The sequence below is a fragment of the Vibrio cionasavignyae genome (assembly GCF_050337155.1).
Classification (GTDB): domain Bacteria; phylum Pseudomonadota; class Gammaproteobacteria; order Enterobacterales; family Vibrionaceae; genus Vibrio; species Vibrio nomapromontoriensis.
Genome location: NZ_JAKJSR010000012.1, coordinates 288,357 through 346,027, shown reverse-complemented (window position 1 = coordinate 346,027; position 57,671 = coordinate 288,357). Strand labels below are relative to the sequence as shown.

The following is a 57,671-nucleotide window of genomic DNA, read 5'->3' as shown; positions in this document are numbered from 1 at the left end:
GGCATTGCTCACTGCGTCTGAGTGCCATTTGTCACCATAAATCGTATTGCTTCTTGGATCACACACAAACTCGTAGTCCGTGTCTAAACAAGAAAAACGCAGCGCAAAAGCATGAAGGTAACCACGATCGGACTCTGAACTGACGTTATATATAGGATCCCCAACAATCGCAGACCCCACCGACTTTAGCGCAACTCGGATTTGGTGTGTCTTACCCGTTAAAGGGCGGCACAAAAACACCCGCTCGCCATTATCACCAGCTACTGAAAAGAATTGAGTCGTGGCGGGATTAGTCTTCGTCGCCATCAATTTCCACATCGAACGTCGTGAACGCTCCATATCGCCGGAAATTAGCCCCTGTTTCTTTTTCGGCTTCTTCTCACCAATCGCTAAATAGAACTTCTCTATCTGTTTATTAGCAAAAAGTTGCGACAATTCGGCAGCAATCGCAGCATTCTTGGCTAACAGCAAAATACCTGACGTCATCTTATCCAAACGATGCACAAGATACAGTTTGGCGTCACCGGTAACTTTTGCTACCTCTTCCACCAGCATGGTATCGCCATCGTCTTTATGTACACTGACGCCGGGGTGTTTATTGATGACCACAAAGTGGTCATTTTCAAATTGAATATCAAACATAGACACTACACAGGGCAAATTACTGGCGCCGATCATACACAAAACAAAGCAAATAGGCAGCGATAATAGCGCTAGTGTCATTTTCAACGCTACAAATAACAAATGCCAATCGCACAAAGTCCGATTGGCATTAATTCATCAGCGTTGAAGCGAACGCGAGACACGAAGCTCAAGTTACAAGCATAGTACTCGCGTTATTCATGTTTAAAGAAACGGATACGCAAACACCGTTAAGATAGCCACTGGGCACACAAACTTGACATACCATGGCCAGATCTTCCAAAACCACGTCGTCTCTATTTCTGGGTGACCTTGCTTAATTTCTTGAAGAAGCGCATTTCTATGCCACACCCATCCAATCACGACTGCCCATACCACACCGAGTAACGGCTGCATGTACATGGTTGAAGCGGTGGCCACCCAATCAAACAGAAGACCAAAGTTAGCGGCAATAATGGTACTGCAAAGTAGGATAATTCCACCTAGCATCATTGCTGCTTTATCGCGCTTAATGTTCATTTCTTCGTGTAAACAAGCAACTGGCACTTCTAGCATTGCTATCGACGAGGTTAATGCTGCGATAACCATTAAGGCAAAGAATGCCACACTGAGAAACTCACCAACAAACCCCATAGTGTCAAACAAACTTGGTAGTACCACAAAAACCAGGTTGCCAGAGCTAATCAGTTCGCCAACTTCATTAAAAATCTGTACGCCATTCGCTTTTGCAACGAACATAGCGGGCATAATTAGAAGCCCAGCTGAGAACGCCACACCGGTATCAATAATCGCAACTTGTCCCGCGGTTTTAGGGATATTAACGTCTTTTTTCAAGTACGACCCATAAACCATCATGGCTCCCACACCTAAGGAAAGCGAGAAGAAAGCCTGCCCCATCGCGTTGACCACCAATCCAGCATTAACATGACTCCAATCTGGAATCAGGTACATTTTCAAACCGGCCATTGCACCATCTTGAGTCAAGATATAGATAATCAATAACAAAAACAGACCAAACAGCAGCGGCATTAAGCGCGACGACCATTTTTCAATACCATCGGCGACACCGCGTCGAACAACAAATACCGTCAGAGACATAAACAACACGGTCAAAAAGACGTTTCGCCCGGTACTAAACGTTACCAACCAATCAGCAAGGCTGTGGAGTCCTATCAACTGAAGGATCGGCTCTGCACCGAAACCAATTAGCCAGCCTGCCAAAATGGCATAAAAGCTTAGAATCATTGAGGCTGTGAGCATTGCTATGCTGCCAAATGCTACCGCTAAGAACTTATTTTTTGTCCATATTTTTCGCAGTGAAGCAATAGGGTTAGATTGCCCAAAACGGCCAATCGTTAATTCTGCAACCAGCATTGGGTAAGCTAACAGCGCCATCATTAACAGGTAAATTAAAAGGAAGGCGGCGCCGCCATTACTTGCCGTTTGGGTTGGAAACCCCCAAACGTTACCTAGACCGACAGCGGAGCCGGCTGCAGCCATAATAAAGCCGAAGCGGGAAGTAAATTGTCCTCGGGTGGAACTTGTCATTATTGGTACCAATTTTCGTCATAATTTGACGAAGTAGTTGGTTACTATCCTGAAGTGAATCACAACACGATCGTCTGCTTTCACGTAAAACAGACCTTTCCTTATGTTGCGGTGGGTATCGCCAGTAAGGTGTAAACAAATCAATACATCTAGAGAAGTTATTACCTGACCAAGGCATCTAGCAATTAAAACATCTAACCAATACAATTGAAAGCCCCGCCGCTATATTCATTTGTACATTGGTCATTTTAAGTATTATTTGCTTACTTATTGGCCATCAGCCAGCATATAACTATACCTATTATGAATATAAGCAGTGCTATCATTGGCAATGTAAGCATCCGGTGTAATCGTAGTTTCGCAAACCACTACTGAAAAGTACGGTAAATAGGCTCAGCAATCTCAGTAACTATTTGACAGCGACGCGACTATTCCAAATACTTGATTACACGATTATTCTCTAATTACCGTTCTTCTATCGAGGCGACATGGACAAGGTCTATCATTTTCTCACGCTTGCTGGCATTGGCCTTTACTGGGTACTGGTTGCCGGTGTCACATTGCGAGTCGTACTCAAACGTCGTGCTGTCAGTGTCTCATTGGCATGGCTCATGGTTATCTACATCATTCCAGTTGTTGGTGTCCTTTGTTACTTTATGTTTGGAGAGCTAAACCTCGGTCGCAAAAGAGCCGAACGAGCTCGCGTCATGTTTCAACCATTCGGCGATTGGTTTCATCAATTAAATGACTGCAAAGCGCACACTCAAGACGGACTTGGCACTCACATTTCCAAGATTGACAACCTTTGTAACAATAGAATGGGCATCCCTGCTCTTTGTGGCAACACGTTGCAATTGCATACTACCCCTGAGTCTAGCTTACGTTCCGTTATCAAAGACATTGAGCAAGCAAAACACAGTATTCGTATGGTGTTTTATATTTGGCACCCCGGTGGGTTGGCCGACTCAGTTGCAGCAGCGCTTATCCAAGCGGCAAAGCGAGGAGTTGAGGTAAAAGTATTATTAGATTCCGCTGGCAGCCCCACATTTTTCCGTAGCCATTGGGCCAAAATGATGCGTGGTGCCGGTATTGAGTTAGTGGAAGGGCTCGAGGTTTCTCCATGGCGTATCTTTTTAAGACGCCTCGATTTAAGACAGCATCGAAAAATCATCGCTATTGATGATGAAGTGGCCTATACAGGCTCAATGAACATGGTTGATCCCGCCTTTTTCAAGCAAAACTCTGGCGTCGGTCAATGGATTGACATCATGGTACGAATTGAAGGCCCAACCGTGAACGTACTATCGGCAATTCACTGTTGGGACTGGGAGGTAGAAACGGGGGATCGTACCCTTCCGGTACATCCTGACTGTCAAATTGATATTCCTCAAGACTCGAAACCAATCCAAGTTGTACCTTCAGGTCCAGGTATGCCAGATCAACTGATTGGGCAGGTTCTAACATTAGCCATGCATCAAGCAGAACGCTCTGTCACCATTACTACGCCCTACTTTGTTCCTAGTGCCGACTTGCTAGAAACATTAAAAACAACTGCGCAGCGTGGCGTCACTGTTGACCTAATTATTCCTAAGCACAATGACTCACTAATGGTGCAATGGGCATCACGCGCCTTCTATTCTGAGTTACTTAATGCGGGCGTAAAGATCCATGAGTTTGATGGTGGTCTGCTCCACACTAAATCCGTCGTTATTGATGAACTATTTTGCCTTGTGGGCACGGTCAACATGGATATGCGTAGTTTATGGCTCAATTTCGAAGTAACACTGGCGGTTGAAGACCCGATTTTTACCGAACAAATGAACCAGTTACAACACAGCTATATATTGCACTCAGAAATGATCGACGCTACCCAGTGGCAGCAGAGAAGCTTATACCATCGATTTTTCGAGCGTCTATTCTACTTATTTAACCCTCTGCTATAACAGCCAATTCTCCCAGAGCACATCTGCTCTGGGGCTCTCCCTTAAAGATTCAGTAAAACACGAGGCTAAGGACTTGAAACTCTTGAGCCTTCGTGTTTTATTGCTAGTTACACTTTTCTCCGTTCACATCGCTCATTACAACGCTAGAAATCCTTGATAACAAAGGTTTCGGTGAATTTAACATTAGCATCGTGACAAACTAGCCAATCAAACAGGGATTCTTGATGTCAGAAAGTAAAATAACTAAATTTGTTACCGCCGGTCGCGATAAAAAATGGACAAACGGAGTGGTAAATCCTCCGGTACAAAGAGCGTCTACCGTTGTATTTAACACGGTTGCAGAAAAAAACCACGCCACAATCAACCGAGCTAAGCAGACTCTATTCTATGGCCGTCGTGGTACGAATACCCACTTTGCATTCCAAGACGCAATGACGGAAATTGAAGGCGGCGCCGGGTGTGCACTTTACCCCTGTGGCACCGCTGCTATTTCTAATGCCATTCTGGCGTTTGTCGAAACGGGTGATCATATTTTAATGGTTGATACTTGCTATGAACCAACACGTGATTTCTGTGACACCATCATGAAAAAAATGGGAATTGAGACCACCTATTATGACCCAACGATCGGCGCCGGCATTCGTGATCTTATTCAACCAAATACCAAAATTTTATTTTTGGAATCACCAGGGTCCGTCACCATGGAAGTTCAAGATGTGCCTACCATGGCAGCCATTGCTAAAGAGCAAGATGTCATCGTCATGCTTGATAATACCTGGGGCGCAGGGGTGAACTTTTCACCGTTTGATTTTGGTGTCGATATCTCGATTCAGGCGGCAACGAAGTACATTGTTGGTCATTCTGATGTCATGCTTGGCACTGCTGTTGCCTCAGAAAAGTACTGGGATCAATTACGTGAACAGAGCTATCTGATGGGCCAATGCGTATCGCCAGACGATGCTTATCTTGGCTTACGCGGTATTCGTACACTCGATGTACGACTACGCCAACATGCTGAAAATAGTTTAGCGGTGGCAAATTGGCTCGCGGAGCGTCCTGAAGTCGATCATGTTCGACATCCTGCGTTAGAGACTTGTCCGGGAAGTGAATTTTATCATCGCGACTTTACTGGTGGTAATGGTCTGTTTTCTTTCGTCCTAAAAACATCTTATCCACGAGCTACCACAGCTTTCTTAGACGGAATGAGTCACTTTAGCATGGGCTATTCTTGGGGTGGATTTGAAAGTTTAGTGCTCGCAAATGAGCCAAAAAGCTTTAACTCGCTACGTACCGTCGCTCATCCAAACTTTACTGGTACACTCATTCGACTTCATATCGGCTTAGAAGATGTGAATGATCTTTTGGTTGATCTTGATGCTGCCTTTGCACGCTACAATGAGGTGATTCAAGACGCACCTACAAGCTAATTAAATTTGGCCATAATCAACGATAGCGGCTTGCATCTTTAATGGTGGGAAGCCCTATTAAGTTTCAATAGCGTTACGGTTTGCTGTCACTTACCGTATCGCTTTCTATTTGACTTCATAGGAATAACATTATGAGATTAAAAGCTGATGTCGCCATTTTTGACATTATCGGTCACCTAATATTGTGGCTCATTCTTTCCATTGTGACTTTTGGCATTGCACTGTTTTTTTTCCCCTATTCGTTTTCTAAATTCATTCTCAACCGCACTTATCTTATTGATGCAAACGGCGTAGAAAGGAAGATGAAATGCGATATTGATTTATTTAGTGATCTTGGGCACGTCCTGCTATGGTTCATTATTTCTATTCTAACGCTTGGTATTGGCTACATTTTTTACTTTTATCGCGTATGGAATTACGCCCTCAATAACACTCATATCGACTAACGTTCCACTCTTTAAGTAAAGGATTACTGGCTATGACCACTGCGACGCTCTATTACGTCTACGACCCAATGTGCTCTTGGTGCTGGGGATTCAAGCCAACATGGGGCATCATCCAGAATAGCCTTAAGCAGGAAATCACGATCCAGTATGTGCTAGGCGGTCTGGCACCAGACACCGACGTAGCAATGCCGGAGGCGATGCAACGACAAATCGCGTCCTATTGGCAGCGAATCGAACAGGAGCTTGGCGCTGAATTTAACTACGAGTTTTGGTCTAAAAACACCCCTCGTAGAGCGACTTACCCAGCATGTCGCGCGATCCTTGCCGCCAGAAAACAGAATGCAGAACAAGCGATGAATCAAGCCATTCAGCAAGGTTACTACCTGCAGGCAAAGAACCCGAGCGATAACAATGTACTTATCGCACTGGCGCAAGATATCGGCTTAGATATGGTGCAATTTGAAACGGATTTTTTAAGACAATCCACGCAGCAAGCCTTACTGGAAGAAATTCAATTTGCGCGTTCAATGGGGGGTAACAGTTTCCCATCACTGTTTGTCTCACAGCAAGGCAGAGTAACGGCGTTACCTATCGATTATATAAATCCGACAACGACCATCAAGCTAGTGAGACGCCTGATAGCAGAAACCCCTTAATGTTTGTTCGGTAGCTGCGCGGATTCGCTTTCATAGTTACCATCTAATCCATGATGTTTCGCAACAAGCTTTGCTGAAGCACATCTTGATGGAGTAATGGATGCGGAGCCGCCCCAACAGATAACACTATGTCAACCGAGGGCAACGCTGGCATAGTTTGTAAAATAGTCATGCCTTCCATCACACTCAGCTTACCCATTGCGCCAACAGCAAGTCCGGCATTAACCAAGGCATTTTGCGCCGAAGCAGAATTACAACATGCCAAAAGTTGAAACTCTCGTCCTTGTTTCGTTAAACCATCAATCGCTGCGGCATGGTATTTACAATCGGCTTGAAATAATACCAAAGGAAGCGGCTGATTGTCGTTTTCAACAAAAGATGGCGAGGCAATCCATACGCCTTGATCAGAGGTCAGCCAGTACCCTTCTTCACTATCAGGAGAGCGCGTGATAATGGCCGCATCAATTTTACCCTCATCCAACCAACGTCGCAGTGTGGTGCTTGGTTCATTAAAGATCTGAATCGAACACATCGGTGCTAAGCGTTGCAGCCGCTTGACCACTTTGGGTAATACCGAATGATTATAATCTTCAGGGCAACCTAGTTTTAGAGAACGTTTATTTTGATAACCTTGTAGTTGATTCACCGCACTATCGTGCAGCGAGATTAATTGTGTCGCATGAACACTGAGCTGCAGACCCGCTTCACTTAAACTTAAGTTCCGCCCCTCTTTTACAAACAGTGGTGCCCCAAGTTCAACTTCCAACTTTTTCATCTGGGCACTGAATGCCGATTGAGTTCGATTAATTTGCCGCGCCGCTCGAGTAAAGCTCCCCGTTTCAACGTAGGCTAAAAAACTTCGTAGTGCCTCTATATCCATAACGCTTTTCTTCCTTGAACACTCATCATCAGTGTGCGAACTATCTATTAATGCCGGTTTAGGTGTTACCCATCGTTTTTATTGATGGCTGACATCAAAACTATCCGTTAGTTATACGAAAAACAATCCTTTAAGGTTAATTGCAACCGAAAACAAGGAGGTTAACTATGCAGTTATATATCGGCAACCAAAACTACTCGAGCTGGTCATTAAGAGCATGGCTTATTTTTGCTCAACATGACCTCAACCCAGATATTATCAAACTATCGCTATTTACCGATTCGTTTTACCAAACTCTACAACCAGTGAGTCCGACGGCCAAAGTTCCCTTACTTATCGATGGGGATACCACGGTTTGGGATTCACTCGCTATCTTGGAATACGTTAACGAGGCATACTTAAACCATTGCTGCTGGCCCCAAGACCGACAGCAGCGAGCAACCGCTAGAGCTATCGCCAATGAAATGCATTCAGGCTTCATGGCTATTCGCACTGAAATGCCGATGAACTGCCGCGCGTCTCGTAAAGTGTCCCTATCCAGTGACGCCCGAAAAGACATCGCTCGTATTGAACAAATTTGGGCGCAGCAGATGAGCCAATACCCTAATCAATGGCTGTTTGGCGAATGGTCAATCGCCGACGCTATGTTTGCGCCGATTGCGCTGCGATTTGCTACCTATCAAATTCCATTGTCAGAGCAAGCAACGCAATATCAACAAACCGTTCTAAACAGCCCTGCGATAAAACAATGGTTAATACAAGCGCTAGAAGAAACTGAGATCGTCGAGGAGGATGAGGCTGGAGAGCCCGTCAATATCGATTAATGACGCGGCCCTGAGCCTAGATACTCCTATTCACGATTAGTAGCTGCGATATTCTCGCAGCTACTAAATTAGACAGGCTTCTTTCTTCATCCTTTTACATGGCACCCCGTCTTTGTATCTATTGCCCTACATAAAATGAGACGCATAGCATATATTTGAAATCTATCATTCTTTGAAAGGCGGCAATTACGCGCAAATATCACCGACCTCACAACATTGCTACGCCACATCGCCTAAGATAACTTTCATATTATTATATACTTAGGTGAATAAATGCGAGTGGTCCCAGAGCTGTACTGTTTTGATATTCAGCGTAGCATCGACTTTTACGTGGATGTGCTTGGTTTTCGGGTGAAATATCAACGCCCGAGTGAAGCGTTTGTCTTCCTAACTCGCCACGGTATCGATCTCATGTTAGAAGGCTTAAACGGTGATGGGCGACGCTGGATTACCGGTGCACTTGAGTATCCGCTAGGGCGAGGCGTTAATTTGCAATGGGACACCTATCACATCGACGCCTTTTACGCCCATATCAAACAACACTCTCCAGATAGTATTTACCTTCCTATCGAAAATACCGACTATCTCTGTGGTGATGATACCGTGGTACAAAAACAATTCGTAGTACAAGACCCAAACGGCTATCTCATTCGATTTTGCGAGAGTAACACCGAGCTAGTCAAAGAAACCTAAAAGAGACACTTTGCTTGCCAAATCTAGAGCGTTTGAATTCTACTGTGTCTGGTTGTTTTACCGTAAAAAGCATATACCAAGTGACAACTCTATTTATATGCACTTAGTTACATTGCATAACACTATTATCTTCACATAAATCCTACCAAAGAAAGGTAGATAATTTCCGGTCGCTGTCCTAGCATTGAATTACACGTAGACAACTTGGTTCATAACGCGTGATATGCGTAAATTAACAATAGAAACCTACAATATTGATAATAAAATTGTTGATAGAAGTACTGTTGTCGAATCCGTCAGCTTTCCTCTTTGCATTTCTCGCTCGCTCATATCGTTGCTCCCAAATGACCTCATCATTCGCTTTAGTGAAAATAGCGAGCAGTTGGAAGCACTCCTAAGCGCTGCTTTAGACCCTGATGCACATGGCGTCATTATGGAAGTGATCGACCAAGAAGAAAGAGTCGTAATATCAGTTATTTAGTCTTAGCGGGAAAGCACACTAAAGTGTACATCGCCGTTATCATGGTTTTCCAACAACTCATCACAAAAATCTATCATTGGATACCTTTTGATTCATATCGCTCGCTTCTCGTGGCACTTTCCTCTATTGTGCCCCACTTACGACAATTAACAATAATATCATTAACATAATAAAACACTAACTAACAAGGAGATACCATGACGAACCGAGTATATGTATTGGCACAATTTAAGCCTAAATCGGGTAAGGAAGCTGAATTGTTTGAGGTACTAAAAGCCTTAGAACCTGATTCATATCGTGAAGAGGGCTGTATTCAATACATGCTAACACGTCAGATCGATCACCCGAGTGCTACGCGAAATGACTACCCAATCGTCTTTAATGAAATATGGGAAGATGCGGATTCATGGGCAGCTCACGGAAGAAGAAAACAGATTCAGCACTTCTTCAAAACTCAAGTTCAAGCCGAGACTGGACTTGTTGAAGATGCGATTGTTACCGCTTATAGCGATGAGGGCTATGACTTCGACGCGCCAATTTACGAGTAACCTTGATTAATATGACGACAATATCGAGACGAAAAGACGTCTCGTTCTAAAATCCACCCGCCCACGCATCAAAACTGTCGATATTATCAAGTTCAGTTTGGGTTCGTGGTGCAGGGTAATAAGGTAGCGCAAGTAACTTGTCTGAAGGGAGTAACTGCCATGATGCTTCCATTTTTAAGCGTTTAAGTACACCGTTAGCACGTACATACATGTAGTAACCACCTTGGTGAGTATTCGCATAACTTGCAATTGTCACTACCTCGTTACTTGGTAGTCTAACTTTACGACCTAATGGAAACAGCTGATGAAGTGAAAAGCTCACCTTTTCATCTTCAAGCGCACCTTGATGGAAGCGCTCAAGTCCAATCGCCGTTGATGTCTGCCTTTCACTCCAACCCGCGAGTAATAACCCGGACAAGCGATCAGAAAAAGGTTTACCTTTTGTGATGCCTTCATTGGAAATAAACTGCACTCGAACTCGATCACCGGTCTTTTCTATAATCTGGAGAAACTGCTCTCCTGTCTTATCGGCTAATAGCTGCATGATTCTCACATGACGAAAATTATAATCAATGAGCATTACATTAAACTAGACAGCTCTTCGCCGCAAGGCAGCTACAAAGCCGCATTCCATATACTGTAACCTTTTCCTTGCGTCCCAATACGGGGTACCAAAGGTTTAGTCATACTCTGTCACCAGCCAAAAACCCCGGCTACTCATCCAGTCCAATTTGAATTCCACTATGCAAAAGAGTCCGACTTTTACTACTCTTCCATCAATTGCTAACAAACGTAATCATGGGGTTATTACGATGCCGTCTTGTTCTCACTATGATCAATTAGAGCTACTATGCCTCTATCGCTATCCCATTCGCATTGCGTATAAAATACAGTCGCAAAGTGGTCACCATGATGAAGTTATGGAAGTAGCACAGGACATTGAAGGTATTGCGATAGATATACTGAGAAATGAACATAAAGAAGAGTGCGTAAAAATACACTGCAAAGGTGCGGACTCGCTCATCGTTCTTTCTAGAATAAGTCGAATTGATGTGCTGAACGACAACCCACACATCACATCGATCGTGATGACAGAGTTAAAGTGACAGGACATAGCTAAAGCGACATGACATAGTGGAAGCGACAGGACATTGAGGCTATGCAACTAATAAAGACCGTGCGACTATTTGAAGACAGCCTAGACTCAGCTTTAACCTCTTTTACCCCACCAGCCCCTATTTAACGAGAAGTTAAATAGGGACAAAGCACTTAAAGCCGTCCTAATTACTGAACCGTGACTCGTTGGATGATAATCACATCGTTAGGCACATCATCATGTCCTAACCTTGAAGTTGTCTTCACTTTAGCAATGGCATTCACCACTTCCATGCCGGCGGTAACTTGACCAAACACGGCATACCCCCAACCATTATTCGTCGTTGCGGTATGATCTAAAAAGTCATTGTTATCCAGGTTAATAAAGAACTGAGCCGTTGCTGAATGAGGCGCATCCGTTCTGGCCATCGCAATGGTACCGAGAGTATTTTTCAAACCACGATTCGCTTCATTGACGATAGGTGCGTGAGTCTGTTTTTCCGTCATTGTCTCATCCAACCCACCTCCTTGAATCATAAAGCCATCGATGACGCGATGAAAGATCGTGCCTTCATAAAAGCCTTCCTGACAGTATTTAACAAAGTTCTTAGCACTCACAGGAGCTTTTTCAAGATTCACTTCAATTTCAATATCGCCAAAATTGGTTGAGATAATTACCATAGTCATCACTTAAGTTATGTTTCAGTCGCTACGCGATTCTCCCACCGTTGTGAATGTGAATCGCGTCTCATTTTCGGCTCGCAGTTTGATGGGTCGCCTCTCATTCGTCAAGGCAGATTATCACGGCTAATCAATCGGCCACTGAGACAGTGAGCGCTTAAAGTCGTCGTAACCAAATTCATTAAGCTTTTGAATTCGCCCATCCACTCGCTGACAAAATATCGCCGGCATTTTTAAACCATTAAACCAGTTTAATTTCACCATGGTATAGCCCGCGCTGTCTTCAATATGCAATTGCTGACCAATCGCTAACGGATGCTCGAACTGAGTGACACAAAACTGGTCTCCAGCCAAACAAGAGCATGAGCCGATAACATATTCATGTGAGCCGTTATCGCTCGCTTCGCGAATTGAAGCCGGTTCATTGTAAATCAAGGTATCCAATCGATGTGCTTCTGTCGCAGAATTCACAATGGCCGTTTTCATACCGTTCTCAACAATATCGACCACTGTAACAACCAAATCTGTCGTCTTGGTAATGATCGCTTCGCCCGGCTCTAGGTAAAGTTGAACCCCATGCTTTTCGGCAAAATGTTTTAGCGCTTGTCCCAACTTCTCAATATCATAATCAGGCCAAGTGAAAAAGACGCCCCCGCCTAGACTCACCCAGTCTAGCTTATTTAATTGATCACCAAACTGCATTGAAATCGCATCTAACAGCGCCGTAAATGCATCCACATCTTTATTTTCACAATTCATGTGAAACATCACGCCATCAATCGAATCAAAAACGGTCGGGTCAAGATGATCCGCTTGTACGCCTAAGCGAGAGAATTCCCTTGCTGGATTCGCTAAGTCTTGTCCGGCATAGCTCACACCTGGGTTTAGTCGCAAGCCAATGGAAGCTTTTCCTTCCACTAAATGACGATGCGCTGATAACTGAGACTGTGAGTTAAAAATCAGTTTGTCGCAAAGCCCCGCCACTTCTTTCACATCATCTTCGGTGTAGCCGACGCTGTAGGCATGCGTCTCCCCACCAAATGTTTCGTGACCAAGTCTAACCTCATACGGTCCACTGCTTGTTGTGCCGTCAAGATAAGGCTTGATGACATCAAAAACACCCCAAGTAGAAAAACACTTTAGTGCCAGTACTAACTTAACGCCAGAGCACTCTTTAAGTTGCTTTGCCTTGTCTAAATTAGCGATCAATTTTTCTTCATTGATCATAAAATAAGGCGTTTTTAATTCGCTGTTTTGCATGATTTAATCACTCATAAAGATCCAACAAAGCCGATGTTCAATACATCGGCTTGGATTGATTTGCCTTGCTACTGTCTACTACTTCAAAATTTGAATATCAGGCTGACCCACTTCAAGTTCTTGAACATGCCAGTCTAAACCAATCTCTGGCATCGTCGCGAGGAATGGATCAGGGTTAAGCTGTTCCATGTTGAACACGCCGGCTTCAGCCCATTCACCTCGGAAATATTGAAGTGCAGCGGTGATAGCAGGAACGCCGGTCGTGTAAGAAATAGCTTGATGTTCTACATCTTCATACGCCACTTCATGATCGGCATTGTTATAGATAAACACGCTACGAGGCTGACGATCTTTCGTCCCCTGAACCCAAGTACCAATACAGGTTTTACCCGTATACCCCGGAGCAAGCGATGTTGGGTCTGGCAGCAGCGCTTTAAGAACGTGCAACGGATGTACTTCCGTACCATCGTGCAATGTTACTGGGTCTGGACTCAGTAAACCAATGTCACGCATGCAATTGAAATAGTTTAAGTAACTATCACCAAAGCCCATCCAAAACTCTATACGCTTAGCTGGGATAAACTCTTGCATAGAACGCACTTCATCGTGCGCCATTGAGTACACTTTATGCTTACCAACAAGCGGGAAATCAAACTCAAGCATACGAGAGTGGCAGCCCACTTGCTTCCATTCACCGTTCTCCCAATAGAAGGAGTCACCTTGAATCTCTAACATATTGGTTTCTGGATCAAAGTTAGTCGCAAATTTCTTACCGTGATCACCAGCATTCACATCCATGACATCAATCGTGTCGATTTCATCAAATAAATGTTTAACCGCGTACGCAGCAAAAACACTCACCACGCCAGGATCGAATCCAGCGCCCAAGATGCCCGTAATGCCCGCTTCCTTGAATTTGTCGCGAAAGCCCCATTGCCAATCATAAGCTTGTGGCACTTGCTGCCCTTCTGAACAAAGATCAACGGCAACTGAGGTATCAAGATAAGACACTTTAGCTTGTAGGCACGCTTCCATGATTGCAATGTTTACCCATGGAGGGCCAGCGTTGATGACAAGATCTGGTTGAACTTCTTTGATAAGCGCAACCAAAGCATCCACATCATCCGCATTGACCGAGCGAGCTTGCAACGCCTTAGTCGGATCTTGGAGGTTATTTTTACCCTTGATGGATTCGATAATTTTTTCGCATTTAGCGACGGTGCGTGATGCAATAGTAATATCGCCCAATACTTGGTTATTTTGCGCCGCTTTATGTGCGATAACCCAACCAACGCCACCTGCACCGATTTGTAAAACTGCCATTATTTGGTTTCCTTTGCTACTAGCTCTAGGGCTAATTGATGAATATTGTTCAGTAACGCTTCAAAATGCGAAAGCGTTAAACAAGGATTAAGAATTGTGAATTTTAAGGCAGAGTGCCCGTTCACGACCGTCTCGCCTAGAACCGCAACGCCTTGAGTCAGCGCTTCTAGTCTAATTTTTTGATTGAGCGAATCTAACTCTTCCGCTTGAAGATGAGTCGCTCTGAACAGCACCGTTGAAAGTGATGGGGTTGCAAGCAACTCAAAGTGGCTATGTTGGCTAACAAGCTCGGCGACATCCTGAGTTTGATCAATAAGATGATCAACCATGCTACCTAGCGCATCTGGTCCAACACTTTGCATCGTCATAAAGACCTTTAGCGCATCAAAGCGTTTAGTAGTCGCAATCGACTTATCGACTAAGTTCGGCAGTTCATCGTGCTCTCGATTAAGATAATCAGCGTGATGCAACAGATACTTGAAATTGCTTCTGTCTTTTATCAGCAGCGAGCCGCAGCTAATGGTTTGATAAAACAACTTATGAAAATCGACGCTCACAGAATCCGCTTTTTCAATGCCCTGCAATTTGGTTTTATGACGGCCAAGAATCAATGCCCCACCGTACGCACTGTCGACGTGAAACCACATATTATGAACGTTGGCGACAGCAGCTAATTCATTGAGGTCATCGATAGCGCCATGGTCTGTCGTGCCAGCGGTACCCACTAAAGCAAATGGTATTAGCCCCTGCTGTTGCAAGGACAAAATATCTGCCTGCAATGCCTCAAGCTGAATGGTGCCGTCATCATTAGTTGCAACACAATGTACAGCGCTTTCACCGAGCCCTAGCAGTGATGCAGACTTTTGCACAGTAAAATGGGATTTATCGGAGCAGACAATACGCAATTTATCGGCGTAACTTGGCATTCCATGCTTTTGAATAGAGTGCCCAGTGGTAATGTCAGCAATGCGATCTCGCGCTAACAGCAAGCCCATTAAATTACTTTGTGTACCGCCGCTTGTGAAAACACCATCCGCCAGTTCCCCTAACTCATAGCGTTCACACAGCCAATTCAGTACTTTCTGCTCAACATACGTCGCTGAAGAAGCTTGGTCCCAAGAATCCATAGATTGATTCAAGACGGCAATAATGGCTTCTGCTGCAATCGCCGGCATGAGTGGTGGAGTGTGAAGGTGAGCGATACAATGAGGGTGTTGGGTGAAAATGGCGTTTCTGGCAACGAGATCAGCCGTATTGTCCACGACGGTCTGCAAGCTGTGGTGATTCCTGTCCAAGTTCACGGCATTAATTGCTGCTTCAAGTTGCTTTGGATCAAGCGCGGAATATGGCGCTTCAGTTTGTTCAAGCACTTCTTTCATTGCTTGAGTGGTGTGATTCATGACCTGAGCAAACTCATTGCTACCGTTTGCGCCTGTATGGACAAAGTGTTTTTCCCAATCCAAGCGTTTGGCATCTTGTGGTGTTTTTTCTCCGCCACCCGCCACAATGATCGCTTCTTCAAGCACACGTAAGGCAAAGTCAATCTGTTCATAGGAAATAATCAGTGGTGGCAACAAACGAATGACTGAACCATCACGTCCGCCTTTCTCTACCATTAATCCACGTTCCAACGCCGCTCGTTGAATGGCTAGCGTCAGTTCACCATCAGCAAGAGGTTCACCAAATTTGTTTTTCTCTCCTGTCGGCTTCATCACTTCAAAACCAAGCATAAGCCCCATTCCACGCACTTGGGCAATGCAATTTACACGGCTCTGAATTCGCTCTAACCCTAAACGCAAATAGGCACCAGCCACGTTGGCATGTTCAACAAGATTGTCACGCTCTATAATTTCTAGCGCTTTAGCGCCAGAAACCATGGCTAATTGGTTACCACGAAATGTGCCGGTATGTTCTCCGGCTTGCCAAGTATCAATGGCCTTGTCAAAGACCAACAGGGACATGGGTAACCCGCCACCTATTGCCTTAGATAAACATAAAATATCTGGTGAAACCCCAGACTCTTCAAACGCAAATCGGTAGCCTGATTTACCGACACCACACTGAATTTCATCTAAAATCAACAAAATACCGTGTTCATCACAAAGGCGTCTGAGTTCTTTAAGCCAAAAAGCCGGAGCCGGAATAACCCCACCTTCACCTTGGACTGGCTCAACAATCATGGCCGCGGGTTTCATGATGCCAGCCTCGTCATCATTAAGCAGACGCTCAATATAACGAATACTCTGTTTAGCGCCCGCATCGCCACCAAGACCAAATGGACACCTTAAATCATAGGGAAATGGCATGAAATGCACGTCAGACATCAGCCCTGTACGACGAGCTTTCGTGCCCAAGTTGCCCATCATTCCCATGGTGCCATTGGTCATGCCATGATAAGCCCCTCTGAAGGCAAACATGGTATTTCGACCCGTTGTTTGTTTAGCAAGTTTGATGGCGGCTTCGACGGCGTCTGCGCCTGACGGCCCACAAAACTGAATCACGGATTTTTTGGAAAATTCACTTGGTAGGAAGGCTTTAACACGCTGAATAAACAACTCTTTCGCAGATGTTGTAATATCCAGCGTTTGATAAGGCAAACCCGAATCAAGTTGAGCCTTTAACGCTTGATTGATTTCAGGGTGGTTATACCCCATAGCCAGAGTGCCTGCCCCCGCTAAACAATCAAGAAAGACCTGCCCTCGAGTATCTTCAACCAATGCACCATAGGCGTGTTTAATCGCTATGGGAAGACGCCTTGGGTATGAGCGAACGTTAGATTCATGCTCAGCTTGGTCCAACAACAGTTGGTCAGGCGTAAGATCATAGACCCCATTAACCTGTGGAATAGTCGCCGATATTGACGCGACAAAAGGTGTAGATTCGATATCGAATGCTGTACTCATTTCTGTAACCTAGAGTTTATGCTGAGTAAGTTCCCAACAAAATAGATAGCAAAATACGCCCCATCTGAAACGACAGATGTGACAAAGCGCTAAACGGAATATTCGGTTTAGACGGGTATTAGCTAATTAGGATCAAGGCTCTGTAATGTGGCTTTTTGCGCGCACAATACAGTTAGGAAATATACAGTTAGGAAATAGGCAACGTAGAGATACGATGCTAGTAAGAACGTGTGAGTTAATAAGTTTCAATGTTGGGTTTCCCTTAAACATGCCGCTTTGCGACAACAGTATCCCGTCTACTGATTATTCGAATAATCAGTACCTACCCTACGTTACATCACTGTATAAGCGATGGTAACGCGTATCCCCCAGAATCACTCCGAGATTGCGCGGAAAAATAACATAAAACTCATTAGCATCGCAATGTTTTTTGCCACAGAAGCATTCGATATTATGGTGAAATGAAACCTGTGGAATAAGCGCCGCAACCATGGTTCACGGCGCCATTATCTAACGACAACCAATCGTTTACTTCTTGTCAGAAAGATGACGAGTCGTTTCCTGACCAATCACATCAATATTCGCCCCCTGCTGCTCCAGAAACTTTTCAAACATCGGTAACAGAGGGCCCAGTGTTTCTTTAATGGTATCTCGCACTGTATCTACAACGACTTGCGTGCCTCGCTCAATTTCGATGTTTACATAGTCATCGGCGCCTTTATGTCCAAACGTCGTCATCCGCAGCGTTTCAGGAATCAACCAGACATCAAACCAGTTTTGCTCCTTATCGACTTCCGATACGGTTAAGCTCGCCCCATTTATCGCGATATAACCTTTAGGGAACACATAAGGTTTCCACTCTTTAGGCAAAGAGAAGCGAATTCGATAATTGTCTTCTTGCTGAAGGATATCCACCAGTGTTGTCTTAAAGTCAACATGTCCAGACAATGGGTGCCCACCAATTTCTGCACCATCCTTAGCCGCTCGTTCCACGTTAATACGCTGACCTTGCTTAAATTCACTCAGAGTCGTAATCAATAAGCTTTGCAACATGACGTCAAATAAAGCACGATTATCATCAATGAGCTCTGTCACGGTTAAGCAAACGCCATCTACCGCGACACTAGCACCAATCTCAAGATCCACACAAAAGCCCGCAGGGAAGTTAATCTCGAACGTACGAATGCCATTTAAGTCCGTGATTTTGTCGATGGTGGCAACAGATTGGATAATTCCTGTAAACATGCTTACTCCAGAGTCATTTGTTTTTGCAATGAGTCACACATCATGGCAAAAACCACCACTAATATAAAGCCTGAATTGGCACTCTGCGCAGCGGTAACATTGGCGATGGAAGGTTATAGAAAACAGAATGAAAGGTTATAAACGATAGAAACCAAAAAGCCCTAGCATTTCTGCTAGGGCTTTGAATTGGAGCGATACATCGGGTTCGAACCGATGACCTCAACCTTGGCAAGGTTGCGCTCTACCAACTGAGCTAGTATCGCATTGCTGTAATGACTATAAAGCTATACAGACTTTAATAGATGGTGCCCCGGGCCGGACTTGAACCGGCACAGCGCGAACGCCGAGGGATTTTAAATCCCTTGTGTCTACCAATTCCACCACCAGGGCACGCAATTCTTTATTGCGATGCCGATTACTGAAAAGTAAAACACCATCTTATGCATCGTTATTACGCTGCATTCAAAATTTGGAGCGATACATCGGGTTCGAACCGATGACCTCAACCTTGGCAAGGTTGCGCTCTACCAACTGAGCTAGTATCGCAAATTTTTCTTACATAACCATTTCTCGTTAAGAGAATGGAGGCGCCTCCCGGAGTCGAACCGAGGTCCACGGATTTGCAATCCGCTGCATAGCCACTCTGCCAAGGCGCCTTTTTCATTGCTACTCTCAAGGTCGCTTTAAGCAGTTCCTCTTGAGTACGGGATGCATTTTACGTAATCATCCAAATGAGTCAATAGTATTTTTTTATATTTTGAATCGTTTGCCTAATAAACATTCAAAAACAGGCAATTTGCTCAATTTAGTAGCATAAACATGCAGGTTATTTGCAATCTAACTGCTTATTTTCTCTAAGTTGAAGGTTGGTCGGTAGTAGGCTGCGCCAAAATAAACGAATCTATCTTAGCAAATGGACGTCAACTAACTTACAAGTATGAAAAAGGCGAGCTAATCGCTCGCCTTTTTCATCTTAAATTCTATTCGTCTTCTGAATTCAATAAATCGTCTTTCGCTGCCGCCAAATACTGCATCATTGACCAGTAAGTAAGAATCGTTGCAATGTACAAAGCAACATAACCTACCCAAATCATCCAGTCATCATAGCGCCATACCAAAACCCACAAAGCGAACATTTGTGTGACCGTTTTGACTTTACCGACCCAAGAAACCGCCACACTCGCTCGTTTGCCGATCTCTGCCATCCACTCTCTCAAGGCTGAAATAATGATTTCACGCCCAATCATGGTAACCGCAGGAATAGTGATCCAAATACTATGATAGTGCTCGGTAATAAGAATCAATGCTGTGGCAACTAGTACTTTATCCGCAACAGGGTCAATAAAGGCTCCGAAACGAGAGGTTTGGTTCAGCTTTCTTGCTAGCATTCCATCCAGCCAATCGGTGAAGCCTGCTACCCAAAAGATCATTGCTGCGGCAAAGGGCGCCCAGCTGTAGGGTAGATAAAACGCTACGACGAAAACGGGGATGAGAAATAATCTCAACAAAGACAAAATGTTAGGTATATTTAAACGCATATAATTATCAGCTCTATTCTACTGCGTCTTTATGTTGCGGGATTTTTACTAGTGTTTCAATGCTTGATAGATGTTTTCTGCCAAAGAAATACTAATTCCGGGTACTTTGGCGATTTCTTCAACAGTTGCGCGCTTCAATTCTTGTAAGCCCCCCATGTACTTAAGCAGTGCCTGACGGCGTTTTGGTCCAACACCTTCAATCCCTTCTAGTGGACTGGTTCTTCTTGCCTTGGCGCGCTTAGCTCTATGTCCTGCAATCGCATGGTTGTGACTTTCATCACGAATATGCTGTATGAGGTGAAGTGCTGGTGCATCACTTGGCAAATTAAACTCATCTCCCTGTGGCGTAATCAGCGTTTCTAAACCGGGCTTGCGAGTCACGCCTTTCGCGATACCTATCAGTAACGGTAATTTGGGCCACTCGCCCCAGTATTTAGAAACAATCTCAACAGCACGATTTAGCTGACCTTTACCGCCATCGATAAAAATAATGTCGGGAATTTTATCTACATCCACTTTTGAGTAGCGGCGCTCAAGCACTTGCCCCATGGCTGCATAATCATCGCCACCAGTAATACCAGTGATATTATAGCGACGGTACTCTTGTTTCACCGGTCCTTCTTGATTGAACACGACACAGGATGCAATGGTGTTCTCGCCCATGGTATGGCTAATATCAAAACATTCCATACGCGTGATGCTGTCGAGCTTAAAGACTTTCTGCAACGCCTTAAAACGTTGATTAACTGTCATCTTGTGATTGATTTTACTGGTGATAGCCGTCAATGCATTGGTGTTAGAAAGCTTCAAGTATTGACCACGAGACCCTGATGGATCTGTATTGAAGGTCACCTTTCGACCCGCGATGTCTGACAACCCAGTTTGTAAAACCGCCATGTCGTCAATAAGGCCACTATTAAGAATAATGCGGCTTGGAATCGTGCGTGACTCGCTATGATTTAAATAGTACTGGCTTAAAAAGCTATAAAAGACTTCATGTTGCTCCGTGTCGACCGGAATTTTAGGGAAATGACTGCGGCTACCGAGTATCTTTCCTTGGCGAATCATTAAAATATGAATGCAAGCAACGCCATTTTCTTGCGCATAACCCAATACATCCATGTCATCATCGCTATCTTCTGATACAAATTGCTGCTCTTGAACACGACGAATAGCTTGGATTTGATCACGAAATTTTGCCGCATCTTCAAACTTAAGCGTCCGACTGGCTTCATCCATTTTGTCTACAAGAAGTTGTAGGACATGCTTATCTTTTCCTTGTAAGAAAAGACGAACATACCCAACCAGTTCTTGATAGTCGTCATCCGAGATAATGCTACTCACACACGGTCCTGCACATCGTCCAATTTGATACATCAAACAAGGTCGACTTCGGTTGCCATAGACGGAATCTTCGCACTGACGCACAGGAAATATCTTTTGGATAAGGTGTAATGCTTGACGCACCGCCCCCGAATCGGGATAAGGACCAAAATATTCACCTTTGCGTCGACGAGCCCCTCTGTGCAACGACAATCTAGGATGCTTATGATTAGAAATAAAAATGTACGGATAAGACTTGTCGTCTCTTAATAAGACGTTGTATTTCGGGAGGTATTGCTTGATGTAATTATGTTCTAAGATCAGCGCTTCGGTTTCGGTGTGGGTCACTGTCACATCAATTTTATCGATATGACTAACCAAAGCACGAGTCTTTTCACGGTCTACCTTCTTACGAAAATAACTCGCCAACCGTTTTTTTAGATCTTTTGCTTTGCCAACATATATCACCACCGACTCGGCGTCGTACATTCGGTAGACGCCGGGTTGGTTGGTCACTGTTTTTAAAAAAGAGGTTGAATCAAAAGTTGGTTCTGACACTACAATGTCTCAGTATCTAACATTCCGTGTCTAATCGCTAAGTGAGTCAGTTCAACATCGCCATTAATATCTAACTTACTAAATAAGCGATATCGATAGCTGTTCACCGTCTTTGGGCTAAGACTAAGCTGTTCAGAAATATCCGTTACTTTTTGCCCTTTCGTAATCATCATCATGATCTGAAGTTCACGTTCGGATAAATCTTTAAATGGATTCTCTGAAGCCGAAGAAAATTGGCTTAGGGCCATTTGCTGGGCAATTTCAGGTGATATGTAGCGCTGTCCACTATGAACTAAGCGAATTGCGTTGACCATTTCATCAGGCGCTGCACCTTTGGTCAAATAACCTGCTGCCCCCGCTTGCATCACTTTGGTTGGAAACGGATTTTCGGTATGTACTGTTAATACGATGATCTTAACGTCTGGATTATGGCGAAGAATTTTTTTCGTTGCTTCTAAACCACCAATTCCAGGCATATTCATGTCCATTAAAATAACGTCTACATGATTGTTACGACACCATTTTACAGACTCTTCACCACTGTCAGCTTCCCCTGCTACGTTCATTCCACGGACGTCTTCAATAATACGTCGGATCCCTGTGCGAACCAGTTCGTGATCATCTACAAGGAAAACATTAATCAAACTTGTATCTCCACACTTATTTATTGGCTCTGCGACCACTCAAGGTTAGTGGATAGCAGCTTAGCTGCGTATCATATCGCAAATTATACAAAAAAGCTTTCGCGCAAATCGTGCACGACTGCAAACTTTGATAAACACATTACGATGAAGTGGTAACACCGTCAATCATAAAAACTTAAAAATCATTAGGTTACAAAATATACAAACGAACGCTTTGTCTCCGTAAGCCTCCGTTTTATCACAATAATTTGCTCTTTAGACCTATGAAACTAACTCCACATGATTGTCTGGTTAATCGTCAAAGTACGATACAAATCACTATTATAGAACAGCGGTTCACAACAAAAATGGGAACTGACCATTAAGTTTAGCGTATCTCGGTAAATTTTCTCTCTTTACTGAGCTTTGATACACTAAAACAAATTCGCTTTTATCAGTCACTGAGTATTGCGTAAAAATTCATCTAATTCGTGACTGTATGGGACCCCAATTGGATATAAATACTGGCTTTCTTCTTACCCGCCAAGCGCGCGATACACATAAAGGACCCGTCATTGAATTATGGCTGACGACAAAAGAAGGGCCAGCGCAACTTCTGATTGATGATCAACAACCTGTTTTTTTCGTCCCACAGACTCGCCTACGCACAGTTATCGCTCAGGCGGAAGCTCTTAATGTGACTATCGCCTCTAAAGATATCGCACTCAAAAGTTTTGAAGGCGAAGCGCTCAACGCTGTCTATTGTCGGAGTATTAGTGACTCTCGTAAACTTGCAGAGGCATTGAAAAACAACGATGTGTTGGTGCTCGAAAGCGATATTAAATTAGCCGATCGTTTTTTGATGGAGCGCTTCATTCAAGGTAGCTTAACATTTACCGGGCAACGACGAATCATCAACCCAGGTCAACCCAATCAATTTATCCAAGTCTCAAACGCCAAATGTAAAGCAGGTAAACACACCCCTAAGCTTAATGTGCTATCTATCGACATAGAGTGCTCGGAAAAAGGTCAGCTCTATTCCATCGGCTTCGACGCCGCTAATGACAGCCGAGTAATTATGGTTGGTCAACCTCAAGAGGCCGAAACCGCCATCCAATGGGTAGATGACGAAAAGTCACTACTTATCGCATTAATTCAATGGTTTAAGGATTTCAACCCGGATGTCATCATCGGCTGGAGTGTTGTGGATTTTGATTTTAAATTACTACAAAAGCGAGCGGAGCATCATCGAGTAGATCTCAACCTTGGACGTAATGAACAACGGGTATATTTCCGAACGTTGCAATCTAGTGGCCAAAGCTTCATCAACATACCTGGTCGAGTGGTGCTCGATGGGATAGATACGTTAAAAACCGCGACCTACCACTTTCGCTCTTGGTCTCTAGAGGCCGTGTCTCAGGAACTACTTGGTGAAGGCAAAGCAATACATAACGTTCATGACCGCATGGACGAAATAAACACAATGTTTTCTGAAGACAAACCTGCCCTGGCAAAATACAACCTGCAAGACTGTGTATTGGTAAATCGTATCTTTCAAACCACACATTTGCTCGATTTCGCAATCGAACGTACACGCCTGACCGGTGTGGAGTTGGACCGAGTGGGCGGCTCTGTTGCAGCATTCACCAATCTATACCTCCCTCGCCTGCATCGCGCCCAATACGCAGCACCAAACCTTCACCCTGAAAACTGGATCGCTAGCCCGGGCGGCTATGTAATGGACTCCATTCCGGGGCTCTACGACTCAGTATTAGTACTAGACTTTAAAAGTCTTTACCCTTCGATTATCCGCTCATTCTTAATAGACCCGATGGGGCTTATTGAAGGACTAAAGCTAGAAGTAGGCAAAGACAAACAACAAGCGGTGGCAGGATTTCGCGGTGGTCAATTCCACAGAACTCAGCATTTTCTTCCAAATTTAATTGAAGACCTTTGGAAGGCTCGTGATATCGCAAAAGCCAATAAAGAGAAGGCCTTTTCTCAAGCAATTAAAATCATCATGAATTCGTTTTATGGGGTACTAGGCTCATCCGGCTGTCGCTTCTTCGATACTCGACTTGCATCATCCATCACGATGCGCGGGCATGAAATCATGAAAACAACAAAAGTTCTCATCGAACAGCAAGGCTATCAGGTGATTTATGGTGACACGGATTCTATCTTTGTCTCACTTAACGGCAGCTTTATCAACGACGAAGCCAATGACATTGGTAACAGCCTAGTGAATTACATTAATGAGTGGTGGACTCAGCACTTACTTGATGAATATCAACTCACCTCGATTCTTGAGTTGGAATATGAAACCCATTATGGCAAATTTTTGATGCCAACCATACGCGGTTCAGAAACTGGCTCTAAGAAACGTTATGCAGGCCTTCAACGCACCTCTGAAGGTGAAACGCTGATATTCAAAGGGTTAGAAAGCGCACGTACCGATTGGACTCCGCTGGCGCAAGAATTTCAACAAACGCTTTATCAAATGATCTTTACCGGGCAAGATCCTGACGACTATATCCGCGCTATCGTAGAATCAACGGCTAATGGAGAACATGACCATAAACTGGTTTATCAAAAACGTCTAAGGCGAAAGCTGCATGAATACGTAAAGAACATTCCTCCACAGGTACGAGCGGCTCGAATGGCCGACCAAATTAACCAACAACTAGGTCGTCCGCTGCAATACCAAAATAAAGGACGCATTGAGTATCTCATTACCGTCAATGGACCAGAGCCAAAGGACTATCGCTCTTCTGCTATTGATTACCAACATTATATCGACAAGCAGTTGAGGCCTGTTGCTGAAGCGATTTTGCCCTTTATCGGCAAGAATTTTGATGATCTTAGTGCACCACAAATGGGGTTATTTTAGCGCTTTGAGGTTTCGAACTATAGCCATACTCACTGATTATGTAATGCACTAAAGGACGGGTAGGCTCGCGCAACGTTAACCGATTCTAAATTCTGTCTTTTTATACTCACTGACAAGCCAGCACCCAAAGTCGTCCAACAACGCAACCACCGAGCGTTTGGCGATGACTCTTGGTCCTAACAAAATCTCAAGACGCTCTATGATCACTCGCTTCTCAGGATAGAAGAGAAGAAATTGCTGCGCACAATGATGAGGTTCATCGTACCAGCGTTTGGTTTTAGGCATGACTAGCCCATAAGCCGTACGGAGAAGCTTTTTAGCCATCTCTCGCTGCGCTTTTAGTAACGCCTTATTAGTGCCCGCGACGGCAATACGGTGCCTAAGTACGGGCACAGTCTGCCCGATGTCCATATTCCATTGTTTGGCAATTTCCCAACTTGCGACATAATCGCCAAAGCACTCAGCAAGATCATCACCATGCACGCATATACAGCACTGCTTCAATAAAAATCCCCAAGTAAATAATGCGTCTAAAGAGACGACGTCATTGATGATAGTGCTTCGAATAGAAACAGCATCAACAAAAGGGAAGTTTTTTTGAAAACGCCAATCAATTGTATTGAACACTTTTTTCTGGCTAGCCGAAAGCGGCGTTTGTGTCACCACCACGACATTAAGATCGGATACACCTGCAATTGCTCTACCGTGGGCAACGGAACCATAAATATAAACACTATGAAGATTATCCCTAAGACCACTTTTTAAACACATCAGTAAATCATGTATCGCGGCATGATAAGTCACTTGCGGGATTGGTAACGAATTGTGGCTAATCGCTTGCACTGGCACTGTCATATAAAAAGTAACATGACGCTATTTTACTTACACGTCAGCTTAGATTCAATTCACTTAGCTGTTCAAAGACTGTCGTTTAGTCGACAGTGTCTTACACAAGATAAATTCTTCGCAAAGTTTCTCGCTGCGAACAGTTGTTTCTTGAGCAAATCAACCATTCGGTCGTATAATTGGCTGTCTAATTAATACGAAGGAAAAATTTCATGCCAAAGGCAAGTGAGCTTAAAAAAGGTTTTGCGATTGAGTCAAATGGTAAGACGTTGCTAATCAAAGATATCGAGATTACCACTCCTGGTGGTCGTGGCGGAGCAAAGATCTACAAATTGCGCTGTACCGATTTAGCAACGGGCTCGAAAATCGAAGAACGATATAAGTCTGATGAACTTGTTGATACCGTTGAAATGAGCAAAAGAAACGTTACGTTTTCTTACGTAGATGGCGACGAGTACATCTTCATGGACAATGAAGACTATACTCAATTTACCTTCAAACACAACGAAATCGAAGATGACCTGCTGCTCATCAATGAAGAGACTCAAGGTGTACAAGTTGTCTTGATTAATGGCAACGCGGCAGGCCTAGAGCTACCATCATCGGTAGAGTTAGTCATTGAAGAAACAGACCCGTCGATCAAAGGCGCATCAGCATCTGCTCGCTCTAAGCCAGCACGTTTTGCTACTGGTCTAACTATTCAAGTGCCAGAGTACATCGCAACAGGTGATCGCGTTGTGATCAATACCGCTGAACGCAAATACATGAACCGAGCTTAATATTATGTCTGAACTGATTTCATACGATGACGTTATCGATGCCGCTTACGACATCTTTCTAGAGATGGCGCCGGATAACCTTGAAGCCGCAGATGTCATCCTGTTTACGGCGCAATTTGAGGATCGTGGCGCTGCCGAGCTCGTTGAGACGGGAGAAGATTGGCCTGAACATGTTGGCTTCGCTGTTGATGAAACCTTTGCCGAAGTACGTATCGGACTCGTAAACGAAGAAGATGACGTCCTAGATGATGTGTTTGCTCGCCTACTCGTTAGCCGAGACCCGGACAATAAGTTCTGCCATATTCTGTGGAAAAGAGACTAATTTTTTCCGCTGAATGTGACAAAAATTGCCTAATAAAAAGCTCAGCCGATGCTGAGCTCTTTTATGTCTACTATCCTATATTTCGCTAGCAAACATTTAAGTTCCAAACATTTCTCTACCAAACATAGGTAACCGACACACCTGAACTATGCGGGGTTGCCCAAGGCAATAGCTGCACATTTGGATCCAACAGATCGGTAAAAATCCACCCGGTGAATACACCGATGGCAGCTCCTGCTGCCACATCACGCCAATAGTGTTTATTCGCCTGTACTCGTCCAACACCAACGAGCGTCGCAACACCGTAGGCAGGCAAGCCAACTTGCCAACCATGGCGGATATGTAACGTCGTGGCTGACGCAAAAGCATTAGCAGTATGATTAGAAGGAAAGCTCTTATTGTCGCTGCCATCAGGACGCGGCGCATCAATGGTATGCTTACCAATTAAACCAATAGCTGACGCCGAACCAATACTAAGCCCCGCTTGCCAAACACCATCCCAATCGTCTTGATACGCGGGCAAACCCGCGGCCAGCCCAACCAAACCATAAGCACCAATATCACTAAAGGTATCCCATCCTTGGCTGTTTGAGGCAAGCCCCAACGGACTGATAACTAAACAAGCACAAAACAGAAAAAATCTTGGCATAACAAACACTAATCCATTAACAACAAGGCGGTAAGTTTACCTGAGCAGATTGTAGTTGCATACCAAGATAGTCACTTTATCAAGCTCACATTGACAGAGCGATCGACTATCGCGCTTTTTGCGCTTGTTTCTTCAACTCAAAATCAAACTCATCAGGGAAAAGTACTACCCCTTCTTCATTTTGATTAGGAAACACAACAACCGCTAATTCATCGTCTTCAAGACCCATTGTCCAGCGACTGTGCCATTTGTTCAATGAAATAGATTCAGCCTTACATTCAGACCACTCACCTGTTGCCCATTGCAGCGCAAACTCTTCATTAGGCCAAACTGGAACACAGTCTTCTTCTTCACTATTAAGCATCACGCAGCCATGCTCGTCGGTAAGAATCCAGATCTGACGCTCTTGCACCATTGTCTTAACACTGTACTTTAGACGTTTTTCTTCGTCGTAACGTGCAATTTCTTCGATTTGATTTTGCTCTAATGCCATGATGTCATGCCTTTTGTAGAGGGGAACTGTCGGTACAATTTTATACCTAATAAAAAACCCTAGCATCTATATTTGTTTAAAGGTCTATGACCATCTAACGCAAACGACACTAGGGCTTAGTTAATCGACATATTTGTCAGTTGAGATAGTAATTAAACCAACTCACCTTGAAGCCAAGGCCAACCTTGCTTCTTACGACTTAGCGTATTTTCCATCATCAACATGCCATCTTTTTCATGCTTAGCAAGTTTCGCAGCCCACTCACCTTTGTAAATCAAACGTGTTTGTGCTGTTGTGATATCTGTTAGCATCACTGCCGCAAATGCAAGCGCATCTTCGTCACAACGACGAGCCAGATCTTGCTCTAGGGCTTCGATCATGCCATCTACTTGCTCTAACGTTGCAAGCTCAACTTGACCAACAACAACGTCACGACCGTTGAATGGGTAAGCTTTAAGATCTTTTTCAACAAGCTCAGCAGCCGAAAGACCTTCGATGTTTGTTTTCGCAATCAATAGCTCTTTAATGAACAACTCTAGGTCTGCGACACCCGCAATTTTTGCCAACTCTTCTACTGCATCTTTGTCTTTTTGCGTACAGGTAGGAGAAGCAAATCCAACGGTATCTGACAAAATTGCAGACATCATTAGAATAGCAAGTGGACGAGTAATCTCAGCTTGCTCCATTTTGAATAGGTTAAACAAAATAGTACAAGTACAACCAACTGGCCAGATCCATGCTTCCAATGGGTTCACTGTCATCACGTCACCTAAACGGTGGTGGTCAACAATGCCAAGGATCTCAGCGTCATTAATATCATCTGGTGCTTGAGCCAGATCGGTATAATCCACTAACCATACTTTTTCGCCCGCAACACTTGTGCGAAGTTCAGGTTGGTCGACACCCGCAGTTTCAAGAATGTGCTGAGTTTCACGATTGATTTCACCTTGACGAATAGGTTTCGCTTCAAGGCCACGTGCTTTTAGTAGTTCTGTCGCTACTAGTGCACCACAAATGCTATCACTATCCGGGTTTTTATGACCGACAACTAGAATCATTATATTTCCTAACTATGTTTGATCTTGTGGGTGTACGCCCCACGACAACTGCTCATAAGGGCGATACTTTACCTGATTTTGTGAATTTGTCATCGCTTGTAAGCGGTTTTAGTGAATTTCTTGACCGATAAAACATCAAAAACAATATTGATAATCATTATCAATATTGTACAATGAGAACGAATCTCATTTACATCGGTGCACTATATGGAACAAACTAGAGGAATTCGTGGCTTATATGGGTTGTCTTTATCACAATTCAAACCTGCGTATAAACGTCTGTTGCTACCCATAACTATGGTTGCACTACTAATCAGTAAACCTACCAGCCTAATTGCAGTTACGGCACTTTCTGATGCCTATTGGGCTGTCTCTTGTTATGTCGTTTTTACACTCGCTGTTTATCATTATGTCTCTAGATTGCTCTCTCAAAAAAATGCGCTTGTAGAACTCTACCAACACTCACCCAGTCACCAAGTCGTATTCTCATCATTATTAGGCGCATTACCTGGGTGCGGCGGCGCTATCATCGTCACCACTCAATTTGTAGCGGGCAAAGTTGGGTTTGGCTCTGTGGTTGCTGTCTTGACCGCAACAATGGGAGACGCTGCATTTTTGATTTTAGCAAGTAAACCAAGCATCGGTTTTGGTTTAATCGCAGTCGGTGTCGTGGTAGGGATCGTGACTGGGCTTATCGTTAATGCCATTCACAGCCCCGACTTTCTTCGCCCTAAATTAACCGAATTTGTTCGAACGCTTGCTCCTAAGCCAGATCCAACCCAGAGCGATAAGCAAGCAATGCCATTTGAAAAGTCATCGGCTTTTGATAATCAATGTCGTTGTAGTAAGAATGGCGATTCACACCTCCAAAGCAGCCCGGTTCAAACTAAGGCGATCAACCTTCAAGGATTATTTTGGAAATGGTTAATCATTCCGTCGCTGGTTGTCGCTTTTACCATGTCTTTCCAAATAGATGTGAACGAGCTTCTTGGTTTAAAACCACTGACGATCGAATGGCTTGGTGCGATTTTAGCGGTTATCACGATGTCACTATGGGCATTTACCAAGGAAATTGTCGATTATGAAAGCACTGTCGGTGAAGATAAAAAACTCTCTACTTCACACCCGATGCAAAAAGCTGCTCAAGATACTCACTTTGTTAGCGCTTGGGTGATTGTGGCTTTCTTGGCTTTCGAAATTACACTTCACTTTTCGCATATCGACCTTAGCAACTCGTTTAGCGGTTGGGGTATCTATATGCCGTTACTTGGTATGTTAGTCGGCCTACTCCCTGGCTGCGGCCCTCAGATCCTGATTACCAGCCTATACCTCACTGGCGCAGTACCCATGTCTACCCAGCTCTCCAACGCAATTTCAAACGATGGCGATGCGTTATTCCCTGCAATAGCGATGGCCCCCAAAGCTGCGTTGGTGGCCACTGTCTATTCTGCATTGCCAGCACTTATCGTTGGCTACAGCTACTATTGGGTATTTGAGATCTAAATTTATTTGAAAGCGACACGTATTTAAAGCCTAAAGCTATTTTAAAGCCTAAGGTAATTTTGGCCTAAAGCCGTTTTTAACTTAGGCCCTCAACAGATTTAGTACTCTTCGCTTGAAAAAACCGCGACAATAGCTCGGCTCTCACGAGCATGGTTTAGCGTGATAACGTGAATATGGCTTGGTTCTTGATTTAACTTTTCTCTGGTCCAAAAATCAAACCAATCACATGGATACTCAGATGCCAACGTATAGTCAGTCCCTTCCTCTGTATAATGAAATAAGCAGTGGAGACGGCGCTGTTCAGTCAGCTTTAACATAGAGTGATTCATCGTCAATGATTGAAACACCGATGTGTTATTGGTTTGTTTTTGCCGACTAACTAAGCTCTCGAGCGTTTCTTTTGCAAAGGGATTCAACTCCGGCAGTGGATCACCAGACAACAATAGGCCACCAGATGCTAACAGGACATTGCGGTGAAACTCATAGCTTGAACGATCAGTGCCCTGGTTAGGTAAAGACGTTAACGTCACACAGTCTGGATCGATCAACCATAAGCGTTGATGCTGCCAACTACGCAGAAACGTTTCTTTCGCTATTTGCTCAAAACGATGTGCATCACGCTCCACATCATCAGATACACGCATCGCGTCAACTAAGCCTAAGGATGGCCACATCGGTGCATTACAGCCTAAAACTAACGCCTCTCCAGCGCCTTCCGTAATGGCTTGCATTCCTAATCGATACGCCTCGACACCAGTCACGCCCGGGCGATAGCGCTGACCTTTTAATGTCCCCCAATAGTTAGCATCAAGCTTAAATAACTCAATTCCCCACTCTTCTCGCATGGTTTTAACAACGTGAGTAAGGTGCGCTAATACTTCAGGGTTAGAACAATCTAAGATGTACCAAGGCGTGCACCGCCAACCGCCATATGTCACATCTTCTGCTTTCAATGCCGTATCATCAGAATGCTTGAGAAACCAATCTGGATGTTGCTGGAAAATCTCTGATTCAGCCTGAGCAATAAAAGGAGCAATCCAAATTGCAGGTTTCTTGCCTTTGGAGCGAATACTATCAATAAGAGCTTTTACGCCACCTTCAAACTTATCCGATGGTGTTAGCCAGTCGCCCATAAAGGCTTGATAGCCATCGTCAAGTAGCACCCACTCAAGCATCTCTTGTTCTTGTTCCATCACCTGAACATTATCAAGTACATTTTGGCGATCAACATCAGCATAATATGCGTACCAAGAGCACCAGCCTATTGGGCTTGGCTGAGACACACCGACTTTAGCAGGGTGGTGGCTCGCGATGATGTCCGCAAACTGACTAAACACTGAATCCATAGTATCGCTATGTAATACCACCAGCGACTCTAACTGATTACTTTCCCAAGATTGAGGCGCACTGTCCTCTCCATCGATAAACGCCAAAACATCAATACCTTGAGTTGTAGTATGCAACTCAAAATAACCCGAAAAACGATAGCAGGATGTAAAGCCAAACAGTGTAAATCCAGAAGATTGCTCAATAACTAGGTAGTTATAAAAACGCTTGGGCGCATCTTCATCATAAATCCGGTAGCTTGCACTATTATCCGGACATCGACCGATATCAACGAGTTGATTCACCGTTCCTGATGTCTGGCACAGCATTTGGAAACCATCGCCCAGTAACATGGCATCAGATTCAACTTGGTTCTCAAATCGAGTTAACGCAGTACGAGAAGCTAACGGTTCAAAATTTAAGCTCGTGTATTCAAAATAGAGCTCGCCATTGCACTTAGTAATACTGATGTTAGGGTTGACAGCCAATGCATCAACCTCTTTTGAGAATGGAATATATTCGGTCATACGTCCTCGACCTAGTTAATAGATTACTTAATTAGTATATTCCGAGACAAAAAAAAACCCATTCAAATGAATGGGTTTTGTGTGCTAGTTAAAACTCTGTACGGTTAAATTCTCACTAGATGACTTCGATTGGTCCACCGAAGGCGGTCACTGGTGGTACCTTACCTGTGAACTTCTCAAAACTCACCAAACAGGTATTCGCTGACGTTGCCTGCGCTAATTCAGATGTTGGAATATCCTGCGTCAATGTATTTGGATCGCCATACGTATCTAACGCGCCAATCTTATTATCAATTGGACCGTACCATGCGCCTTCTTCGATTCTGACAACGCCTGGTGCGTAGCTATCCGTTAAGACTGCACCTGCAAGCAATTGTCCACGGTCATTAAAGACTCGAACCAAGTCACCATCTTTGATGCCTTTCGCTTTTGCATCTTTAGGATTGATATAAATTGGTTCACGTCCCTGTACCGTATACGTTGCACGGAACTCTTCCGACTCACACATTTGCGAGTGTAAACGCTTGTCTGGGTGACATGACTGTAGCCAATATGGATGCGCTTTAGAACCCGGTCCACCGTGTGAACGCTCAGATTTTTCAAACCACATTGGGTGCTCTTGGCAGTGTTCGTAGCCCATGTTGCCCACAGTACGGCTGGTAATTTCAATAAAACCAGACGGTGTGCCTAGAGCATTAATCTCCGGATCTTCACGGAAATCGGCATGACGAACCCAAGACTTACCAGTACCGAAGTCCAAGTAGCCTTTCTCCCAGAACTCGTCAAACTCAGGCATCTCAAACTTGCCTTTGTTTGCTTCTCTACAGCCGTCATAAAGTGATTTCACCCACTCCATCTCAGACATACCACGAGTATAGTCTTCATAACGACCCCAGCGGCGAGTCAGATTCGCCATGATCTCGAAATCAGACTTAGACTGGAACATAGGATCAACAAGCTTATTCATCGCCACTAGACCACGTCCAGAATACGCACCATAGCCATCAATGTCGTTGCGCTCATACTGAGTACACGCCGGTAACACGATATCAGACTGACGACATGTCGCTGTCCAAGCAAAATCAATCGCTACAACAGTGTGCAATGACCTAAAGGCCTTGTGCATTCTGTTACGGTCTTGGTGATGATGCCAAGGGTTATTACCACTAAATACCATCATTTTCAGGTTCGGTAGTGTCACCTCTGAACCATTCGATTTAATCTTTTTGCCTGGTTCTAGAAGACTGTCTACCCAACGAGCAACCGGAATTACTCGGCTATAGCCATTAAAGTCTTGGTTAGTGTATTTCGGCTTCTGCCCTTGATCGATGTTCAGCGGGAACGAACCCGGCGCTGCAAATCCTGTCGCTGGTACGCCGATACCTGAGTAGTGGTGACCATAAGAAATACCGCCGCCCGGCAAACCAATTTGTCCGATCATCGCTGCAAGTACGGCACACATCCAGTATGGCTGTTCACCGTGCTCTTGACGCTGGACACTCCAACCGACCATGATCTGAGTACGACCATTCACCAACATGTGAGCAAACTTACGAATCTCTTCGGGGCTTACGCCACAGATTTCCGACGCCCATTCCGGTGTTTTCTCAACTTTGTCTTTGGTTTCACCCTGAACATAGCCAATAAAGTCTTCGAAACCTAAACAGTAAGTATCGATAAACTTCTTGTCGTACAAGTTTTCATTGTACAGAACATGAGCAACGCCCAGCATGAACGGTACATCAGTCTGCGGATTGATATATTGTTGTTCATTTTCTAAGTAGCGAGCGGTTTTGTTACGAACTGGATCAACAGAAACAACGTTGATTTCCTTGTTCGCAACTTTGTCTTTTAGCTGCTCCAAATACGCATAAGATTGGTGGGTTTCACAAGTCCAACCTACTTGTAGGTTTTTAACTGGATCATTACCCCAAAGAATAATGTTGTCACTATTCTCTAAGATCAAATCCCAAGACGTGCCTTGTGCGTACACTTCGGTAGAACCAAGTACATACGGTAGAATCGTCTGTCCTGCACCGGTTGAGTAGTCACCCACTTTCTTAACAGAGTAACCATGTAGCCCCATCGCACGCTGCATATGGTTGGTACAGCTATGGAATTGACCCGTTTGACGCCAACCCGTTTGACCAGTGTGCAGTGCCCATGGTCCATAGTCTTTCTGTATGGTTTCTAACTCACGATAGAAAAGATCAAGCGCTTCATCCCACGTCACACGAACAAAACGGTTGTTGCCACGAGTCTCAGCCGCGTATTTATGTTTCTTTAGCCAATCTAGACGTACCATTGGGTAACGCACTCGTGATGGACTGTAGATGATGCCTTTAATGCCATTTAGCATGTCTGTCGGATGTTTATCGACTTCAAATGGCTTAATTTCTTGAACCTTGCCACCCCACACACGGGCACGAAATGCGCCCCAGTGTGAGCCTGATATTTTCCACGTTCCTTCTGTCTCTGCTGCACTAGCAGACGCCGAAGCTAATAAGCTTGGGCCGATAAGAGATGCTGCACTGGTACCTGCAACACCTTTAAGGAAGCTTCTTCGTGTAATTGCCATTTTGCTACTCCAATTAACGTCTATTAGTGGTGGCCTTCAGAAAAGTCTGATGAATGCTTCTGTAGATACTTAAGAACCAGAGCTTCAGTGTCTTTATCGAAGTTCACAAATGCGATCATACCGTCTAGCATGCCTACCCAACCATTGGCACTAAAGTGTGCGACGTCAGGTTGTGTGTGACACGTTGAGCAGTTGGTTTGATACGCTTCACCTGCCGCGTTCCAAATTGGCGTGTAGTCAGGCAACATGGATTCTTTTTTCATCCATAGGTTGACTGAAACTTGTTCCCAAGGCAGACCCGTTAGCTCGTCTTCTTTCTTCTCACCAACAACAACGTCAGAGCTTTGAGATACTTCTTTAGTCAGAATGGCTGTTGATATGTTCATACCAAAGTCTTCTTGAATAACTCGACCAAAGCCTTTTGCTTTGCGCCAGCCATCGATTTTAACTTCAATCATATCGCCTTTGTCATCAACAATTGCCACTTCACTTGCCGGGCTTAACAAACCAGCTTCAGTTGCAGCCGTTGCATCGGTGTAAAGTGGTAGATGACGAATTGAAACCACATCATTACCTTTAGAGTAAGACGTGCTGCTTGCTATCTGTTCTAGATCGCCAACAATGCCGCTTGCACTAGCCATATCTTTTGGTAAATGGTGAGCAATACCTTTATGACAATCAACACAACTTTGATCTCGCTCTGCTGCTGACGTCATTTGAATGCGTGCCGTCGGAGACATTTGCTCAAAGTCCATTGACTCATAAGCGTGACAGTTCTTACATTCTAATGATTTGTTCGCCGAGAAACGATCCCACTCATGGCGAGCAAGTTCGAGACGACGGGCCTCAAATTTCTCTGGCGTATCTAAATCACCAAAAATTTGTGCGAATACTTCTTTAGAAGCTTGCATTTTACGTGCAATTTTATCGGTCCAGTTATGCGGTACATGGCAATCTGGACAGGTGGCACGCACACCAGAATCATTTTTCCAGTGCACCGTTTCCTGAAGCTCCACATACACGTTCTCACTCATGGTGTGACAACCGATACAGAACTCTTCGGTATTGGTTGCTTCCAACGCCGTATTAAAGCCACCCCAGAAAATAACGCCTGCCAAAAAGCCACCAGCGGTTAGAACACCTAAGCTGATATGAACTGCGGGTCTACTGATAGTACGCCAAAGTTTGATTAAAAAGGATTTCATGTCTTACTCTCTCGAAACTCGTAATAGATTGAATGGCGGTTAAATTAGCCGTGAACGCCTGGAGGTCCAAATACGAAGATCTGAAGCATCCACACAGTAAAACCGTAACCACCTACGATCGCCACACTCAAGAGAGGAAAGAAAACTGCGCAGATGAAAAAGAAAGACTTCCATTCCATACCATGTTTTTCAGTGCTCTCAACTTTGTTAACATCACTCATACATTTGCCTATTTTGTATCGTGTTAAAGCTGCGATTTACTCTTATGAATAAATCAATTATTGAAACTATTCTAAGGAAAATGCTAAACCATACTATGTGTGTGGTTCAACCAATTCCGACCTCTCAACCCTTGTTAATCAACACTTTTTTGAGGTCACCCTAACTTGTTATTAATTAAATGTTGATATATAAAAATGTGAATGGATGTGAAGAAATAATATCTGTACAAGTATGTAAACAAGATCGCAATTATGCAACATTTCGCGGAATTATCCGTGCTAGAGTCGGATGAGATTTCATCAAATAGTGGGGAATGTCGTACAAAAATGTTACGTAAGAGTTAATAGAAGAGATCAATAACTGCCAAAAATCAGTGTGTGATTTCCAATAGTCCCGTAAAATAACGCCATCATCCCTTTGACGAAAATAGTGGTTATGCAAGACGTCATAGACATAACTTGGTGGCAGTTACTCGGATTTTCGACAACCTTATCCATCCCCTTTTTGATAAGCCGATACTATGCGCTCAATCTAAACAAAGACGCTTGTATCAGCATTCTTCGAATGACAGTGCAGCTCGCTCTCGTTGGTCTTTATCTTGAATATTTGTTCTACTTAGACAACATTTTCATCAATGCAATTTGGTTAACCGTGATGGTCATCGTTGGTGGAAGTGCTATTTTAAGCAAAGCCCGATTACCTAAGAAGCCGTTACTGCCTTATATCGTCCTGTCACTATTGATTGGTTTGTTACCTATCATCACTGTGCTATGTGTGGTGATCATCCAACCTGTCCCTGCTTATAGTGCCCAGTACGTTATTCCTCTTGCAGGCATGCTACTTGGCAATAGCCTGAGTGGGAATATTGTCGCGCTGCAAAACTTTTATGGGGCATTACATGACCGCTGGACAGAATACGAAGCTGCAATTTCGTTAGGGGCACCCGTCCCATTGGCCACACTGCCCTTTGTACGTCTTGCCCTACAAAAATCACTAGCGCCGATTCTCGCGACCATAGCAACGACTGGCTTGGTATCCTTACCCGGCATGATGACTGGTCAAATTTTAGGCGGAGCAAGTCCCCTTGTCGCCATTAAGTATCAACTGCTGATTATGCTCGCCATTTTTGTCATGATGAGTGTTTCTATTACTATTAACTTAAACCTGATTGTTCGGCGTGGATTTAGTCGTTCCGGTATGCCTTATGTATCACCACAACATGATACACGCTGAATATTGCTGTTTTTCGAGCACACCCATTCGAGATATTGCATTCCTTTTATAGCGCTCTCAACATCAAAGGTGCGCGATACTATCGTCAATATCTGTATTGTTAAGGCTCTTAAGACGAATCAAAAATGCCTAAAAATCATGTTACACACCTACTTTAAACTTGGTTATCCACAGGATATGTGGATAACCAAGTTACTGAGTTATTGATACTTTTCTTAATCAATGAAAAATAACAAAACCCTTCACGTTCATCTGTTCGTCATACGCAATAAGTAATTTGATTACTCGTTAGTCAGTGCAATGCACTCTGCCGCAAAATCAAAAGGGACGAGGGAGAAGCTATATGGAAAGCAAGCTTAATTGGATAACGTACAAAGCCAGTACAGAGCGTGATTCGGATTCCATGCAAGATAACGGCAAAAACTGGTTAATTTGCACACCAGCAGTGTTGTCTGAGTGTCATTCAGCTCCGCCTTGTGAGTTATCACCAAAAGCCTTTAACGATAGTTTTAGACACACTATTTTTTAGACACACGATAGCTTTAGTCATCATTTTCGGGTTAGCCGTTGCCATGGCGTGAGTCAGAGTCCTCGCCTTAACCGTCACTGAAATAGTAATAAGCACCGAGAGAAATGGGTGTTGATAAATTTAAACGAATAAAGCGCCCGGAAGGCGCTTTATTCGTTAGTTGGCGGATTTTTATAAGGTGTTAATGGCTAGGCGATGTCGCACCGCTCCCACAAAAGGTATGCATTACCTGACTTAATCGCGTAAATAGATTAACCAGTACAGCATTCCGACAAAGATGCCACCGCCGATTATATTACCCAACGTCACTGGAATAAGATTATTAGTGATAAATGCCAGCAAATTTAAGTCAACAAAATCTGCTGGCGTCGCACCGATGTTTTGCCAAAATTCTGCGGGTGCAAAGTACTTAATTCCAACCGCCATTGGAACTTGAAACATATTGGCAATACAATGCTCAAAGCCTGCTGACACAAACATCGCAACAGGCAACACCATCACAATGATCTTGTCTGTCAATGTTCTGCCGCTAAATGTCATCCACACTGCAACACAAACCAAAACATTACACATAATGCCTAACGCGACGGCCTGCCAAAATCCATGGTGCAACTTATGCTGAGCAATTTGCATCGTATTTAGACCAACCTGCCCTGCATCGAATAGATATTGCTTAGCGGTAAGCATTATCGCAACCAGGAACAATGCTCCTAGCATATTGCCAAAATAGACAACAGCCCAGTTCTTAAATAACGCACCCCAAGTAATCTTACCGCTTGCTCTGGCAACCAGCGTCAACACTGAACTGGTGAACAACTCACCACCCGTAATGATCACAAGTACTAGGCCAAGACTAAACGCCAATCCACCCAAGAAACGGGTTAAACCCCAAGGTAAATCATCAGCGCCGGTAGTGATGGTGGTATAAAAAATAAAAGCGATACCAATGTGTAAACCTGCCGTGATGGCAAGTAAAAAGGATTTCATTGGATCTTTCGTCGCTTTACCTACACCCGCCTCAGCGGCACGCTCTGCCATTTGTGGTGGCAACAAAGCATCGAACTGGTTCATTTCCATTTTCTCAATACATGTTTAGTAACAATTTGGTGGTGGCGGATAATGCTCCCAATCAATAGATATGGCAAGTGACATTTTCACTCATTATCAATATAAATATCTCATCCATGCTAAACCACAAAAAAATTACTTAAAAAACAATTAGAAGGTAGATAGTCCACATTTTTGCAGCCTTATTTTTCACCCGATTTTTTTCAAAAAAAAACACCGCCAACTGGCAGTGCTCTTCTGGTCACTCTGACCTTATGTCAGTATGTTACTATCAGGATAAAACGGTCAGTCCGCAGCTTGCTCTTGCAACGCACTAACTAACTTCTTCAGATTTTCAATCTCAGCTCTATTATTAGCGGCTTTATCCATCGCCTCGGACACGACTTGGTCATTTGCGCTCTGAACATCTCCACGCTGCATTTCCAGCAGTGCCAGTTTTTGCTTAAGTAACGCGTTCTCTTTACGTAAAGCAATGGACTGATCCGCTTTATTTAGCATCTCAACATCGTGCGCTATTCGCTCTGATTGCGATGTAAGATCCTGATCTCGGTAGTCATTGCCTTTCGCAGCAATGGATATTTTATGAAGACGGGATTCTGCATCCAACACTAACGGCTCAAAGTTAGACTTTTCAACATTAGACAACTTAGTCACCTCGGAGACGATAGCCTCCAGTCGTCGAAACTGGAAGTTGATGCTATCCACATCATGTTCAATGGTTTCAAAATCGCGTGGTGATTGGCTCACAAGTTTACGTAATTCCAAAATGCCCTGCTCAACATAGCTAAAGCTAATCGGTGCCATCACATTGTACCTAGCCTTAGACAACGAAGATAACTTTTGCGCCAATGGTTCCACGTATATCGCATCGATCACACGAACCTCAAGTGCCATCGCTTTCTCCAGAAATATGGCCTGATAGCTTTCCGCCCGATCCACTTCTGACACAACTAGGTATTCAAACAAACGCTCATATTCGCGCGTCACACTGGTCGTCGCGTGGCGGAAATACTTTGCTGCCTCTATTTTTCTTAAGTAGGCCATCTGGGTCATTGCTGGCTCAAGCAACTCATCGGCCTGCTTTTTTAAACGTTGGATCGCGGTAAAGTTATACTCCACGCTATTAATGCGATCTCGAAACGCAATCGCGTATGTTTCGCTGGAAAAGACGGAATGCTTCACATCAACTTGCGACGGATCTTTTCTCATTTCAATAAACAGCTCATGCGCGTCTTTCCATGAAGACATCATATCGCGATAATTTTCCGGTGCGTATATCCTTAATGACTCCGCATCTTCCAGTTGATTAGCCCACATCGAATGCGTTTTTAATACGTCTTGATAGACTTGATTTTGTGCTTGCTGAATCTGTTCAGGACTCAGATTCGGATCTCGCTCAACCGCCGTAGGAGTTGATGCACAAGAAGTAATGCCCAAAACACACATGAGTACCACAACCGCTTTGCGCGTAGACATTTTCGCTCCTTTACAACTAGATAGCCGCAGCGTATCTAGCCAACTAAAATCATAATAATTATGGATCTTCACTCACTATATGCAAACTCGAAAGTAAAAGACATGACTTAGACATTCAAATGGTTACAATTCATCCACTTAGAGTAAAAATCTTACAGAATACATAGAGAACACGGGGTCATCTAACAAAATATTCACTATCTGATTGTCATTACGCCCAAATCACTCTATGTTGATCGGACTATCTAAATGAAAAGGCACAGCTATGAAATTAACGTTAGAACACCTTGCCGAAATGAACTTGCTACTGCAATTTGACTTAAGCAGTTCAGCTACTGGAATCAAAGTTCATACCGACGCCAACGAAGAGATGCAAAAAGCAGTCCAACAGCTTCATGCTAAAGGACTATGTACCATGCCTGACGGTGGCTATTTAACGAGCGAGGGAATTGAAGTGGCAGAACATGCCGATAAAATCTTGCGAGTATTGAACGCGAACCTGTAATTCTGATGCTTTTCCCTATGAGGCGGCAGCTTTCTTCCGCCTCATCTATTTCCAACCTAGCGTACCCGTATGATCCTCATAGCAACTGGTTATCAAACCCGTATTTAGTGGTTATTAAAACTTCCTACCCAACGTTGATACGGCTGATATTTGTCATACACCCAATTAAATATCGTGGTGTAAAAAAAGAAAAAAATTAAAAATCCCGCCTCAATTAGTAATGCCATCCATAATGAAACCTGCAAAAACCACGCGATGACAGGAATAGTGAACAGTATAAGACCGGCTTCAAAACCGATAGCATGTACCGCTCTCACTAATATTGAGCGCTCACTTCGCCCCCCTGGAAGCCACTTATCAAACTGAACGTTGTAAATGTAATTCCAAATAACAGTAAATATACTCATTCCGATCCCGACCGTCATTAATGACAACGATTGACTTCCCGTAGCCATAGAAGCAACAGGCACAATGATAGCTAGAGCTAGCACCTCAAAAACAACAGCATGGAATATTCTTTCTTTATTATTCATAGCGATAACCTAAAATACCAATAATCAACATTACCAATATTATTATTATCCGCTATTCTAACCTCATTGAATAACGAGATTCCATCAGGATAACTGATATGTTAAGTATCGAGCAAATAGAAGCGTTTATTACGACGGTAGAAACCGGTTCGTTTTCTGCTGCCGCTCGGCAACTTGGGAAAGTGCAGTCGGCAATAAGTCAAAATATTATGAACCTTGAAATCGATTGCGGCGTCGAAGTATTTGACCGCAGCAAGCGCTACCCAATTTTAACGGAGGCGGGCTCTAAGCTCCTGCCCTACGCCAAAGCCACTATGATTCAACACCATCGACTGTCTGAACTTGCTGGTAGTTTAACGCTCACTGACATACAACCTATTGTACTTGCTGTAGACGAAGGGATCCCACTAGAACGCATCACTCCTATCCTAAAAGCATTGTCACAAGAATTCCCAACCCTGCAGCTTGAGTGCCTACTCGCCTCCAGTATCGACATCATTGAGATGGTGCAATCAGGGCGTGCAACTTCTGGGCTCGTATACGGCGAGCACGTCATTCCATTTTCGTTGGATTTTGAACATGTCGGGGCATTTGAATTCGATATCTTTGTTGCAGCATCACACCCTCTCGCTCATACAATCGCCCCCCATATTGAAATACTGAGCTTACATCGACAACTCGTCGTAAGCTCAAGAAACGCGCAAGAAAGCAGCTTTCATCAAATTCTAAGCCCAGATGTCTGGTATTCGGATAGCTACGCTATGATTATGGAATGGTGTATTGAAGGGTTTGGCTGGGCCTATGCGCCTTCCTATATGGCAAAAGCCGCACTTGAGCAAGGCACGTTGGTTCAAGTTCCTATAGAATTTGAAAAATTGTCAGCAATCATCAATATCGACTTAATCCAACACTCTGGGAAGAGTAAAGACGCTGGTCATAAAAAATTACGAGAGCTACTACGACATCGCTTCGAGGACGTTTAATATGAATGGAAATCACATACTCATTGTGGGGGCTGGCTGGCTAGGTCTTCCACTTAGCAAAGCCTTAATTAGCCGTGGATACCCAGTGACTGCAACCCGTACCTCTCAACAAGGTTGTGACGTCCTTACCGAAAGCGGAATCGACAATTTATGCTTAGATCTCAACACGCTTCGAGACGAGAGTGACGAGCTTGCGTTGACTAACCAACTCGTCAACAAACAAATCACTACCATCATTGGCTGCTTTCCCCCTGGCTTTAGACAAGGTGGTGGAGCTCGCTACGCGTCGCAATGGAACCAACTCTGCCAAATTGCCAAGCGCTTAGAGGTAGATAAAATCATCATGGTAAGCTCAACAACTGTCTACCCAGAGACTGCTGAGCTCATGACAGAAGATATGGCAAGGCTGCCTATCGCTCGTGGACGAGAGGACTTTACCGCGAAATCCATCATCATGTTGACGGCAGAAGAACACGTTAGAAATTCGACATTGGACTACGCCATCCTACGTTGTAGTGGCTTATTTGGCCCAGAGCGCCACCCTTCTAGGTTTGCTTCTAAGCTAAAATCGGTGAGTAATCAAGCTTCAGCAAATATGTTACACCTTGATGACGCAATTAATGCCATCATCTTTTCACTCGAAAATATCCAGTCTGGCGTCGTCAATGCAACGACACCCACCACCTGCGACAAAGTCACCTTTTACCGAGCAGCTCTGCGTTCGGTAGGGCTTGATACATCGCTTAATTTAGTCAATTCCGAGCCTGGGAAAACCATTTCCAGCGAGAAACTGCAGCGACTGGGCTATCACTTCAAATACCAACACGTTTTGGATGCGCTGTAGCTTTTGGCTGCGTAATAGTTATAAGTAACGGTGCTGTCATATTATCGATACAAAAAAAGGAAGCGTTCGCTTCCTTTTTAATACCATTAAATTTTTGCTGAGACTACTTACCAAGTGCCTCTTTATAGTGCTGACGACACGCGGATACGTACTGGTCATTACCACCAATTGCGACCTGATCACCTTGGGCTATCGCTACACCATTTTCGTCGGTACGAATCACCATATTGGCTTTACGGCCACAATGACAGATGGTTTTAAGTTCAACCAGTTTATCTGCCCAAGCAAGTAAGTATCGACTGCCTTCAAACAACTCACCTAAGAAATCGGTTCTTAGTCCGTAACACAGAACTGGGATGCGCAGCTTATCTACAACCTCCGTCAGTTGATAGACCTGTTCTTTAGAAAGAAACTGGCATTCATCAACGAGAATACAATGTCGTGGATTTTCAGCATGAAGCGTTGCAATCACATCATAAAGGTCGGTGTCCGGGCGAAATAGTTGAGCATCAGACTGTAGACCAATTCGAGAACTTACCTTACCAACACCATAGCGATCATCTAGAGCTGCAGTAAAAATAAGTGGGGTCATTCCTCGTTCTTGATAGTTAAACGAAGATTGAAGAAGAGTTGTAGACTTACCCGCATTCATCGCTGAGTAATAAAAATACATCTGAGCCAAAATGTTACACCACATCTAAACTTAAAAATAAGCCCTTGTCAGGCAAGGGCTAGATAATAATTTACGTTACGTTCAAAACACTGATGAATTATTTACGACGCCATGTAGTGCCGGCGGCGCCATCTTCAAGAACAATGCCCATCTCCGTCAATTTGTTACGAGCTAAATCAGCATTCGCCCAATCTTTTGACGCTCGAGAATCGTTACGAAGCTTAATCAACGCTTCAATCTCAGCCACTTCATCATCATCGCCAGCATCACCTTTCAGGAACGCTTCAGGGTCTTGATGTAAAATACCAATAATATCAGCCAGTTCACGCATCACAGCGCCGAGTTGGCTTGCTTGCTCAACGTCGACAGTTTTCAGACGATTGATTTCACGAGCCATGTCGAACAGCACTGAGTAGGCTTCTGGTGTATTAAAGTCATCATTCATAGCCGTAGTAAAACGTGTTACGTACTCTTCGCCACCCGTAGGTTCTGCATCCGCATCTAAGCCACGCAATGAAGTATAGAGACGCTCTAGCGCCGCTCTTGCCATATTTAGATTGTCTTCGCTGTAGTTTAACTGACTGCGGTAGTGACCAGACATAAGGAAGTAACGTACCGTTTCAGCGTCATAGTGGGACAATACGTCACGAATAGTAAAGAAGTTGCCTAATGACTTAGACATTTTTTCTTTGTCGATCATCACCATTCCGCTATGCATCCACGTATTCACATAAGGCGTGTCATGAGCACAGCAAGATTGAGCAATCTCATTCTCATGGTGAGGGAACTGCAAATCAGAGCCACCACCATGAATGTCAAAATGGTCACCAAGAATAGAAGAGTTCATCGCTGAACACTCGATGTGCCAACCTGGACGACCAGGTCCCCAAGGTGATTCCCATGTTGGCTCACCTGGCTTAGACATTTTCCACAGTACGAAATCGAGCGGGCTACGTTTCGCCGTTTCGATATCAACACGAGCACCCGCTTGCAGTTGTTCAAGATCTTGCTTAGATAGTCGACCATAATCGTCAAATTTACCGACTTCAAACATTACATCACCGTTGTCAGCAACATAAGCAAAGCCTCGTTCAATAAGACGCTCGACAAGCGCTACGATTTCTTCAATAAACTGAGTGGCACGAGGCTCAACATCAGGGCGCTTCATATTTAGCGCATCAAAGTCTGCATGCATTTCACCAATCAAACGCTCAGTAAGTGAATCACAGCTTTCGCCATTTTCATTCGCTCGCTTGATGATTTTGTCATCAATATCGGTGATGTTACGTACGAAGTTTAGATCGTAACCAACGTATCGAAGATAACGAGATACAACGTCAAAAGATACAAACGTACGGCCGTGACCAATATGACAGAGATCGTAAATAGTGACCCCACAGACATACATACCAACTTTGCCAGCATGAATAGGTTTGAATTCCTCTTTTTGTCTCGTCAGTGTGTTGTATATTTTTAACATGATCTCTATCTGGATTATTACGTTCAAAAGTATCGTCGATTATAACCATAAACCTCAACAGAATGGAGCGCTTAAACGAAGAAAACTCACAAATTGTCGTCATGAAACCCCAATCTCATCAATATCGAACAAAAACCACGCGCTGAGTGACGGATCTGTGTATTTGCCCGTTTGCTTGTCACCTCAGTTAAGCTAGAATCGTGGTTTCAACATAAAAACACGATAATAGGTATTCATCATGATCACCCTTCATACTAATTTCGGCGACATCAAGGTTCAATTAAACGAAGAGAAAGCACCAGAAACAAGTGCAAACTTTCTACAGTACTGCCGTGATGGTTTTTACGACAACACTTTGTTCCACCGTGTTATCGATGGTTTCATGATTCAAGGCGGCGGCATGACGTCTGGCCTAAAAGAAAAAACAACACGTGCAACTATCAAAAATGAAGCAAACAATGGCCTAAGCAACAAAGTAGGTACATTGGCTATGGCTCGTACAATGGAACCTCATTCTGCTAGCTCTCAGTTTTTTATCAACGTAAACGACAATAAATTCCTAGACTTCCGTTCAGAGAGCCTTGATGGTTGGGGTTACTGCGTTTTTGCTGAAGTTGTTGAAGGTCTAGATATCGTAGAAAAAATCAAAGGCGTTAGCACTGGCTCTATGGGTATGCACCAAGATGTACCACTAGAAGAAGTTATTATTACCAGCACAACGATCCACGAGTAATGGTGAGGGAGAGCGTGGCTCTCCCCTTTTTAATATGACGACACTATTTATATCTGACCTGCACCTCTCGCCTTCTCTTCCCGACACAACGGAATGCTTCATTAAGTTTATGCGTCATGAAGCGGTACACGCTGATGCCTTGTATGTACTCGGTGATTTATTTGAATTCTGGATCGGCGATGATGACCCGTCCGATTTTGCTGAGTCTATTCGCCATGAGTTTAAGCAATTGACCAACTCAGGCGTGCCGTGCTTTTTTCTGCAAGGTAATCGTGATTTTTTACTCGGCAAGCGTTTTTGTCGCGATACAGGCGTCACGCTATTACATGAGCAAACCGTTATTGACCTGTATGGGAAGAAAGTTGTGGTATTACATGGTGATACGCTGTGTACTGACGACACAAAATACTTAGCTTACCGTGCAAAGGTCAATCAGCCTTGGCTGCAATGGATTTTTAATCGCCTCCCATTCTTTACAAGACAGCGTATTGTTAATAAGATACAAGGCGATATCCGTGTAGAGAAAGTTGAAAAATCGCTCGACATTATGGATGTCGCACAAAGCGCGGTGGAAACCGTAATGAAGGCGGAAGACGTAGGTATGATGATTCATGGTCATACGCACCGTCCGAATATTCATACATTCAATCTTGGAACCGAAGAATATACGCGTATCGTCTTAGGAGATTGGTACACCCAAGGCTCTGTGTTGGTCTGTACGCCAGAAAAACAAGAACTACAAGTACGAGATTTTGTTGAAAGCATGAGCCATTCCACAGAAAATCCGACAGATCGATAGTCAACGTTACCTATTAAACGTTAAGATAGTTGATACGTTTATGAGATCATGATGCCAAATTTGAAATACTCGTACATTGCCAGACAACCTATTTTAGATATCCAACAAAAAACAGTTGGTTATGAGTTACTCTTTAGGGATGGCCCAAATAATACGTTTCCTGATATCGACCCAGATATCGCCACTAACCGACTACTTTCGGAACATTTTCTGGCAACGCATTACAGTACGATTGGCGATAAACTTGGCTTCGTGAACTTTCCTTATCAAAGTCTGGTCAATCTGGTCCCAACCCTTTTCCCGAAAGACAATTTGGTGGTTGAGATTCTTGAAAGCTGTGAGCCGACACAAGAATTATTATTTGCAATCAAAAAGATGGCAAATGCGGGCTATACCATTGCTCTGGACGATTTCATTCCTAAAAAAGAATGGCTGCCTTTCCTGCCCTATATCTCTATCATTAAGGTTGATATTCGCCAGTTTTCCCTCGACAAAGCAAAAGCATTGATTGAAAAGTTGCAGCCACACAACATTACTTTTCTTGCCGAAAAAGTAGAGACCTATGAAGAGTTCGAACAGGCCAAGGCGATCGGATTCACGCAATTCCAAGGCTATTTCTTTAGCAAACCACAGTTGATACGACGTAAACAAATCAAGCCGTCGTTTTTAACAGTGGTTCAACTGTGCAAAGAAATTTCTAACCCTGATATTAATTACGATGAGCTTGAACGCTTGTTCTCTGTTGACGTGACGTTGTCATACAAACTACTCACATTCGTTAATTCATCCTATTTGATCCGAGCAGAAATTAAGTCATTTAAGCAAGCATTGGTCTATTTAGGAGACGATCGTTTACGCAAGTTTATTTCCTTAGTCGCCATTACATCAACGCAAGACGACAAACCAGACTCACTTTATAGCCTGTCGATACAACGCGCTCGATTTTGTGAACTCATCCTACAAGATTTAGATAGCAATATTGAAGATGGGCTTGGCTTTCTAACAGGTATGTTTTCTTTGCTAGATTCGCTGTTTGACCAACCTTTAGAAGAGCTAGTTCATAAAATGCCAATCAATAATCTGGTTAAGTCCGCACTGGTGATCAAGCAAGGTAAGCTGGGCGATATCCTTTGCTTAGTTAAAGCGTACGAAAGTGCTGACTGGTGCTCTGTCATCTCGATTCGCGACAAGTTACGACTGAATGATGATAGACTAGCAAAGCACTACGACGATGCGATAAAATGGACCGAAGATCTACTTACGATCGAATCTGAATATCACGCTCACGCTTAATCTGGACCAACTATGTCACTTTGCTTTTGTGGTAGCCAAGTAGATTTTTCTGCTTGTTGCCAACCCGTTCATCTCAACCCTCTTTTAGCCAATACACCAGAGCAATTAATGCGCGCGCGCTTTTGTGCTCATATGACAAAAAATGTCGATTTTGTTGTCGCAACCTATCATCCTAGCTGTCACGCTGAAAATGAACGAGCATCCATTGCCGAGTCTATCAATGAGCGTTGGACCAAACTTGAAGTGGTAAGTACCGAAGCGGGCACGAATCCAAATGAAGGGTATGTGACATTTAAAGCCTTTCTTGAGCAAGATGGGTTTGAACATTGCCTTTCAGAATGCTCTCGATTCCTGTTTGAAAACAACCAGTGGTATTACGTTGATGGTGAGCTAGATGACAGCATCGCCCCTCGTCCGCTTACTGTTGCGTCAAGCAAAGTAGCAAGAAATGATCCTTGTCCATGTGGTAGCAATAAAAAATATAAGAAGTGTTGCGGCTAGTTATCTCACACCGCTCATTATTTGTCCGATTCATACGTACTCAGCAATCAAGACGACTAAGGAAAACAGCACGTCAGCAACGTGCTGTTTTCAATGTTACCTCTGATAGGCCTTAAATTGATTAGTGAGCGGATCATACTGATAACCTAACATATCAAGCTTGCTTATCACGCCCTCGACATCCATCTCATACATGCAAACCAGTTCTTCAAAGGAGTCGCACTCTAAGCGCAGTTTCTCATTGACGATACCCAATAAAATAATACTGTCAAAACTACTTACATTACTCAAATCCATAGTCATACTCCCTAAAAAAGGCCAGTCTTTTTAAGACTAGCCTTTTTTAACCAAATAGACAGGTAGCTGTCACAGACCGTGACACGATTCACTCAAAGGCAACTACATCTACATCTACATCTACATCTACATCTACATCTACATCTACATCTACATAAAGGAATACAGTCTAAATAGCCCGACACAAGCAGAAAGCAAGCAGAAAAAAGCAAAACTTAGTTGGCGTTTTTCCGGTGCGGTATGGCGGATAAGGTGCCAGATCCAGCACACAATACCAGCCAACAACATCAAGAATGACATGAGTAATTCGATTAAATAGCCCTGTGCTACTTCTTCAGGCCAGTGATAGGCGTTGACTAAAAATACCAATGCAAACGCCATTGCCAATATCACACCAGTTAGAGGTAAGATTTTATGGAATGCTTGCAAGCGAGAACGCGCAATCACCAGCAGCAAGTGGGCAAACGCACAGCCGAGTAGCAGTCCAGAGATCAACAACGCAACGCCCTGCCCTAATGTGGCTTGGGAAGAAATAACAATGCCAGAAAATGCCAATCCAAAGCCATTCGCTAAATGGATAACCCAAAATGGCCCTTTATCTCTTGTTTTTCCGGTTTTCACTTTTGAGTAAAAATAGAAAATAGCGAAAACAACCAGAAATGCTTCTACTTTTAATGACGCAATAGCGAGCCACAAAAGGCCGATAGCCGGAAAAAGCTTATGGATACGACCTCGCTGCCCCGGACAAATATCGCCTTTGGCCAAAATGAGCGTAAGGATTAAAAGGGTGATCGTAAGGGCTGGTGCCAAAAGTGTTAATATTGCAGTAACCATAATTCCAAGTGATGACTGGGCTAAAAGTGCGCTGATAATATATCAGCTCAGCATAATTTACTATTCCCTCTCCGCGCTTTCCACTTACTGCTATAACCCTACAGGCTATATCCTTATAGACTCTAATGACAAAGTCATTAGTTTTGAAGTCTCTGAGTTAGGAGTATATAATGCGCGCCTCCAAAGTTAGAGGTCAACTCATGTACAACGACATAACCCCAATCCATGAAACCAAAAAATACTGGGCAGAATGCTTCGGTGTCGCTCCCTTTCTGCCAACAAGCAGAAAAGAAATGGACGCACTTGGTTGGGACAGCTGTGACATTATTATTGTAACCGGCGACGCTTATGTCGATCACCCTAGCTTTGGTATGGCGATCATTGGTCGTTTGTTAGAAGCGCAAGGCTTTCGAGTTGGCATCATTGCTCAACCAGAATGGCAAAATAAAGACGCTTTTATGACTCTCGGTCAGCCTAACCTGTTCTTTGGTATTACTGCCGGGAACATGGACTCCATGATAAACCGTTATACCGCGGACAAAAAGCTTCGTCACGACGACGCTTATACACCAAATAACGAGGGTGGCAAACGTCCAGACCGTGCAACACTAGTCTATTCTCAGCGCTGCCGTGAAGCCTACAAAGAATGCCCAATTGTACTCGGTGGCATAGAAGCTAGCCTACGTCGCATTGCCCATTACGACTACTGGTCTGACAAAGTCCGTCGTTCGGTTTTATTTGATGCGAAAGCGGACATACTGCTTTTCGGGAATGCTGAGCGTGCCTTGGTTGAAGTCGCTCATCGCCTGGCTGACGGAGAGGACATCGCCACATTAACCAACATTCGTGGTACAGCGATCAACCTTCCAGCAGAGCCTGAAGGTTATACCATCATCGATTCTTCTCGAATTGAGAAACCAGGTAAGGCGTTCGTACCACAAAACCCTTACGCCGTAGAGAGCAATTGCGACACCAATAAAAAAGAACCCGATGTCACGGTAGAAGCAAAACCGATCGCAATTAGACCATCACGACACGACTCCAAGACGACAGCAGTTCGACTTCCTCCGTTTGAAAAGCTGAACAATGACCGTATTCTATATGCGCATGCAAGCCGTGTCATGCACCTAGAAACCAATCCATATTCAGGTAGAGCGCTCATTCAGCGCCACGGTAATCGTGAATTATGGGTTAACCAAGCTCCTATTCCTCTCGCCACGGAAGAGATGGATTATGTGTTTAGCTTACCTTACGCACGTGTTCCACATCCAATGTATGGTAAGGCTAAAATTCCGGCATATGACATGATCAAAACGTCCGTCAATATCATGCGTGGTTGCTTTGGTGGTTGCTCATTCTGTTCTATTACAGAACATGAAGGTCGTATTATTCAAAACCGCTCAAAAGAGTCGATCATCGGAGAGCTCGAAGAAATCCGAGATAAAGTTCCTGGATTTACTGGCACTATCTCTGACCTAGGTGGCCCAACAGCGAATATGTATCGCTTAGGCTGTTCGGACCCTAAAGCTGAAGCGAACTGTCGTCGCCCATCATGTGTGTTCCCTGGAATCTGTAACAAACTCAATACCGACCATAAACACACCATCGATCTTTATCGATCGGCAAGAAAAGTTGATGGTATTAAAAAGGTGATGATTGCTTCTGGAGTTCGATATGACTTGGCAATTGAGTCACCAGAATACGTTCGCGAGTTGGTCACTCACCATGTCGGTGGCTATTTAAAAATTGCTCCTGAACATACAGAGAAAGCCCCACTGGATCTTATGATGAAACCAGGTATGGGTACCTATGACCGCTTTAAAGAGATGTTCGAGAAATACAGTAAAGAGGCAGGTAAGAAACAATATCTGATCCCTTACTTTATTTCAGCTCACCCTGGAGCAGAGGATGAGGACATGTTGAACCTTGCACTTTGGTTAAAGCGCAATGAGTTCGAGTGCGACCAAGTACAAAACTTCTACCCTTCTCCAATGTGTAACGCGACATCAATGTATTACTCAGAAACAAACCCGTTAAAACGAGTGAAATACAAGAAGCGTGAAGACGTACCTGTAGCAAAAGGGGAACGTCAACGTCGCCTACACAAAGCACTATTACGCTACCACGATCCGGCAAACTGGCCGATGATCAGAGAAGCCTTAACCAATATGGGCAAAGCCTACCTTATTGGTGATAAAGCAAGCTGCTTGGTCCCAGCTGAAGATGTCGATTCACAAACACCGGCACAAAGACGAAAGTCAGGACGTCATGGTGCAAACCGTTTTGCCACCAAGCACACCAAAGGGCAGCCGGATATCCGTACCGATAAACCAAGAAATAGCAAAGGACCAAAGGCATCAGGCGGTCGAAATAATGACAACCGCAGTAATGGTAGTCGTACCAATAATGCGCCGCACTCAGCAGGTAAACCTAACAAGAATCGCAAGCCACGAACGCGATAGAGGCTAAGTATACTCCGTCTACTCTCTGCATTAAAAAGCGCTTCTCATATTGAGACGCGCTTTTTTTATTTTGAGAAACCAACCTTTCTAATTGGTTAACTATCTGATAAGACGCACTTTAATAAACTGGCACAGTTGATGCTTTTTCAATATTGTCACCACACTTTCGAGGCAATAGACATGGAACTAGTTAAAGCAGAAACCAATAACCATACTCTACGAGTGCAGCTTTTTGGAGACTTTGATGCAAGAGGTAGCCGCGAAGCCCAGACTGAAATTGATAACATTATCCACAACGATTGGCATCATGAAGTCGAAGTAGACCTAAAGAAGGTCCACTTTATGGATTCTTCAGGCATCGGTGCTATTGTTTATTTGTATAAGCGTCTGATTGAACGTGAACGCATAATGAGAATAGAAAACGTCACGGGTCAGCCATTGCAAATCATGAAGTTATTAAGAATTGGGCAAGCTATCCCAGTCAACACGCACGTCAACAACGAATACTTATAACAACAGCGTTTGGCTTCATCACGTTGAGCTAGGAGTAATATATGGATATATTTTCTCACGTAAAAGTTGCCACTGTTTCCGCCGCTATTTTGCTGTTAGCGGCGTGTTCAAGCTACCCTGAAGAAGGAACGGGTGGCGTTGCAGAACAATACGCGGGTTCAGATTTTTCCCCCGTCATGCCAGATGAACCACTAGGCCCAGAGCACGGACTAAGATTTGATTGGAAACTCGCAAAGCTTCAGCTTGACTCACTCATTCGTGAGGGGGCGAGCTGGTGTTTCCCAGCCGCCGTATTACAAGCCCAAGAAAAACAAAATCGTATTGCGAGAGAACTAGAAGGTGGACTATGGATTGACGCCGCCAATGATATCGTTATTCAACGCAAAAAGCTTAATGACTTGGAACTACGTCTCGACTACTTTCGCTCACAAGCAGCCTGCGCACCCCCAATGCAAGGTGACGATTTCAACAACTTGATGCAAGTCGTCCAACAGATTTACGACCTTCTTAACGTTGATAATCAATTTGCCGTAGATTCAACGGAAATTAACCCAAAGTACATGGGGCACCTTGCCGAAGCGGCGAATATCCTAAAACGTCACACTTCTATTCGCCTTTCCGTAACTGGTCATGCCGATATTACTGGTAGCAGTGAACACAATGACAAACTCGCTTTAGGTCGAGCGCAGCAAGTTAAACGCTACCTGTCTATATTCGGCTTAAACCCTCAAAGAATTGATACCTATTCCCTAGGAGATGAATTGCCACTATATGAAGGTAATTCCGATGGTGTTCGCTTAACAAACCGCCGAGTCAGCATTGAAGTCCTTGCCGACGATGCCAGCAGCACTGCGATGGAGGCATTATAATGAAATCAATATTGGCTCCGGCTCTGTATTACCTAACCAGCTTGCTTCTTCTAGTATCATTGTCACTTCATGCTGAGACAAAACAAGTTCAAGTTGGTGACCTGATTCAAGTAGACTTACCCGGCGAGTCGACGCTTAATCGAGGCTTTCAAGTCGATAAGCGCGGTCGGATCTCACTCCCAGAAGTCGGGACTATTTTTGTCGCCGGCTACGATGAAGAACAACTTGCAACAACGGTAACCACCGCGTTATCCCAAGCCTTCCGTGATACAACGAATGCTAAGGTGTACATCGCTGAACGACAAATACTCGTATCCGTTCAAGGCTATGTGACATCTCCGGGCGAATATACTCTTCCCCACAATTCTAATATCCAAATGGCCTTGCACGCCGCAGGCGGTCTACGCTCTGGCGCACAGCTAAATAAGATGATTCTAAAAAGAGGCGCTGAACGTCAAGATTTTGATTACAAGCGTTTTCTTGATACAGGAGATGATAACAACCTGCCCACCTTACAATCACTTGATACGCTATTTGTTCCGGCCTCCCCACTCGTGGGCAACATAGAACAAGAGTTTGATCCCTCTAAACTCGCGGATGCTGGTGACAGTGCTGACGCAAAAAAAGCCATCAAGGTGTTTGGCGAAGTGAATGCGCCCGGTTCGTTTTCTTACAAATCTGGTACCGACCTTGTCGACATTCTTATGCGCGCCGGAGGCGTTACTCGCTACGCGGGTGTCGAACAAATTCGAGTCATTAGTAACAATGTCCCAATATTATTTAACCTTAAACGTTACTTAGACTCTGGCGATACCTCACAGCTTCCTCCGTTGGTTGCTGGCGCGACCATTTTTGTGCCAAAACAAGAAGAGGAAATCAAATCTGGAGCGAACACCGTTTATGTCATGGGTGAAGTTGCGAGTCCCGGTGCTTACGAAGGAAAGCGTGGCGCAACATTTATGGATATCCTTGCCAATGCAGGAGGACCAACTCGATTTGCGGAGTCACGTCAAATTAGAGTCATCAAAGCAAGCGGAAAGGTCGTTAAATTCGATATGACCGCTTTTACAGAAGGACTTAAAGGGAATAGAGCACCGGACATTGGCCCTGGAGACGCGATTTTCGTACCAGAAAAGACCGACATGAATGAAAAGTCATGGCTAAAAATAGCCCCTGACCGTGCGGTTAATGTTATTGGTGAAGTGGTGCGCCCTGGCCGTATCGAGTGGTCAGATGAAATGGATTTAATGGACTTATTGGCGCATGTTGGAGGTCCGACCCTGAGGGCTGATACGACAAAGATTGAAATCGCTAATGGTAGAAAAATGAAGGTTTTTGACCTTGATAAGTTCATTAAAAATGGCGCGCCTCAATCGGGACTGCCTTATATTACCGCAGGCACCATTGTTCGCATTCACGATCTACCGCAAGATCCGTCAGACAATAAATCACAATGGGTTAGACAAAGCTCAGATGCATCAATTTACGTATTTGGCCAAGTCAATGCTCCCGGCCGCTATCGATTCACAAAAGAGATGCACTTTCTTGACATTCTTTCGGCTGCTGATGGTCCAACCAAGGATGCAGATATACATAATATTCGCGTTACTCATCGCGATAAAACTTACGCCAAAGTGAGTAAGTTGAATCTCTCTCTATACTTTGAAACCGGGGATGAGTCCATACTACCTAATGTACTTCCGGGCGATACCATTTATCTTCCTGAAAAGGATAAAAACTGGCTTGATACACCGAAAGAAGAAACGGTAAGGGTACTTGGCGCCGTGAATAATCCCGGTCGTTATTCATTTAACGACAACATGACCATCCTAGATATTTTGGCAGAAGCTGGTGGTCCAAGTGATAAAGCCTACCTAGAAAAAATCAGTGTGGTCAATATGTCCTGCTGCCAAGGCCAAGCTCGATCTTTTGACCTGGTGTCATTTAGTAAAACTGCTGATATCAGAAAGCTCCCAGTACTTCGAGCTGGTGACACCATTTATATTCCTGATAGAAGAGACAGCTTAGCCGAGAAAGCGCGCCTTGGTCTTAGCGATATTCTAAAGCTAACCACCACCATTATTTTAATAGGAGCGCTATAATGACTATTCCGGCGACTCACTCAGAGATTGAAGAAATTTACCTCAATGCAGAGCTTCATCAATGTCGCTCCCTGTGCATTTCCGCTTGTAATGAAGAAGAAGGCACTTCGTCGATTGCCCAAGCATTAACTGAGCGTTATTTACTTGCAGGATATAGAACCTTGCTAGTCGACCTCAATATGCATCACCCGAGTTTATTGCCGCTCTCTCTAAATAGCAAAGATCATTCTGTAGAAGAGACTGACGAAGCGTGGGTACAGCACAATGCCTCGCCCCGTGTTTTTCTTGGTATTGCCGCTCCAAGCGACCCAGCGACTAGGCTCACCTACAAAGATCCCCGCTTATTACAACAAGAAGTCACTCATTGGTTAGAAGAGTATGACCGCGTGATCATTGACACTTCCCCCATTCTCAACGTAAACAAAAATAACATTCCTGCACCTTGTGTCGCCAATGCGTGCGATGGCACTATTTTGGTCGTGTTAAGTGGAGTGACCGTCATCAACCAAGTAGAGGATGCCATTACACGTCTCACTCAAGGCGAACGTACCCGTGTACTCGGCACCGTTCTAAATTATCAACACCAACCGTCTCTCGCTTCAGAGATCTGCCGAGAAATCGATCGATTCAGTTGGCTACCACAAACTCTCACTGCGCGCCTAAAGCGCTCAGTCAATAACAATCGCTTTTTGTCATTGTCTATTTGAGGATGTATCTACCATTAAGACTTGATAGTCATTTTTACAGTGCAACTTATGATTAAAACCTTAACCTTCATACTGTTACCGATAAAAAACATTAACAATGCTCAGTTTTCGTCTATGCTTAAAGTCATCAAGGATGAATAACAAGAACAAGGACTGAGACATGACTCCGAAAGTACTTCTCATAGAAGACTCGTCATCTCTT

54 protein-coding genes, 4 tRNA genes and 1 pseudogene (2 of these 59 cut by a window edge) are annotated in these 57,671 nt (G+C 44.0%); 28 read left to right on the top strand and 31 right to left on the bottom strand.

What is annotated here, in order from left to right; all coding sequences use genetic code 11:
* On the bottom strand, window positions 1–642 hold the 5' portion of the coding sequence (locus L4D74_RS09430) for a TIGR01621 family pseudouridine synthase (RefSeq protein WP_428751869.1). The gene continues 48 nt to the left of window position 1, outside the view; only the first 642 of its 690 coding nucleotides appear in the window; it begins with the start codon at window positions 640–642; its stop codon lies beyond the left edge, outside the window.
* Window positions 643–846: 204 nt separating this feature from the next.
* Window positions 847–2,190 (bottom strand): sodium-dependent transporter, encoded by a 1,344-nt coding sequence (locus L4D74_RS09425; protein ID WP_428751868.1) that lies wholly within the window; start codon window positions 2,188–2,190, stop codon window positions 847–849.
* A gap of 488 nt (window positions 2,191–2,678) precedes the next feature.
* On the opposite strand from L4D74_RS09425, the gene cls reads away from it, so the two are divergent.
* From cls to L4D74_RS09405, 4 genes are all read left to right on the top strand, one after another.
* Entirely contained in the window at window positions 2,679–4,133 is a 1,455-nt protein-coding gene (gene cls, locus L4D74_RS09420; protein WP_428751866.1) for a cardiolipin synthase, read from the top strand.
* A gap of 224 nt (window positions 4,134–4,357) precedes the next feature.
* Entirely contained in the window at window positions 4,358–5,560 is a 1,203-nt protein-coding gene (locus tag L4D74_RS09415; protein WP_428751865.1) for a cystathionine beta-lyase, read from the top strand.
* Between the two features lie 131 nt (window positions 5,561–5,691).
* Window positions 5,692–6,006 carry a DUF6693 family protein gene (locus L4D74_RS09410; RefSeq protein WP_428751864.1) on the top strand — a complete coding sequence of 105 codons (315 nt, stop codon included), beginning with the start codon at window positions 5,692–5,694 and terminating at the stop codon, window positions 6,004–6,006.
* 32 nt (window positions 6,007–6,038) lie between these two features.
* Window positions 6,039–6,662, top strand: coding sequence for a DsbA family protein (locus L4D74_RS09405; RefSeq protein ID WP_428751863.1), 624 nt, complete (start codon window positions 6,039–6,041; stop codon window positions 6,660–6,662).
* Window positions 6,663–6,705: 43 nt separating this feature from the next.
* On the opposite strand, the gene L4D74_RS09400 is transcribed toward L4D74_RS09405, so the two are convergent.
* Complete coding sequence (locus L4D74_RS09400) at window positions 6,706–7,542, bottom strand: LysR family transcriptional regulator (protein ID WP_428751862.1); 837 nt, start codon at window positions 7,540–7,542, stop codon at window positions 6,706–6,708.
* Window positions 7,543–7,709: 167 nt separating this feature from the next.
* Here L4D74_RS09400 and L4D74_RS09395 point away from each other — a divergent pair, with 167 nt between their 5' ends.
* From L4D74_RS09395 to L4D74_RS09380, 4 genes are all read left to right on the top strand, one after another.
* Window positions 7,710–8,366 (top strand): glutathione S-transferase family protein, encoded by a 657-nt coding sequence (locus L4D74_RS09395; RefSeq protein WP_428751861.1) that lies wholly within the window; start codon window positions 7,710–7,712, stop codon window positions 8,364–8,366.
* Between the two features lie 273 nt (window positions 8,367–8,639).
* A complete protein-coding gene (locus tag L4D74_RS09390) occupies window positions 8,640–9,059 on the top strand; it encodes a bleomycin resistance protein (protein ID WP_428751860.1) in 420 nt (139 codons plus the stop codon).
* A gap of 223 nt (window positions 9,060–9,282) precedes the next feature.
* The gene (locus L4D74_RS09385) at window positions 9,283–9,540 is read left to right on the top strand and encodes a hypothetical protein (RefSeq protein WP_428751859.1); all 258 of its coding nucleotides are present in this window, start codon (window positions 9,283–9,285) and stop codon (window positions 9,538–9,540) included.
* A gap of 197 nt (window positions 9,541–9,737) precedes the next feature.
* Window positions 9,738–10,088, top strand: coding sequence for a putative quinol monooxygenase (locus L4D74_RS09380; protein WP_428751858.1), 351 nt, complete (start codon window positions 9,738–9,740; stop codon window positions 10,086–10,088).
* 46 nt (window positions 10,089–10,134) lie between these two features.
* On the opposite strand, the gene L4D74_RS09375 is transcribed toward L4D74_RS09380, so the two are convergent.
* The gene (locus L4D74_RS09375) at window positions 10,135–10,632 is read right to left on the bottom strand and encodes a hypothetical protein (RefSeq protein ID WP_428751857.1); all 498 of its coding nucleotides are present in this window, start codon (window positions 10,630–10,632) and stop codon (window positions 10,135–10,137) included.
* Between the two features lie 199 nt (window positions 10,633–10,831).
* Here L4D74_RS09375 and L4D74_RS09370 point away from each other — a divergent pair, with 199 nt between their 5' ends.
* Entirely contained in the window at window positions 10,832–11,194 is a 363-nt protein-coding gene (locus tag L4D74_RS09370; protein WP_428751856.1) for a Rho-binding antiterminator, read from the top strand.
* A gap of 178 nt (window positions 11,195–11,372) precedes the next feature.
* Here the strand turns inward: L4D74_RS09370 and L4D74_RS09365 are convergent, their stop codons facing one another.
* The 12 genes from L4D74_RS09365 to uvrY all read right to left on the bottom strand — a co-directional run bounded on the left by L4D74_RS09365 (window position 11,373) and on the right by uvrY (window position 22,658).
* Window positions 11,373–11,864: a peptidylprolyl isomerase gene (locus L4D74_RS09365; RefSeq protein WP_428751855.1), complete on the bottom strand. Its 492-nt coding sequence runs from the start codon at window positions 11,862–11,864 to the stop codon at window positions 11,373–11,375.
* A 126-nt stretch (window positions 11,865–11,990) separates the two neighbouring features.
* Window positions 11,991–13,124, bottom strand: coding sequence for a carboxynorspermidine decarboxylase (gene nspC, locus L4D74_RS09360; RefSeq protein WP_428751854.1), 1,134 nt, complete (start codon window positions 13,122–13,124; stop codon window positions 11,991–11,993).
* A gap of 78 nt (window positions 13,125–13,202) precedes the next feature.
* Window positions 13,203–14,447 carry a carboxynorspermidine synthase gene (locus L4D74_RS09355; protein WP_428751853.1) on the bottom strand — a complete coding sequence of 415 codons (1,245 nt, stop codon included), beginning with the start codon at window positions 14,445–14,447 and terminating at the stop codon, window positions 13,203–13,205.
* Window positions 14,447–17,350 (bottom strand): pyridoxal phosphate-dependent class III aminotransferase, encoded by a 2,904-nt coding sequence (locus tag L4D74_RS09350; RefSeq protein ID WP_428751852.1) that lies wholly within the window; start codon window positions 17,348–17,350, stop codon window positions 14,447–14,449. The genes L4D74_RS09355 and L4D74_RS09350 overlap by 1 nt, the downstream gene beginning before the upstream one ends.
* A gap of 528 nt (window positions 17,351–17,878) precedes the next feature.
* The gene (locus L4D74_RS09345) at window positions 17,879–18,595 is read right to left on the bottom strand and encodes a riboflavin synthase subunit alpha (protein WP_428751851.1); all 717 of its coding nucleotides are present in this window, start codon (window positions 18,593–18,595) and stop codon (window positions 17,879–17,881) included.
* Window positions 18,596–18,782: 187 nt separating this feature from the next.
* Window positions 18,783–18,858: transfer RNA gene (locus L4D74_RS09340), tRNA-Gly, on the bottom strand.
* 40 nt (window positions 18,859–18,898) lie between these two features.
* A tRNA-Leu gene (locus L4D74_RS09335) sits at window positions 18,899–18,985 on the bottom strand.
* An 80-nt stretch (window positions 18,986–19,065) separates the two neighbouring features.
* Window positions 19,066–19,141 (bottom strand) — tRNA-Gly (locus tag L4D74_RS09330).
* A gap of 36 nt (window positions 19,142–19,177) precedes the next feature.
* A tRNA-Cys gene (locus tag L4D74_RS09325) sits at window positions 19,178–19,251 on the bottom strand.
* A gap of 324 nt (window positions 19,252–19,575) precedes the next feature.
* Window positions 19,576–20,133 (bottom strand): CDP-diacylglycerol--glycerol-3-phosphate 3-phosphatidyltransferase, encoded by a 558-nt coding sequence (gene pgsA / locus L4D74_RS09320; RefSeq protein WP_428751850.1) that lies wholly within the window; start codon window positions 20,131–20,133, stop codon window positions 19,576–19,578.
* A 48-nt stretch (window positions 20,134–20,181) separates the two neighbouring features.
* Window positions 20,182–22,014 carry an excinuclease ABC subunit UvrC gene (uvrC, locus tag L4D74_RS09315; RefSeq protein ID WP_428751849.1) on the bottom strand — a complete coding sequence of 611 codons (1,833 nt, stop codon included), beginning with the start codon at window positions 22,012–22,014 and terminating at the stop codon, window positions 20,182–20,184.
* Window positions 22,014–22,658, bottom strand: a complete 645-nt coding sequence (uvrY, locus tag L4D74_RS09310; RefSeq protein ID WP_250616787.1) for a UvrY/SirA/GacA family response regulator transcription factor — start codon at window positions 22,656–22,658, stop codon at window positions 22,014–22,016. The genes uvrC and uvrY overlap by 1 nt, the downstream gene beginning before the upstream one ends.
* 490 nt (window positions 22,659–23,148) lie before the next feature.
* Between uvrY and L4D74_RS09305 the strand changes: the two genes are divergently transcribed.
* Window positions 23,149–25,527, top strand: coding sequence for a DNA polymerase II (locus L4D74_RS09305; protein ID WP_428751848.1), 2,379 nt, complete (start codon window positions 23,149–23,151; stop codon window positions 25,525–25,527).
* 75 nt (window positions 25,528–25,602) lie between these two features.
* Here L4D74_RS09305 and L4D74_RS09300 read toward each other — a convergent pair whose 3' ends face one another.
* Window positions 25,603–26,382 carry a nucleotidyltransferase domain-containing protein gene (locus L4D74_RS09300; RefSeq protein WP_428751847.1) on the bottom strand — a complete coding sequence of 260 codons (780 nt, stop codon included), beginning with the start codon at window positions 26,380–26,382 and terminating at the stop codon, window positions 25,603–25,605.
* A gap of 203 nt (window positions 26,383–26,585) precedes the next feature.
* Between L4D74_RS09300 and yeiP the strand changes: the two genes are divergently transcribed.
* Both yeiP and L4D74_RS09290 read left to right on the top strand, forming a co-directional pair.
* A complete protein-coding gene (gene yeiP / locus L4D74_RS09295) occupies window positions 26,586–27,152 on the top strand; it encodes an elongation factor P-like protein YeiP (RefSeq protein ID WP_250616785.1) in 567 nt (188 codons plus the stop codon).
* 4 nt (window positions 27,153–27,156) lie between these two features.
* Window positions 27,157–27,474, top strand: coding sequence for an HI1450 family dsDNA-mimic protein (locus L4D74_RS09290; protein ID WP_265673486.1), 318 nt, complete (start codon window positions 27,157–27,159; stop codon window positions 27,472–27,474).
* 115 nt (window positions 27,475–27,589) lie between these two features.
* Here L4D74_RS09290 and L4D74_RS09285 read toward each other — a convergent pair whose 3' ends face one another.
* The 3 genes from L4D74_RS09285 to L4D74_RS09275 all read right to left on the bottom strand — a co-directional run bounded on the left by L4D74_RS09285 (window position 27,590) and on the right by L4D74_RS09275 (window position 29,674).
* Entirely contained in the window at window positions 27,590–28,123 is a 534-nt protein-coding gene (locus tag L4D74_RS09285; protein WP_428751846.1) for a phosphatase PAP2 family protein, read from the bottom strand.
* A gap of 106 nt (window positions 28,124–28,229) precedes the next feature.
* Window positions 28,230–28,616: a DUF2750 domain-containing protein gene (locus L4D74_RS09280; RefSeq protein WP_428751845.1), complete on the bottom strand. Its 387-nt coding sequence runs from the start codon at window positions 28,614–28,616 to the stop codon at window positions 28,230–28,232.
* 152 nt (window positions 28,617–28,768) lie between these two features.
* A complete protein-coding gene (locus L4D74_RS09275; protein WP_428751844.1) occupies window positions 28,769–29,674 on the bottom strand; it encodes a manganese-dependent inorganic pyrophosphatase in 906 nt (301 codons plus the stop codon).
* A 207-nt stretch (window positions 29,675–29,881) separates the two neighbouring features.
* On the opposite strand from L4D74_RS09275, the gene L4D74_RS09270 reads away from it, so the two are divergent.
* Window positions 29,882–31,177: a putative manganese transporter gene (locus L4D74_RS09270; protein ID WP_428751843.1), complete on the top strand. Its 1,296-nt coding sequence runs from the start codon at window positions 29,882–29,884 to the stop codon at window positions 31,175–31,177.
* Window positions 31,178–31,275: 98 nt separating this feature from the next.
* Here L4D74_RS09270 and L4D74_RS09265 read toward each other — a convergent pair whose 3' ends face one another.
* The 4 genes from L4D74_RS09265 to torE form a co-directional block, all read right to left on the bottom strand.
* Complete coding sequence (locus tag L4D74_RS09265) at window positions 31,276–33,030, bottom strand: glycoside hydrolase family 36 protein (protein ID WP_428751841.1); 1,755 nt, start codon at window positions 33,028–33,030, stop codon at window positions 31,276–31,278.
* Window positions 33,031–33,145: 115 nt separating this feature from the next.
* Window positions 33,146–35,608 carry a trimethylamine-N-oxide reductase TorA gene (gene torA / locus L4D74_RS09260; RefSeq protein WP_428751840.1) on the bottom strand — a complete coding sequence of 821 codons (2,463 nt, stop codon included), beginning with the start codon at window positions 35,606–35,608 and terminating at the stop codon, window positions 33,146–33,148.
* Window positions 35,609–35,631: 23 nt separating this feature from the next.
* Entirely contained in the window at window positions 35,632–36,813 is a 1,182-nt protein-coding gene (torC, locus tag L4D74_RS09255) for a pentaheme c-type cytochrome TorC (protein WP_428751839.1), read from the bottom strand.
* A 44-nt stretch (window positions 36,814–36,857) separates the two neighbouring features.
* Window positions 36,858–37,034, bottom strand: coding sequence for a trimethylamine N-oxide reductase system protein TorE (gene torE, locus L4D74_RS09250; protein ID WP_250616776.1), 177 nt, complete (start codon window positions 37,032–37,034; stop codon window positions 36,858–36,860).
* A gap of 436 nt (window positions 37,035–37,470) precedes the next feature.
* Here torE and L4D74_RS09245 point away from each other — a divergent pair, with 436 nt between their 5' ends.
* A complete protein-coding gene (locus L4D74_RS09245) occupies window positions 37,471–38,268 on the top strand; it encodes an ABC transporter permease (protein ID WP_428751838.1) in 798 nt (265 codons plus the stop codon).
* 343 nt (window positions 38,269–38,611) lie between these two features.
* Window positions 38,612–38,797, top strand: a complete 186-nt coding sequence (locus L4D74_RS09240) for a hypothetical protein (protein WP_428751837.1) — start codon at window positions 38,612–38,614, stop codon at window positions 38,795–38,797.
* Window positions 38,798–39,031: 234 nt separating this feature from the next.
* On the opposite strand, the gene focA is transcribed toward L4D74_RS09240, so the two are convergent.
* Both focA and L4D74_RS09230 read right to left on the bottom strand, forming a co-directional pair.
* Window positions 39,032–39,874, bottom strand: coding sequence for a formate transporter FocA (focA, locus tag L4D74_RS09235; protein WP_428751836.1), 843 nt, complete (start codon window positions 39,872–39,874; stop codon window positions 39,032–39,034).
* A gap of 276 nt (window positions 39,875–40,150) precedes the next feature.
* Window positions 40,151–41,341, bottom strand: coding sequence for a BAR domain-containing protein (locus L4D74_RS09230; protein ID WP_428751835.1), 1,191 nt, complete (start codon window positions 41,339–41,341; stop codon window positions 40,151–40,153).
* 265 nt (window positions 41,342–41,606) lie between these two features.
* Between L4D74_RS09230 and L4D74_RS09225 the strand changes: the two genes are divergently transcribed.
* Window positions 41,607–41,846 carry a TIGR02647 family protein gene (locus tag L4D74_RS09225; RefSeq protein WP_428751834.1) on the top strand — a complete coding sequence of 80 codons (240 nt, stop codon included), beginning with the start codon at window positions 41,607–41,609 and terminating at the stop codon, window positions 41,844–41,846.
* 104 nt (window positions 41,847–41,950) lie between these two features.
* On the opposite strand, the gene L4D74_RS09220 is transcribed toward L4D74_RS09225, so the two are convergent.
* The gene (locus tag L4D74_RS09220) at window positions 41,951–42,379 is read right to left on the bottom strand and encodes a PACE efflux transporter (protein WP_428751833.1); all 429 of its coding nucleotides are present in this window, start codon (window positions 42,377–42,379) and stop codon (window positions 41,951–41,953) included.
* 98 nt (window positions 42,380–42,477) lie between these two features.
* On the opposite strand from L4D74_RS09220, the gene L4D74_RS09215 reads away from it, so the two are divergent.
* Both L4D74_RS09215 and L4D74_RS09210 read left to right on the top strand, forming a co-directional pair.
* A complete protein-coding gene (locus L4D74_RS09215; RefSeq protein ID WP_428751832.1) occupies window positions 42,478–43,362 on the top strand; it encodes a LysR family transcriptional regulator in 885 nt (294 codons plus the stop codon).
* Between the two features lies 1 nt (window position 43,363).
* Window positions 43,364–44,206 carry an NAD-dependent epimerase/dehydratase family protein gene (locus tag L4D74_RS09210; protein WP_428751831.1) on the top strand — a complete coding sequence of 281 codons (843 nt, stop codon included), beginning with the start codon at window positions 43,364–43,366 and terminating at the stop codon, window positions 44,204–44,206.
* Between the two features lie 103 nt (window positions 44,207–44,309).
* Here the strand turns inward: L4D74_RS09210 and L4D74_RS09205 are convergent, their stop codons facing one another.
* Window positions 44,310–44,888 (bottom strand): thymidine kinase, encoded by a 579-nt coding sequence (locus L4D74_RS09205; protein ID WP_428751830.1) that lies wholly within the window; start codon window positions 44,886–44,888, stop codon window positions 44,310–44,312.
* Window positions 44,889–44,976: 88 nt separating this feature from the next.
* Entirely contained in the window at window positions 44,977–46,359 is a 1,383-nt protein-coding gene (cysS, locus tag L4D74_RS09200; RefSeq protein ID WP_428751829.1) for a cysteine--tRNA ligase, read from the bottom strand.
* Window positions 46,360–46,597: 238 nt separating this feature from the next.
* On the opposite strand from cysS, the gene L4D74_RS09195 reads away from it, so the two are divergent.
* The 4 genes from L4D74_RS09195 to L4D74_RS09180 are packed head-to-tail and all read left to right on the top strand — an operon-like array spanning window position 46,598 to window position 49,685.
* The gene (locus tag L4D74_RS09195; protein ID WP_428751828.1) at window positions 46,598–47,092 is read left to right on the top strand and encodes a peptidylprolyl isomerase; all 495 of its coding nucleotides are present in this window, start codon (window positions 46,598–46,600) and stop codon (window positions 47,090–47,092) included.
* A gap of 34 nt (window positions 47,093–47,126) precedes the next feature.
* Window positions 47,127–47,891 carry a UDP-2,3-diacylglucosamine diphosphatase gene (gene lpxH / locus L4D74_RS09190; RefSeq protein ID WP_428751826.1) on the top strand — a complete coding sequence of 255 codons (765 nt, stop codon included), beginning with the start codon at window positions 47,127–47,129 and terminating at the stop codon, window positions 47,889–47,891.
* A gap of 60 nt (window positions 47,892–47,951) precedes the next feature.
* On the top strand, window positions 47,952–49,184 hold the full coding sequence (locus tag L4D74_RS09185) for an EAL and HDOD domain-containing protein (protein WP_428751914.1): 1,233 nt from the start codon (window positions 47,952–47,954) through the stop codon (window positions 49,182–49,184).
* A gap of 12 nt (window positions 49,185–49,196) precedes the next feature.
* Window positions 49,197–49,685 (top strand): YchJ family metal-binding protein, encoded by a 489-nt coding sequence (locus L4D74_RS09180; protein ID WP_428751825.1) that lies wholly within the window; start codon window positions 49,197–49,199, stop codon window positions 49,683–49,685.
* 96 nt (window positions 49,686–49,781) lie between these two features.
* Here L4D74_RS09180 and L4D74_RS09175 read toward each other — a convergent pair whose 3' ends face one another.
* Window positions 49,782–49,982, bottom strand: coding sequence for a DUF4250 domain-containing protein (locus L4D74_RS09175; RefSeq protein WP_428751824.1), 201 nt, complete (start codon window positions 49,980–49,982; stop codon window positions 49,782–49,784).
* Window positions 49,983–50,132: 150 nt separating this feature from the next.
* Window positions 50,133–50,816, bottom strand: a complete 684-nt coding sequence (locus L4D74_RS09170) for a hypothetical protein (protein WP_428751823.1) — start codon at window positions 50,814–50,816, stop codon at window positions 50,133–50,135.
* A gap of 200 nt (window positions 50,817–51,016) precedes the next feature.
* Here L4D74_RS09170 and L4D74_RS09165 point away from each other — a divergent pair, with 200 nt between their 5' ends.
* The 6 genes and pseudogenes from L4D74_RS09165 to L4D74_RS09140 form a co-directional block, all read left to right on the top strand.
* On the top strand, window positions 51,017–53,278 hold the full coding sequence (locus L4D74_RS09165; RefSeq protein ID WP_428751913.1) for a YgiQ family radical SAM protein: 2,262 nt from the start codon (window positions 51,017–51,019) through the stop codon (window positions 53,276–53,278).
* A gap of 180 nt (window positions 53,279–53,458) precedes the next feature.
* Complete coding sequence (locus L4D74_RS09160; protein WP_265673466.1) at window positions 53,459–53,791, top strand: STAS domain-containing protein; 333 nt, start codon at window positions 53,459–53,461, stop codon at window positions 53,789–53,791.
* 41 nt (window positions 53,792–53,832) lie between these two features.
* A complete protein-coding gene (locus L4D74_RS09155; protein ID WP_428751822.1) occupies window positions 53,833–54,660 on the top strand; it encodes an OmpA family protein in 828 nt (275 codons plus the stop codon).
* A gap of 83 nt (window positions 54,661–54,743) precedes the next feature.
* Window positions 54,744–56,762: pseudogene (locus tag L4D74_RS09150) on the top strand (SLBB domain-containing protein); the annotation flags it as partial.
* Window positions 56,762–57,469, top strand: coding sequence for a P-loop NTPase family protein (locus L4D74_RS09145; protein WP_428751821.1), 708 nt, complete (start codon window positions 56,762–56,764; stop codon window positions 57,467–57,469). The pseudogene L4D74_RS09150 and the gene L4D74_RS09145, both read left to right, overlap by 1 nt.
* Before the next feature lie 160 nt (window positions 57,470–57,629).
* On the top strand, window positions 57,630–57,671 hold the 5' end (the start) of the coding sequence (locus tag L4D74_RS09140; protein ID WP_428751820.1) for a sigma 54-interacting transcriptional regulator. It continues 1,539 nt past the right edge of the window; only the first 42 of its 1,581 coding nucleotides appear in the window; it begins with the start codon at window positions 57,630–57,632; the stop codon falls past the right edge of the window.

Excerpts from the sequence above, each read along its gene's own strand:
- L4D74_RS09425 (WP_428751868.1), bottom strand. The coding sequence starts at position 2,190 with ATGACAAGTTCCACCCGAGGACAATTTACTTCCCGCTTCGGCTTTATT.
- cls (WP_428751866.1), top strand. The coding sequence starts at position 2,679 with ATGGACAAGGTCTATCATTTTCTCACGCTTGCTGGCATTGGCCTTTAC.
- L4D74_RS09415 (WP_428751865.1), top strand. The coding sequence starts at position 4,358 with ATGTCAGAAAGTAAAATAACTAAATTTGTTACCGCCGGTCGCGATAAA.
- L4D74_RS09410 (WP_428751864.1), top strand. The coding sequence starts at position 5,692 with ATGAGATTAAAAGCTGATGTCGCCATTTTTGACATTATCGGTCACCTA.
- L4D74_RS09405 (WP_428751863.1), top strand. The coding sequence starts at position 6,039 with ATGACCACTGCGACGCTCTATTACGTCTACGACCCAATGTGCTCTTGG.
- L4D74_RS09400 (WP_428751862.1), bottom strand. The coding sequence starts at position 7,542 with ATGGATATAGAGGCACTACGAAGTTTTTTAGCCTACGTTGAAACGGGG.
- L4D74_RS09395 (WP_428751861.1), top strand. The coding sequence starts at position 7,710 with ATGCAGTTATATATCGGCAACCAAAACTACTCGAGCTGGTCATTAAGA.
- L4D74_RS09390 (WP_428751860.1), top strand. The coding sequence starts at position 8,640 with ATGCGAGTGGTCCCAGAGCTGTACTGTTTTGATATTCAGCGTAGCATC.
- L4D74_RS09385 (WP_428751859.1), top strand. The coding sequence starts at position 9,283 with ATGCGTAAATTAACAATAGAAACCTACAATATTGATAATAAAATTGTT.
- L4D74_RS09380 (WP_428751858.1), top strand. The coding sequence starts at position 9,738 with ATGACGAACCGAGTATATGTATTGGCACAATTTAAGCCTAAATCGGGT.
- L4D74_RS09375 (WP_428751857.1), bottom strand. The coding sequence starts at position 10,632 with ATGCAGCTATTAGCCGATAAGACAGGAGAGCAGTTTCTCCAGATTATA.
- L4D74_RS09370 (WP_428751856.1), top strand. The coding sequence starts at position 10,832 with ATGCAAAAGAGTCCGACTTTTACTACTCTTCCATCAATTGCTAACAAA.
- L4D74_RS09365 (WP_428751855.1), bottom strand. The coding sequence starts at position 11,864 with ATGGTAATTATCTCAACCAATTTTGGCGATATTGAAATTGAAGTGAAT.
- nspC (WP_428751854.1), bottom strand. The coding sequence starts at position 13,124 with ATGCAAAACAGCGAATTAAAAACGCCTTATTTTATGATCAATGAAGAA.
- L4D74_RS09355 (WP_428751853.1), bottom strand. The coding sequence starts at position 14,447 with ATGGCAGTTTTACAAATCGGTGCAGGTGGCGTTGGTTGGGTTATCGCA.
- L4D74_RS09350 (WP_428751852.1), bottom strand. The coding sequence starts at position 17,350 with ATGAGTACAGCATTCGATATCGAATCTACACCTTTTGTCGCGTCAATA.
- L4D74_RS09345 (WP_428751851.1), bottom strand. The coding sequence starts at position 18,595 with ATGTTTACAGGAATTATCCAATCTGTTGCCACCATCGACAAAATCACG.
- pgsA (WP_428751850.1), bottom strand. The coding sequence starts at position 20,133 with ATGCGTTTAAATATACCTAACATTTTGTCTTTGTTGAGATTATTTCTC.
- L4D74_RS09300 (WP_428751847.1), bottom strand. The coding sequence starts at position 26,382 with ATGACAGTGCCAGTGCAAGCGATTAGCCACAATTCGTTACCAATCCCG.
- yeiP (WP_250616785.1), top strand. The coding sequence starts at position 26,586 with ATGCCAAAGGCAAGTGAGCTTAAAAAAGGTTTTGCGATTGAGTCAAAT.
- L4D74_RS09290 (WP_265673486.1), top strand. The coding sequence starts at position 27,157 with ATGTCTGAACTGATTTCATACGATGACGTTATCGATGCCGCTTACGAC.
- L4D74_RS09285 (WP_428751846.1), bottom strand. The coding sequence starts at position 28,123 with ATGCCAAGATTTTTTCTGTTTTGTGCTTGTTTAGTTATCAGTCCGTTG.
- L4D74_RS09280 (WP_428751845.1), bottom strand. The coding sequence starts at position 28,616 with ATGGCATTAGAGCAAAATCAAATCGAAGAAATTGCACGTTACGACGAA.
- L4D74_RS09275 (WP_428751844.1), bottom strand. The coding sequence starts at position 29,674 with ATGATTCTAGTTGTCGGTCATAAAAACCCGGATAGTGATAGCATTTGT.
- L4D74_RS09270 (WP_428751843.1), top strand. The coding sequence starts at position 29,882 with ATGGAACAAACTAGAGGAATTCGTGGCTTATATGGGTTGTCTTTATCA.
- L4D74_RS09265 (WP_428751841.1), bottom strand. The coding sequence starts at position 33,030 with ATGACCGAATATATTCCATTCTCAAAAGAGGTTGATGCATTGGCTGTC.
- torA (WP_428751840.1), bottom strand. The coding sequence starts at position 35,608 with ATGGCAATTACACGAAGAAGCTTCCTTAAAGGTGTTGCAGGTACCAGT.
- torC (WP_428751839.1), bottom strand. The coding sequence starts at position 36,813 with ATGAAATCCTTTTTAATCAAACTTTGGCGTACTATCAGTAGACCCGCA.
- torE (WP_250616776.1), bottom strand. The coding sequence starts at position 37,034 with ATGAGTGATGTTAACAAAGTTGAGAGCACTGAAAAACATGGTATGGAA.
- L4D74_RS09245 (WP_428751838.1), top strand. The coding sequence starts at position 37,471 with ATGCAAGACGTCATAGACATAACTTGGTGGCAGTTACTCGGATTTTCG.
- L4D74_RS09240 (WP_428751837.1), top strand. The coding sequence starts at position 38,612 with ATGGAAAGCAAGCTTAATTGGATAACGTACAAAGCCAGTACAGAGCGT.
- focA (WP_428751836.1), bottom strand. The coding sequence starts at position 39,874 with ATGGAAATGAACCAGTTCGATGCTTTGTTGCCACCACAAATGGCAGAG.
- L4D74_RS09230 (WP_428751835.1), bottom strand. The coding sequence starts at position 41,341 with ATGTCTACGCGCAAAGCGGTTGTGGTACTCATGTGTGTTTTGGGCATT.
- L4D74_RS09225 (WP_428751834.1), top strand. The coding sequence starts at position 41,607 with ATGAAATTAACGTTAGAACACCTTGCCGAAATGAACTTGCTACTGCAA.
- L4D74_RS09220 (WP_428751833.1), bottom strand. The coding sequence starts at position 42,379 with ATGAATAATAAAGAAAGAATATTCCATGCTGTTGTTTTTGAGGTGCTA.
- L4D74_RS09215 (WP_428751832.1), top strand. The coding sequence starts at position 42,478 with ATGTTAAGTATCGAGCAAATAGAAGCGTTTATTACGACGGTAGAAACC.
- L4D74_RS09210 (WP_428751831.1), top strand. The coding sequence starts at position 43,364 with ATGAATGGAAATCACATACTCATTGTGGGGGCTGGCTGGCTAGGTCTT.
- cysS (WP_428751829.1), bottom strand. The coding sequence starts at position 46,359 with ATGTTAAAAATATACAACACACTGACGAGACAAAAAGAGGAATTCAAA.
- L4D74_RS09195 (WP_428751828.1), top strand. The coding sequence starts at position 46,598 with ATGATCACCCTTCATACTAATTTCGGCGACATCAAGGTTCAATTAAAC.
- lpxH (WP_428751826.1), top strand. The coding sequence starts at position 47,127 with ATGACGACACTATTTATATCTGACCTGCACCTCTCGCCTTCTCTTCCC.
- L4D74_RS09180 (WP_428751825.1), top strand. The coding sequence starts at position 49,197 with ATGTCACTTTGCTTTTGTGGTAGCCAAGTAGATTTTTCTGCTTGTTGC.
- L4D74_RS09175 (WP_428751824.1), bottom strand. The coding sequence starts at position 49,982 with ATGGATTTGAGTAATGTAAGTAGTTTTGACAGTATTATTTTATTGGGT.
- L4D74_RS09170 (WP_428751823.1), bottom strand. The coding sequence starts at position 50,816 with ATGGTTACTGCAATATTAACACTTTTGGCACCAGCCCTTACGATCACC.
- L4D74_RS09165 (WP_428751913.1), top strand. The coding sequence starts at position 51,017 with ATGTACAACGACATAACCCCAATCCATGAAACCAAAAAATACTGGGCA.
- L4D74_RS09160 (WP_265673466.1), top strand. The coding sequence starts at position 53,459 with ATGGAACTAGTTAAAGCAGAAACCAATAACCATACTCTACGAGTGCAG.
- L4D74_RS09155 (WP_428751822.1), top strand. The coding sequence starts at position 53,833 with ATGGATATATTTTCTCACGTAAAAGTTGCCACTGTTTCCGCCGCTATT.
- L4D74_RS09145 (WP_428751821.1), top strand. The coding sequence starts at position 56,762 with ATGACTATTCCGGCGACTCACTCAGAGATTGAAGAAATTTACCTCAAT.